Raw genomic sequence first — 57,671 nt, 5'->3', positions numbered from 1 at the left:
AGTTTTTATTAAAAATTAAAATTGGTATTTTTAATAAAAAAACAAGCAAGAAAACGTCTTGCTTGTTTTTTTATAACCTTGATTAAATTTCTTGTAATCTTACTAGTGCGTTAATATAAATTTCAAGGTCTTTTTTCATTTCTTCGTATGTAAATCTTTCGTTTGGTGCGTGCATTAATTCCATTTTTGTTGTTGCTCCAAAAGCTACACAATTTTCAAATGTTCTTGCATATGTTCCGCCACCAATGGCAAGCGGTTTGGCATCTTGTTCACCTGTAACTTCTTTATAGCAATTCATTAAAGTTAAAACAATTTCAGAATCTAAAGGTAAATATTTTGCTTGTTTTGAACCAACCATTTTAAATTCATATTTATATTTGTTTTCATCAAGATAATGAATTAAATCTTTTTCAACTTTTTCTTTTGTGTTCAGAACAGGTACACGCATATCAAAACCAATTGAATATTTTTCGTTTATAGTTCTTAAAAATGCTGGGTTAGATGTTAAAACCCCACTTACATCATCATAATTTATGAAAATGTTTGGCATTGAGAAATCATTGTTTTGGAAATTATTATTCATGAATTTAAAGAAGTGATTATTTGCGGTTTCAGGTTTATTTTTAATCATTGTTCTCACAAATTTTAAAATTGCATTATCACCCGCAAAAGGTGTTGAACCATGTCCTGCAACTCCTTTTACATAAAATGAATTATCGTCAATTTTTGCAACATCTTTTGCTTCAAAAAATTTAATATATTCATTAGCTTTTGAGCTTGTAACTTTTAAGCTATCTGGAATTTGGTTGTAAACAATTCCTGCTTCAATTTCAACATCCTCAAATTTATCAAATAATAAATCATAGTCAAAAATCATTTTTTCAGCGAAAATTAATGGTCACTCACCATCAGGTGTATAGCCCATATCTGGATATCCATAGTCTTTTAGGTAAAGTTTCATGCTTTCCATTGTTGTTTCTTCACTTAATCCAAAAATAACTCTAATTGTATATTCCCCATTTAATAATTTATTATCCGAAATATATTTCATTGCATATAGAGTGATGATTGTTGGACCTTTATCGTCTAGTGTTCCTCTTCCAAAAATTTCTGTATCTTTTATTAGGGGTTTAAATGCTTCACTTTCTCATTGTGAATTATCACCACTTGGAACAACATCAAGGTGACATAGAATTCCCATTATTTTTGAACCATCACCAATTTCAGCAAACCCGTAACGATTTTTTGAATCTTTGTAAATTCTAAATCCAAATTCTTTACTTAAATTTAGTGCATAATTCAGTGCATTATCTACTTCTTTACCAAAAGGAAATTCATTTTCGAAATTAGTTTCCGAAACCGAAGGTATTGCACAAATATCAGCAATATTTTGAACCATTTTTTTGAATTCTTGTTCATTTTGTTTATATCTTATTACTTTAGCCATAATAAACCTCTTTTTTATTTAATTGTTTATAATAGTTTATATTATAAAACTAACTTAAGTAAAGAAAGCGACAAAATGAAATATATTGACATTCACACACACCCTTTTTTAGAATACTATCCAGATCCTGTTGAAGTTGTTAAACAATGGAATAACGAAGATATGAATTTGATGTTTATCGTCGGAACAAACGAACAAAACTCTCGCGAAGTCATTGAACTAACTAAACATTTTGATAATACATATGCGGTTATTGGGATTCACCCAAGTGAATGTAAAGGATTTCAAGATGGTGAAATAATTAACAAATTAGTTAACGACAAAACAGTAGCAATAGGTGAAATTGGTCTTGATTATCATTATGAAGATAATCCTTCAAAAGAAGTTCAACTCGCTTCATTAAAATCGCAAATTGAAGTTGCTCGAAAACATAATCTTGTTGTTATGTTACATATTCGCGATGCATTAGAAGATGCCTTCGAACTAATAACTTCTGAAGAGTATAAAGACATGACTTTTGTATTTCACTCATACAGCGGTGATGCTGATTACACTCAAAAAGTATTGCCTTACAAAAACATTTTCTTTTCAATTTCTGGTGTTGTAACTTTTAAAAATGCAAAAAATTTACAAGAAGCAGTTAAATTAATTCCTATTGACAGAATTTTCAGTGAAACCGACACACCTTACTTAGCACCTACTCCAATGCGTGGTAAAGAAAACAAAAGTCCTTACGTAAAACACACAGTAAAATTTATTGCCGGTTTAAAGAATGTAAGTGAACAAACTTTAGTAAAACAAATTGAAAATAACGTAGAAAGAGTATTTAAAGTAAATGCAAGTAAAAGCTAAAAAACATCTTGGTCAAAACTTTTTACAAGATAAAAATATCATCAATAAAATCGTTTACAGCGCTAATATTAAAAACGAGGAAGTTATTGAAATCGGCCCTGGTCAAGGGGCGATTACAGGAGTTATTCTTGAAGATGCGAAACATTTGTTTTCTTATGAGATTGACTCAGACATGATTACAATATTAAATGATAAATTTTCTTCAAAAGATAATTTTTCACTGTTTTATGAAGATTTTTTGAAAGCAGATTTAACAAAATACAGTAAAAAAATGATTCTTGTTGCTAACATACCTTATTACATAACAAGTGATATTCTTTTTAAAGTGTTTGAATATAAACATTTGTTTAAAAGAGCAATTATTATGATGCAAAAAGAAGTAGCTCAAAGAATTGTTGCAAAACCAAACTCAAATGATTATTCTAAACTTTCTGTTGTTAGTCAATTTATTTCTGAACCAAAAATTCTTTTTGATGTTAGTCCTTCTTGTTTTATCCCCGCACCCAAAGTTTGATCCAGTGTTATTGAATTTAACTTTACTAAGGAAACTCAACAAAATAAAGATTTTTTTGATTTTGTTAAATTATGTTTTATGTTTAGAAGAAAAAAATTATTTAACAACCTTATACAAAAATTTTCTAAAAATAAAATTTTAAGTGTTTTTGAAACGCTGGGATTAAATGAAAGTATTCGTTCTCAAGAATTATCAGTAAATCAATTCATTTTACTTTTTGAAGAATTTCAAAAGTAACAAAAAAGTAGACATGTTATTTTTGTTCATTGTCTACTTTTTTTATATTCTGTTTCTATTTTTTAAATCTAACACTATCCTTATTTTTAAGAATTTTATATAAATTTGGAAAGTCAATAAATGGATTTCTTGTTCAATGTTTTATATTTCATATTGTGTTATTTTTATATAATTCAAAATCATCAATTGGGTCCATTTTACTTCATTTAATCATTAATTCTAAATAATCTGATTTTAAGTAAGGATAAACATTTTCTTTTTCAAAAACTTTTGATCCATCAGCAAGATTTTTCAATTTATCTGAATATGTTACGGCAAAATAGAAATACACTCTTGCTACATCTCCCTTAAATGCATCAATTGGTTCAAATACTCTGTTGCCATTCTTGTCCTTACCAATTCTTGAGCCATTTTGGAATGTTTCATCAACGGACACAACTTCACCATATGGCATATTGCCTCTTTCTGAATTAACCTTAGAATCAGTTGGTCAAATTGCTTGCATATCACTAGCAATATTTAAAATTTGTTGTTTTGTGTATCCATATCATGATTTAGGAACAACATGTTCTCGGTTATAAGTTTCACCCTCTCTTTTTCCGCTTCCCATGCGATCATTTTTACTAAAATTATAGGGATCAGTTCCGGTTGGATTTTCACTATAAATATCAACAATTGTATTCTTATCTTTTTCAAAAAATTTATCAAGATATGCTAAATTTAAATCTTTTGCTTTTACATTTTTGTTATATTGAGCAACTGGAATTTTTTGTGCGTTGTTGTGTTGAGTTTTCAAAAGAGCCTTAAGCAGGTCATCACCTGATTTATTATTTAATAATGAATAATATTCCATCAAATGATTTTTAGTAAAATTAGTTTCAAACTTGTTATCACTAAATTTAGCTATATTATCTGTTTCAGTCGTTTTACAACTTGCAGCAATAAAAGGTAATGAAATTGTAGAAGTAAATCCTACAAATAATAAAAATTTTCAAATTAAATATTTTTTCATGTTTTCAACTGTAACTTTTTATTTTCTGAATATCCACGACCTTCTTTTGCTATCAATTTGTTGTTTAATTTTGTTGCGTCAGCACTAAAATTTATGAAAAGTTTTAGCAATGAAGCTCCAACTCCATAACCATCTACTGGTGCGTTTTGTTCTTCAAATTTTTGAATTTTTTCAGCGTTAAAACCGCTAGACACATAGATTTTTACGTGTTTACCACCGTGCTCATCTAAAGCTTGTCTTAGTCTTTTGATCTGATTGGGTGTTACACCAAATTCTCCCGAGTCTTGTAAAAACATTTTATCAATCATGTTTTTTGATGTATCAACTCTTACTGCTTTTAGAGTATCTTTGAATTCATTTAAAACCAGTAGTGAATCAGTAATTACATCATTGTGAAAATCAACTAAAGCTACTAAATCATCTTCTGGAAACATTTCATTGTATAGTTTACAAGCTTTAACAATATCTCCACCGGACATTTGAATTAAAGCATGAGGCATTGAGCCAAAAGCTCTTGAGTGTGCCCCTTTAGCTGAAGCAAGTGTAGCATGATTTTTTATTCCACCAACTTCTATTGCGTATGAATCAGCAATTTGATTACGATAATGGTCTGCTCTATCAGCCATTGAAATAACTGTCTTCCCGTTTGCGGCCTTTAAAATTCTATAAGCATTTGTTGCTATTGAAGTTTGTCTTGCTAGAATACCATCAATCATTCCTTCATATATACCAAAATGATGATACTGCCCAATTAGTTCTAAAACAACTTCTTTATTATTAACTATTGAACCTTCTGGCAAGAATTTTATTGTATATCTTGAAACATCTGTATATTTTTTTAAAAGTTTTAAAACCTCATTTATTCCACATAACTTAACATCGTCTTGTCTTTGAAAAAATTGCAATGTAATTATTTTGTCAGAAAAATTTTTTTCTGCGATTTTAGCTGTTTTAGAAAAATAAATAGCTGTTTTGTCTTTTATGTTCATTATTTCTCCTAAAATTATTTAAATTGAACATTTAATATTTTTATTTTGTGTGTCTAATAATTATATTAAAATAGCAAGCTTTTTGCTTGCTATTTTAAACATTGTTATTAATTTATTATTTAAGTCCTTTTAAGATACCCTTGTTTTCAAATGTCAAGTCATTTGGTTGGGTAAAAATTTTAACAAATTCAGGATAGTCAATGAATGGGTTTCTTTGTTGTGTAAGTTCATAAGCAACATTATTTCTTTGAATATCAAATTTATCCACGGGATCTTGTTTAGCTCATTTAACTAGGGTTTGAATCATTTCTGAACTCATGTGTGGAAAATCTTGTGTTAAATTGTTTGTTCCATTGAAATGGTCTCCATAAGTTAAAGCAATATATAAGAATGCTCTAGCAAAATCACCTTTGAAATCATCTGAAGGTTCAAGGACTTTATTAGCTATTTTTGAACCATTATCAGTTGTTGTTGTAGGGGTATCAACTTCACCCAAAATTAATCCACCTATTTTTTTACTGTTATATTTATTAGAATTTCTATAAAAGAATCCGTGTAAATCGTTAGGTTTTAATATTTTGGCTTTTGAGTTACCAACAAAAGAACCAGTAACAAGATTAAATTTTGAAGGGTTTTGAATGTCTTCTTCTGAACCATTTATTTTTTCACTAAAAATGTCAATTAAAGATTGATCATTTTCATAGAAATTGTCTTCAAAAGCTCTATTAATGCTATCTTTATTGATTTTTTTAGGAATTGAACTTAAATTTGTTCTTTCTAATGTTTCTAGCGCTGTTATTAATTCTTGTCCACTTTTTCCATTTAAAGATACATAATAAGGATCTGAATTATCATAAACTTTATTATCTTCTGGAGTTGTTGTTTCGGTATTTTCTGGTTGTGTATTTTCCGGAGTTCCTGATGTGCCTTGTGAACCTTCGCCTTCATTTGTTGTTGCAGTATTATTAGTATCACTTCCAGTATTATCGGTGTTTGTATTTGATGAATCATCGCCACTATCTGTTGTTTCTGTGTTTCCAGTATTATCGGTGTTTGTATTTGATGAAGCATCGCCACTATTTGTGTCTACATTTTCATTTGAAGACCCTTCATCACTATGAGTTGAAGCGTTATCACTTAAACCTTCAATTATTAATGTGGTTGTTGTTGCTTCTCCAATTATTACATTATCATAGTCAACAGGTTTAAAATGAATTGTTAATGTGTCTCCATTAACGTCATAGTTTAATAAATTATTTAAAATGTTTGAGCCCTTGCTTGTTTTTGCAATTACTTTTGAATCATTTGCTAAATCAAATCAAATTTGTTTTTTAGCAAGTGAATCTCTTGAAAGCTCAATATATTTAACTTTTTTGTCTTGTGAATTCAGTATTTTTGCAGATTGTGTATCACTGAAGTAAAGTTGTTGAGTTTTATAATCATAGAAAATATTTTTATGACTTTTTACTGCTTCAATTACTAATTCTTTAGAACCATCCACCACTTGTAAAAAGTTTGTTGATAAAGTGTCTAATCATTGTTTAAATTCTTCTTGAGGATTTTTATGATCATATCCAACGGTTGCTTCTCCTTCTAATCCTTCTACAGTAATTTCTGAAGAACTTTTTTCTGGAGAAACTTTTGAACCTTTATTTGAATATAAAGCACCCACGTACTCTAAAATAATTTTTCCATCTTTAACCTTGTATGGAATGGTTGTAATTAAATTACCCACTATATTTATCGAACTAAATGGATTTGCAATTTCAAAATTTTTATTTGTTTTATTAATACTATCCTTAAATTTAAATATTTCTTGTTTACCATTATTTATTGTTTGAGTTTTGTAATTAAATACTAATGGTTTATTCGAATGTATTACTTCTTGTAAAAAGTTTTCTTGTCCGCTTATTAACTCAAAAGCATTATTTAAATTCTTAGCTCATTCTTCGAAGTTTTGATTTGTACTTGGTTTTGTTGGTTTAGTCTTTTCAACTTGCACCAATCCAGGAATTGTTAATGTTGTTGTGTATGTTTTATCACTTATTTCTGGAGCATTATTAAAAATAAATTTAACTGGTTTATATGAAATGATTACTTGTTCACCGTTTACTACATAATTTAGTCTTGTGAGAATTTGTGTTTGTGAATAAGTTGGTTTTTTATCATTTGCAAGTTCTAATTGTTTTGAAGGTCTTTTAGCATCTTCACTGAGTGTTAAAACAGAGTTTTCAGCAACTTCTGTTGATCAATCTGGTAAATATTTTTTACTTCAAATAACATTACCGGTTTTGTAATCAAAGTAAAGATTTTTATGATTTTCAATCGCTCATTTTAAATCTTGTTCTTTTCCAGGAATAATAATAAGTTTGTTTTCCAATTTTGAAGCTCACTCACTCAAGCTTACTTCTGGTGTTGTTGGTGTTGATGTATCTTGTGTTGGTTCAGCGTTTCCTTCAGTTGTTTTGTTTGTTTTTGGAGGAGTAATAAAGTGGTATGGCATTTTTGTTTTATTTCTGCTTGCCAATTCATTGCTCAATCCTTCAATTGTAATTTCAGTTTGTCTCGAAACTGAAGCAATTTTAGGCGCACTACGTTTTATGAATTGTGCACCTAGATAACTTAAAATAAGTTTATCATTTTCTACTCTGTAAGAAATTTCACTGTTTATTTTTTTATAACCTTTGCTTGTATATGTTGGACTTACATTATTAGCGAATTGATAATCGGCATTAGGTAAGCTAACATCCGCTTTTAGTCTAAATAAAACATTGGTTGTTTCTTTTTGAAAATTAGGTAATTTTCCATTAACTCAAATAATTGTTTTATTAACTCTATCGTAAAAAAGTTTTTTACCATTAAAAATGGCTTCTTTTAAATCTTGTTTTTTATTATTGTCAAGTTCAAAAATATTATCTAATGACTGACTTCATTGTTCAAATGGTGTTAAGTTTTGTTTTTCTAAGACTGCTGGTTGTGTTGATTTTTTATCGTCTTTTGTTTTTTCTTCTGTGTGCTGACAAGAAGCTGCTAAAAACGCTACTGAAGAAACTGCACCCACAGATAATGCAAATAGTGAAACTATTTTTTTCTTTGTTTTTTCTTTCATTCTAATCCCCTTTTTCATTATTCTAATAAACATCTTTTAAAAGATGGCAATATTATAATTAATTTAAGAAAAATTAAAAATAAACTATTGGGTTTTTTTGAAAAATACATTTTAAAATAGTGAAAATGGAATTTTTTATTGTAAATTTATTATTTAATGGAATTTTTTTGTTTTTTTACAAAAAAAGTATAAAAAAAGCAACGTCCTATCTTCCCATACGGTATTGTCGGCGATGAAGGGCTTAACTGCTGAGTTCGGAATGGGTTCAGGTGGACACCTTCTCTGTGGTTGCTACATTTATATTCTACTATAAAACAAAAAAGTGTCAAGACTTTTGACTATTTTTTGTTTGTGGTTTTTATTAAATATTGACTGTTATCTATTGTGCTTTTTACAGTTATCAAAAAGATAATGTCGTTGTTTTCGTTAGTATCAATTTTTGTTTTTGATAAATCAACAATTAAATAAGAATTAGGAGAAATGTTAATTTGATAGTTATTTATATCTTTATCGTTTTTTTCATTTATTTTCTTAATTGTTAAAAATTTAGAAGCAATGTTTCCTAAAATAGTTGATATTAATTCTTTATATTCCGCTGTACCAGAAAAAATCATTTGGTGTGTTTTCGCATCTCTTGACGCAATAATATCATTTGGTATATTTTTTCCATTAATTATTCCATTAACGGCACCACTTGTACTATCTGTTAGAATTCATTTATCAAAAAATAATCCATTATCTTCTAATGCGTGGTTTGTTGTTAGCTCTTCTGATGGTATTTGTGATTCAAGCGGAACTACATATACATCGTCTGGTAGTATAAATTTTTTAGAAGAGTTGTCTACAAAATCACTATAAGAAACTTCTTTATGTTGTGACAATTCATCTTCTATTCATTTATTTACAATATTGTGACCTGGATGACCTTTGTAAAAAATATTATATTGTTTTCCATATTTTTTGGCTACGTTAATAACAAATTGATAATCTTCTTCACTTACACTTCCCATTATAATTAGAGATTTTTTATTGTTGATTGCTTCAATTTTTTGAACTTTGTCGCGTTCTTTTTCTCAATTTAATCCTGTTATTTTTGGATAGTGTTCAACACTTAATCTTTTTCTATTTTTATCACGACTACTAAATAAAACATCTTTTATTTCTTTGTTAATGTCACTTGAAAAAAATGGTAAAACATTATGAATTTGATTATTTTTTAAATCTTCCACTACTTTATGCGAACTAAAAAATAACTGAATATTGTCGAGTTTTTGACCCAATAAATATTGTGTGTAACGATCATAAATTTTTGAATTATAATCTCATTTATTATTAATAAAATAAGTTTCTTTTATTTGTGGAATTCATTCTTCAGCTATCATTGTGCCCAAAATGTTCGAATCCTCGATTGCATTAACAACAACATTTGGGTTTTGTGATAATTCTGCAAATCTAATATCATTTTTAAAAAAATCTGAGTTTAATCAAACAAAAATATTCTTATTTGGATTATTTTTTATAATTGACGAAATATAGTTATAAGCTGATGATTCAAATTGTGTTCCTAAATCTATAACTCTAGAATTTTTATGGTTTTCTTCATTTTTTTCATCATTTAAATTAGTATTATTTAATCTCTTTGTTTTTAAAAATTCTTCAAAAGAATCTTTATTTAAATTTTCTTGAAACACAACATTTTTTGTATATAAAAAGTGTGCTTCGTTTTTTGAAAGCATTGCCAATCTTACGAAATTATAAAAAGGCTGTATTCCGTAAGGAGTAAAATATACATTTATGTCCGCTTTATCTTGATAATCAATAATATTATCATATTGTTGAATTAACTTTTGACGTGTAAAATTCAAATTTGTATTTTCTTGATTTGAATTTATTTTTAAGACTTTATGTCTTGTAAAAAATACTGAAATCGTTGTTATAGCGCCCAATGAAAGAAGCGAAATAGCACTCAATATAATTATTCATTTTTTAGATTGATTCATTTTTATTCCCTTGTTTACTACAGTAATTATATAATTCATATGGAGAAACAAATATGAATAACAACAAAGATTTAAGAACATTTATAAAAAACAACTATATTTCTTCCTTTTTAATGGTTTTTTCATTTATTAGTATGGTTATTTTTTCTGTCATTAAAATCATTTCAAAAACTTTTCAAATTCATTCAAAAACATCTATTTATTTCACTCATATAACAACAATTTGATTAGCTTGTTTAATGGCTATAATATTTATTTTGTCTTTAACCTGAAAAATTTGAAATATTTTAAAATATCAAAAAATTTTACCTGTTAAATTAGCTACTTGGTTTAATTTCTTACTATTACCTTTTTCAAGCTCAAATGTTTTTGTTTTAAAAAATATAAATCAACTAGGAGTACATAAGAACAAAAAATTAATGGCATACCTACTTATTGATTTAATGTTCCAATTCTTTTTATGATTAATATTAGTTTTTTCTGTTCTAATATTAATAAATATTTCTTATGTTTTTGCAATTACATTAAGTAGTGCGTTGATCGGAAAAACATGAATATTAATTATTATTAACGTATTATTATTAATTTTATTTTCAATTCCTTTAATAATAAAAATATTACTTTGAAATAAGTTAACACACAATTTAAAAGAATTAATTGAATATAAAAAATCAAATATAAATCTTGCCTTTAATTTGAAATTTTTAAGCAAGATATAAAAAAGAGCCAAACAGCTCTTTTTTTAATCTAATAAAGACTTGTTTTTTTGTCTTTCGATGCGATCTAATTCTTTTTTTATTTTAAGTTTTTTTTGTGCAACTTTTTTATTAATTAAAATTGTGGGAACAACTGTGATAAACAATACAGCCGGTGTTATTATTCTAACAAATCACAAGTCTCATGAAATACCACTTGTTACTAAGAAAGAATACATCATTAATGAAAAAGGAATAATGAAATTAAATACTTCAAAACCAAATCATTTAAAAACTCTTATAAAAAGAATTGTTATTGCGATAGTTACAAAGAAAGCCAATAATGCTATTAAGAGTAGTGCTCATCAAGCTAAGGCGTGTGAATAAGCTCTATAAACACTGTCAACGTCCTTGCCAACAGCAAAATATAAAATCATTGCTGGCAGGATTACAAATAGCATTCCAAATAATGCTATTCTTCAGTGATAAGAAAGACCAAGCACTCTTTCAACTTTATAAGTTTGAGTTCTTTTCATTATTTTAAGTTTCTTTTTAACTCGTGACCAAAGCTTAATAGCTCTTCTCTTGTCATTACAAGATTCTCTTGAGAACCATAAGGTCTTAAGCTTACTTTATTTTCGTTTGCTTCGTTTTGACCTAGAATAACAACATATTTAGCTTTTTGAATTTGTGCTTCACGAATTTTTTTGTTTAGTCTTTCGTTTCTTAAATCTATTTCAACATTAAAATCAGACATTAACAATTCTTGATATACACTCATTGCATAATCGTTTTGATCTTCACTTATTGGAACTATTACGAATTGTTTTGGACTTAGTCAGAATGGAAGCACACCTTTAGTTTGTTCTAAAAGTACAGCCACAAATCTTTCGTATGTTCCAATTAATCCACGGTGAATTAAAACAGGTGTTACTAAATTTTGATTTTCATCCACGTATGTCATTTCAAAACGTGAAGGTAATAAGAAGTCAAGTTGTAGTGTTGACATTGTGATAATTCTTCCTAATGCTGTTTTAACTTGAATATCAACCTTAGGACCATAGAAAGCAGCTTCACCAATAAATTCCTTGTATTCAATATTAAGTTCTTTTAAAACTTCGCGCAAGTCATTTTCAGCATTACTTCACATTTCATCATTGTCAAAGAATTTTTCTTTATCTTCTGGATCTCTTAAAGATAAAGAAATATGATCAACTTCGACTTTGAAATCTTTAAGTGCTTGAGTAATCATTCTGTATAAGTGTTTAAATTCATCTTTAATTTGATCTAAACGCACAAAGATATGACCTTCTGTTAAATCCATTCCCCGTACACGTTCTAATCCTGTTAAAGCACCACTTTTTTCGTAACGATATAGTCTTGATTGTTCGCTATAACGAATTGGTAAGTCTCTGTATGAACGACGTGTCATGTTAAATAACATAATGTGGTGTGGACATGTCATTGGACGTCCAATTAATTGTTCATTATCCATTTCGATAGGTTTAAACATTGTGTCTTGATAATGTTCTCAGTGTCCTGAAATCTCATAAAGTTTCTTTTCACCAAAATGTGGAGTTAAAACTTCTCTAAATCCATAAAGTTTATCAAGTCTTAGAACATAATCACGAATTGCGTTATGAATTTTCATTCCATCTTCTAATCAGATTGGGAACCCTTGTCCACAAAGTTGGTTTAACGCAAAAATGTTTAATTCTTTACCTAATTTACGGTGATCTCTTTCTTTTCTTTCTTCAAGAAGTTTTAGGTATTTCATTAACTCATCTTTTGTTGCTCAACTTGTTCCATAAATACGAGTTAACATTTTATTATTTGAGTCACCCCTTCAGTAAGCTCCAGCTACAGAAAGAAGCTTAAAGTGTTTTACTTCTTTTGTTGACTCAACATGTCCACCAGCACATAAATCAACAAATAATGTTTCGTTTGTTTTTGGATGTTTTAAAGCATAAAAAGTAATGTTGTACCCTTTTTCTTTAAATTCATTATAAAGTTCTTTTTTGTATGGTTGGTTAGCAATATTATATTCTGCTTCACTAACTTCAATCATTTTGTAATCTTCTTTAGCTAATTGTTGCATTAATTTTTCAACTTCAGCTAATTGTTCTTCAGTAAAATTTTGACTAAATTCAAAATCATAATAGAAACCTTCTTCAATTGATGGTCCAATTGCTAATTTTGTGTCAGGATATAATTTCATAATCGCTGCAGCAAGTAAGTGACTTGTTGTATGATTTAATTTCGAAAATTTTTCGTCGTTCATTTTAAAACCCCATTTTTTTCATTAATTCTTGTAATGTTTGGCTAGCAATGACTGAAGCTTTTTTTGCTCCTTGATGAGTCACTTCTTCAATCATTTCTAAAGCTAATTTATATTTTTGTTGAATGTCTTCAAGAAGATTTTTGACTTCCAACGCCACTTCTTCTTTAAATTCTTTGTAATTATGTTCTTTAAAGTATTCTTGTGCTTCTTGCAATGTTATTGATTTTAAAGAAGCATAAATATTTAATAAGTTTGTTACTCCTGGTTTTTCTTCCGAAGCATAAACTTTACCTTCTGAATCCGTCACTGCTTTCAATATTTTTTTATAAGCTTGTTGCGGATCTTCCAATAAATAAATCGTTCCTTTTGAAGTTCTGTCGCTTTTTGACATTTTTTTTGTTGGTTCTTGTAAATCTTTAATTCTTGAACCTACTTTTGGAACAAAAGCTTCAGGAACTTTTAAATTTGTTTTGTATTTATTATTAACTCTTCTTGCGATGTTTCTTGTTAACTCAACATGTTGGGTTTGGTCTTCACCAACTGGCACAACGTCAGCGTTGTAAAGCAAGATATCTCCAGCCATTAAAGTAGGATACATTAATAAACCTGTTGGTATACTTTCAGTTCCATTTCCTTGTTTTAAAGCCTTTTGCGATTTATCCTTAAATTGCGTCATTCTATTCAGTTCACCAAGCGTGGTTTCATTGGTTAATAATCACTGAATCATTCCATGTTCCATAACTTGAGATTGATAAAAAATGCTTGATTTATTTGGATCAAGACCACAAGCAAGATATAAAGCAACAACATCTTTTCTCGCTTTTGCTAATTCTTTAGGGTCATTGTCTCCTGTTGTTAACGCATGTAAATCAGCAACAAAATAGTATGCTTCATAGTCATTTTGTAAATCAATAAAGTTTTTTAAAGCACCTAAATAATTACCTAAAGTAAGTTCACCTGTTGGTTTAATTCCACTGATTAATTTTTTCATAAATACTCCAGAAATTAATAAAAATTAATATTAATAAGTAATATTATATATTACTCTATTACTAATGATTTAAATATCTATTTTTTACCGCGTTTTTTTTATTTTTCACTGAAAAAGTACTGAAAAAACCTGTGCTTACCATTTAATATATAAATATATTAATTTTGTGTCTATAATTTTATTTAATATTAAGGAGAAATTGTGACATTTAAAAACAAATTTAAGTATTACTTTTTACTAATAGCTTCTTTTGGTTTAATAAAACGAAAATGAAGAAAATATCGTCAAGAAGAAACTAAAAAATATCTTTCCGTCTCAAATAAGTTGGATTTTGACATTAAAACCTTAATCGGTTTGTTGGGTTCTAAGGAAAATATCACCAATGCTCAAGCGAGCCAGAAAAAAATTAAAATTAGTTTAAAAAACATCAAAAACGTTAATGTGGATGAAATTCAAAAACTTGAAGGTGTTAGTGGCTTATTTTTACAATCAAATGCAATAACATTAATCACAGGAAATAACGCAAAATATGTTGAAGAATTAATCAGTAAGGAAATAAATTAATATGGATAAAAATAATTATGATTTTTTGCTCACTAATCTTTTAGATATCAATAACAATGACTCTTCCCTTTATTGTTCGGTAGACAATGAAAAGTTTTTTGATATCTTTAAAATGAGTGGTGAAAAAACTTTTGAAAAAATTTGTTCAAGACATGACTTTAATATTCTATTTAATGAATTCGGACACAAGGATTTAATGGAAAAGGTGAGACTTTCTCAAACTCCTGAAGAAGTTTTTGCCCACTATACCGACTTCGATTTACAAGTACCCGAAGAATCGGTTGAAAAAATTCAAACTGACTTCGAACATGAAAGACAACAACTCGTTACATCCTTAGAAACCAGATTCCAAAAATCAATTACCAAATGAAAAAAAATATTAAAAAAAGCGCAAGACATTAACATTGAAACAAATATCTGACCTCTTCATGTTGGTTTCTTTTTTGTTGGTGTAAATACTGAAAAGAAAGAAATCTTTGCACCTTTATTTTTTAAAGAAGTAACAATTGAAGTCAAAAACTCTCAAGTTTACTTAAAATCTGCTTCTGAGGTTAAGGTTAATTCAAAACTTGTTGCCTTTTTACAACAATTTGGCTACTCTTTAGATACAACTTCATACGATTTCACAAACAAATCAATTTATGATGTTTATAACTATTTTAAAAATTCATGAAACAAAATTTTTAAAATACCTGAAAACTTTAAAGCTCAAATACCTAAAGTTACTGCTAATTTTCTTGATAAAAATATTGTTTTCCACGAAGGTTTAATTCTTGGATTTTTCAATGTATCAAGTGGTTACCTGTGAAATCAAATGAAAAAAATAATTGAGAATGACGAATTAGATGAAATTCTTGCAACAAACTTCAATAAAAACACATACCGTAATAAAGTGGATGATGTTATCTTTAATAAAAACTTTAAACTATTTAAAATTCAAAAAACAAATTTTTCACAAGATTGTGCAACAGTTAGTGCTCTATACCAAGATACTGTTATTTGAGGTCCTCCTGGTACTGGAAAAAGTCAAACCATTTCAAATCTTTTAGCAAATATTCTCTCAAGAGATAGAACCGCTTTAGTAGTTAGTCAAAAAAGAGCTGCTTTAGAAGTTTTAAGAACAAGATTAAAAGATCTTTCAATTTTCTGTATTTTTATCCTTAATGACAAAAATTTAAAATTAGATGTTTTCTATGATCCTCTTAAAAATTTCTTAAACAAAGTAGAAAACTTTAAAGATGTTGCTCCTGAAGATAATTTTGAAATAATGCCAAGAATTGCAAAAAGATATGTAGAGCTTGCTAGAGAAGTAAAAAATATTCCTGATTATGAAAACGTTATCAGCACTTACGGAACAATGTTTGCTGCTGAAATTAATCAAGAAACAATTGAAGATTTAAAACAATTAGATCCTTACTTAAAATACAATATAAATCCTTCTTCAAACGATTATGCTGAAATTGTTAAAGAATTGTATGAATTAAATCTTGAAAAGAAACAAAATGCTGTTTTCTCAATGATTAATTTCTATCCAAAAAACATTAAAGAAGCCGCTTCTTTAATTGCAAAAAATCCTAATTTATTAAAAATTGACATTAACGGAGCTATCAAAAATATTCACACAATTGATATTGATTCTCTTAAAAAAATTGATGAATTTTACAAATTTCAATTAAATAATAAGACAATGGAAATTAACTCTTCAAAAACATTAGCAAAAATGCTAATTAAAAGAACTGTTGATAAAATGTCTTCATTTACTGAAGAAGAACAAAAAGAATATCGTGATTTTGCTCTTTCTGTAAGAAGTGGAAATATGAAACCTTTCAAATTTTTCCACAGACACAAAAACATGATCAAAAAACTTTTCTCAATTATTGTTACAACACCAGACACTGACTTGTCAATGTGAAACAAAAATGAATTCGATTATGCTGTTTTAGATGAATCAAGTCAAATCTTCCTTGAAAAAGGAATTCCTATCCTTTACCTTGCTAAAAGAAAAATTCTTGCTGGTGATGATAAACAAATGCAACCAACTAAATGATTCAGTGCTTCATATGCAACTGAAGAAGATGATGATTTTGGTAATATTGAAAGTCTTTTAGATTATGCACTAGCTCGTGGTGTTTATAAAGTATTGCTAGATAAAAACTATCGTTCAAAAAGAGCCTCATTAATGACATTTAGTTCAAAATTGTTCTATGATTCAAAATTAGACGTTATTGATGATTACTTAATTGACAACAAAGAAAAAACTATTGAAGTTATTCAAACAGATGGTATTTGAGATAACTCACTAAATGAAAAAGAAGCTAATTTAGCAATTGAAAAAGTTCTTGAAAATATTGATAAATACAAAAAGGTTATTCTTCTTGTATTTAATGCCAAACAACAAGAATACATTTTTAATAAAATTTTTGCTGAATATCCAGAATTAGAATCAGCATTACAAGAAGATAGATTATCACTGAAAAATATTGAAAACATACAGGGTGATGAAGCTGATTTAGTAATAATTAGTGTTGTTTATGACGCAACAACTAACCTAAGTTCAACATATGTTGCTAGACCTGGTGGAAAAAATGCTTTAAATGTTGCTATTAGTCGTGCTAAAGAAAAAATGATTGTTATTAAGTCAATTTTTGCAGATGATATCAAATTAAACGAAACTTCTTCAAAAGATTTAATTGTTTTAAGAGAATGATTAAGATTTTTAGACCTTAATGAAACTAAAAAGAAAAATTATATTGATACAACGGTGCATGATGACTGAACAAGAACAACAGATATTGACACCAGTTTAACTGTCATTGATGAAATTTATAGAGGATTACAACCTTTGGTTAAAAAATATTCTGAAGTGTCAATCGAAGTAGAACATTCAATTGGAACAAAAAAAATAAGCATTGCGCTTGTTGAAGAACAAACAAAAAATATTATTGTTGGATTTATGATAGATGATTATCCATATGCTGGTGATGGTAAACAATATATCAAATTCTTTGATAAATTAAACTTCTTGTATTCAAAAAATTACCCTATCTTATTAGTTAGTGAAATAGATTGAAAAGTAAACAAAAAAGCAATTGTAGAAGATGTTGAAAATAGAATTAAAAAATACTTCGGATACACAGAAAATAAAATTCAAGAAATTACAATTCCACAAAATCAAGAAGTAACTCAAGAAATAGAATTAAGCGAGAACCCTTTTGATGAAATTTAATAACACATACAAAGAAGATGATTTCAAAAATTCTCCCGATGGTGAAGAATTACCAAAAACAAAAAAAATCCGTAAAAAATGAAACCCAAAACATTCTAAATGAATTTTCTTGGGTTTGGCAACAGCTTTTGTTGCTGGTATTACAATTGCTTCTGTTGTTTCCTACAAAAAAGATAAATTCTGACAATCATATGATTATAAGTTTAAGGTTTATAATCGAAAAGAAATTAATAACTTTATAACAATCACACCAAAACCTGAAGTCTCTACAATAACCGCAAAAGAATTTGTTCAAACATTTAAAAATAAAAGAGATATTCACTCAGATTTTGTTTCTAAGTTTTTTAGTATTGATGCAAAATTCGAAACAAATTCTAATCTTAAAGCAAGATTTTACAACCTTGTTTTAGATGTTTCGAACAATATCGTTTTATTAACAATTCAAATAAATAATAATTCAAATAAAGAAATAAAAATTTTTGATGTTGAATTTAAAGGTTTTAAAGAAACAAAAAAAGAATTTATTGATAATAATGATTTAAATTTTGTGAAAGATATTACATTCACGCCAAAAAACAAAGATCAAAACAATGAAATTATTATTGGTGAATTAAACAAAATCTCTGACCCTGAGCAAAGAACAATAAAATTTTTAGATTACTTTTTAGTTAAGGGTGTAAAGTATGGATATTCAATTTTTGTTGGAAATGATTCATTACAAAAACCAAATGGTGAAGTAATAGTCAATTTCTTACCATGAACTCTTTTTCCCGGTGAAAAAGAAGAATATTATATTAGAAAAACCGCAGAAAAGTCTTTTGAAATTAACAGCAATACAAATAATTAAAATAAACGAAAAGTTGACACAAATGTCAACTTTTTTACATGTTTTCACCATATTTTTCAATTAATGATTTCATTTCATCTATATTTAGTTCAATTATAAATCTCTGAGCATCATGTTTTTTAGTTGTGTCTATGTTTTTTAAAAACTCTTCGTAAGCAATCATTCCAAAAACTTCTTGTTTTTCCACATCAAAGAAACATATTTTAAATTTTGAGACATTGTTTTCTTTATCGATAAAGAAATCTTTCTGAAATGGAAGTGAAGAAGGAATTTCGTTTCCTAAGGTGTAAAATGCAACTATTTCGTTGTTTTTTGATGTTAAGAACGGTTGTGCATAATAAACATCTATAGATTGAACTTCATGTAGATAATTTTCATATTCTTTTCAATCTTTAGAACATTTTTTTGCCTCTTCAATCCCTAACGATACAATATGTTTTGCTCCATAAATATATACTGTATTATCACCGTCTGATTGAGTTATGGATTCTTCCAAAAGATATAAATTTTCTTTATGAATCCCTTCAACTATTTCTTTTAAACCATCTAAAAAACTAATTTCAATTTTTTTATCGTCAAAATGAACGTTCTTTGCACCTGTAATTTCTATGGTTTTTTTAATTAATTCAAACATTAAATCAATATCTCTCTTTGTTGATGGAACATTGTTTATAAAAGATAATTTTGATTTTTCTTTTACAATTCCGATTCCACGACCTATTTTATTTTTATCATAAAAAATGGTTGGGGAACCGAAAGCCCCCTCCTCTAAACGATATTCATTATCATAATATCCGAACTCAATATCTTCGGAAGCTAATTGTTTTATATCAAATTCTTTCTTTTTAGAACCTAAATCTATAGTAAAACGTAGTGACATATTTTTTTTAGATATATTAAGCTATATATCTTTTTTTAACTCCTTTAAATTTTAAACTTTTCTTTTCATATTTTAATTATACGGCTTACTTTTTTCAAGCATTAAAAAGAGCTGTTTTTTATTGTTTGTATTTATTAAAAAACAACGGTTCACTTACCGTTGTTTGGATTATTTTTAGTTTTAATCTTCTTTTTTTATTAAAAAAGTTACTGTTTCAATATGATTAGTTTGTGGAAACATATCGTGGTTTTGGATAAAAACTACTTCATAACCAATTTTTTCTAATTTTACTAAGTCCCTTATTAAGGTATGAGGGTTACAACTTATATATCCTAATTTTTTTGGTTTAACAAAATCAATTGTTTTTATAAAATCATCAGTTATGCCTGATCTTGGGGGATCCATGACAATGCAAGAAAAATTCATTTTATTTTGTTTTTTTAATTCTTTTATTGTTTTATCAACATCACCACAATAAAAATCAACATTAGGAATATTATTAATTTGTTTCGAGTTAATAGCGTTTTGGATTGATGCTTCAGAAATATCTATTCCAATAACTTTTTGAGCTTTTTGAGCCAAAAAAGAAGTAATTGTACCAGTACCACAATAAGCGTCTAAAACAATGTCATCTGTGTTTAATTCTAATTTTGAAACAAGGTTTTCAAACATTGAAACCGCTTGATATTTATTAACTTGAAAAAATGCATTTCATAAAATATCAAATTTAAAATTTTTTAATTTTTCTGTAATGTAATTTTCTCCAAAAATATTCTTTCATTCAACACCTAACAAATCATCTTTGTTTTTTAAATTTTTTATATTGTGCATTATTGACTGAATATAAGGAAATTTTTCTTTTAAAGAATTCAAAAAATCAGTGTTAATTTTATTTTTACTCTTAGTAACAAAAATTACTTGAGTTGCATCATTTTCTTCCGAATAACGCAGTGCAATGGTTGTTATCTCAGTTTCAAAAGTGAAATTATTGATATTAAAAGATATTCACTTCAAAATATCGTTGATTTTTTCGTTAGCTAATTTATAATCTTTGATTTCAATTATCTTGTGAGAATTTCTTCTTAATAAACCCATTTTATAGATTTTTTGTTTTTCTAAAAAAACAACAACTTTATTACGATAGTGTCATTGTTTTTTTGAAGGAACAATTGGTTTAGAAAGTTCTTTATTTAATTGTCTTTTTAATAAATAAGAAACAACATTATCTTTAAATTTCAATTGCTCTTCATAAGGTAAGATAGCAAGAGGGTTAGCACCCGTTTTCATTAAATCATCATTAAAATCAAGGGTTCTTAGGGGTGATTTTTTGTGCAATTTATCAATTTCAGCAAAAGCGTATTTAGAATTTGCTTTTGTTATTTTTATATCCGCTTCTTCACCTTCTAAAAGTCCATAAACAAAAATAGAATAAGTTTCTTTTCTAATAGCACCCATTCCTTCATATGTGTATTCTGAAGCAATTTGATTTTTTAAAATTTGTCCAATTGTATACATTTATTTCCCTAAACAGAAATTGCAAAAAATTGTGTCTAATAAATCTTCTTTTGAATTTTTACCCAAAATATCACCAATACTCATTCATGCTTCTGTTAAATCAACAATAACAACCTCTGGCCCAAAACCGTTTTTTAAAGCCTCTAAGCAGTCTTTTAAGTTTGAATGAGCCTTTTTAACTAAAGCCAATTGGCGTGCGTTATAGATTAAATCTGGGCTATTTAAGTCAATTTCTTTATAAACATTTTTTAAAGCAGAAATTAATTCATCAATATTTTTATCTTTTGCTGAAATTTTTATTTCATTAGGATTATTAAAACCTGATACATCCACTTTATTAAAAACCTGAATATAATTTTTGCTTTCAGATAAATTCTTAATCAAATCATCTTCTTTGTTTGCTATTTTTGTTGTGTCCAGAATATGTAAAACAATATCGCTTTGGTTAATAACTTCTTTAGCTTTATCTATTCCTATTTTTTCAATCTTGTTTTCTGTTTCTCTTATTCCCGCTGTATCTATTAATTTAAATAAAACTCCATCAATTTGAAAGCTTCCTTCAACAATATCTCTTGTTGTTCCTTCAATATCAGTAACAATTGCTTTATTTTCATTTAACAAAGCATTAAGAAGTGAAGATTTTCCGGCATTAGGTTGTCCGACAATTGCAATCTTTATTCCTTCAAATATTTTTTGCGCATCTTTACTTGTTGTTAAGATACTTTTCATTTGTTTAAGAAGATTTTTAACTTTAGGAATTATAGTTATGTTATTCAGTTCTTCAATGTCTGTCATTTCGGGATAATCAATATTTACTTCACAATGACCAATTAACAACCCCAAATCCTTTAGAAAGTCGTTCATTTTTGTGGATAATCTCGAGTCAAATTTTTGAATTGAAAGAGTTGCTTGTTTTTCAGTTTTGGCGTGAATTAAATCATTAATAGCCTCTGCTTTAATTAAATTTATTTTTCCATTTAAAAAAGCTCTTCTTGTAAATTCTCCAGGATATGCTAATCTCGCACCCTTACTTAAAATAAGTTGCAAAATCATGTTTGTAACAACAACACCACCATGGGCATTAATTTCAACAGTATCTTCACCTACATAATTTTCTTTACCAGGGAATCAAGAAACCAAAACTTCGTCGATAACTTTTTCATCATCAACAATATACCCAAAAGTTATTTCTTTATTTTTTCCTTCTTTACCTTTAAAAATTTTTTTAATTATTTCAATTGCTTCTGGTCCACAGATTCTTATTAAAGAAACTGCTTGGTTTATTTTTCCAGAACTAATAGCAGCTATTGTATCTCACATAATATTTAATATTATATATTTATTAATTATTTTATTTATCAGTTTTTAATATTTGTTTTTCGTTTTTTATTTTTTTAAATTAATAATTTTAATAACATGTGTAAATTAATGTAAATAAATAAAAAAAAGTCTGTATATAAGATTCTTTTTATTATTTTTAAAGTGTAGTGAAAATGTCTTTAATTAAAAGTTATAGACATTGTTTAAAAAAACAAAAAGTTCAAATTATGAGATTTTATTAAATAAAACATAGTAAAAAAATATTAATTTATAATTTAAAGAATAATTACAAGGAGATAATATGTCGTGAGTGCAGAAGTTTAAAAAAAATATTCAATTTGGAACTAATGTTAATAGAAGCCCTTTTTTACAAAAAAAATCGACTTTTTTTGGGAATTTATTGAGAGCGTTGGTTTTACCATTGGCTTATTTAACTGTCGTTTCTATTTTTGGAACAATAGTTTATATGATAAAAGAAGACAATATTTTAGATGCTACATCAGTTATTCAAATTAAAAATTTAAATACTCTTTATTCAATTAGCCAAGTTCTTTTACAACTCTTTCCTGTTGTTGTTTCACTTTGTGTAGCGATAACTTTTTCAAAAAATTATGTTTTAAGTAGTCTCAGTGTTCTAATTTCTTGATTGATTTTTATTCTTGTTCAATCTTTATTTATTTATAAAGCAGAAAACGGGTTTAATTTTCTTTTTTATAAAGGAATAAATTCAGCGTATATTAGTACTTTTTTAAACTCTTCCTATTTATATAATGTTTCTCCTAATATAATTGTCGGTCTTATAATTGGATTCCTAACATCTACTGTTATTAATAAAATGAGTGATAAAAAAATCTTTACTTGATTTAATTTTAATCGCAGCATAATGTTTTTCTTACCTGTTATTTTTGTTGTTATTAGTATTTTTTACTTAATGATTGTTGGTGGTATTGCAAAAGGAATGACTAGTTTAAAAAACTCAAATTTCATAAATAATTTATCATCATCGTACATCGTCGGTTTTTTAGAAAAACTACTGCTTCCCCTTGGTATGAATTCTTCTATTTTGAATGATTTTAATTCAATTCATTTTGATATTAATCAAAACATTATTTTAAAACAAGGGACTGAAACTTTTTATGTTTATAAACTTGGTGAATTAACTAATTTTGGTAACCCATTAATATATGCTGACGTTTTTCAAAATTCGAGTTTAAAAATAGAAAACAAAGAAACTCTATATGACTTATTTTTAAAGCATTTTTCTTCTAAAGAAATGTTTATAAACCCTGAGCTTTCAAATTCAATAATATTCAACATTCATCAATTATCTCCAATGAAAACAATGATTGCAAAAAGTGAAGTATTTTTCACATTCAAGGATTTAAAAAATAATTCAATAATGGGAATTTATAGTTTAGGTAATTTAATGAATTCACTTTTCTTCGTACCTTTAATCGGAGTATTTATTATTTATTTTGCTGATAAATCTGAAAAAATGTTTGCTTTCCAAGTTGTAATAATGTCAATCATTGGATCATTTCTGTTAGGTACTCAATATACTTTGATCACAATTGTTTTATTCTCATCACCTTTAATTTATTTTGTAATATTCGTTCTTTTATCACCGGTATTCCAAATTCTAATGGTCAAAATCGGTATAACTCTAGAAACTCAAAATGGTGGAATTGTTGAATTAATAAGATTAGGTATTTCTTCAAATAAAAGAATTTTTGAATCAGGAATAGGATTCTTATTGCTTGTTTCAATAATTTCAGCTTGTTTGTTTTCAGTAATTTACTTTTTAGGATTGAAAAAAATGGCTATTTATACACCTGGTCGCGGAAACTGTATCTCATCATTTATTAGAGAAGAATATCAAAAAGAAAATAATTATGTTATCTTTCACAAAGACAAACAAGACGATTTTGTAACAAGAGAATATATAATTGATGATTTTTTAGTAAATCCCTTAGAAAATTCAAAAAGTAAAAATGAAATTAATATCAATACTTCTAACAATAAAGAAACTCAATTATTTGAAGTAAATCCACAAAAATCCACAACAGAATTAATAGAAGTAATGGATTCGCAAACAAATAAAATTCAAATGAAATCTTTTGAATCTCAATGTGAAGAAATTGAATATTTGGGTGTGTATTCACCAGTAAACGGTTTTTTAGAAACAATTAACATTTCTTCTTCAAGATTAATGATGGATCCAAAAGATAATAATGTGTATAGCCCTGTTTCGGGAATTTTAAAATTTATTTCATATCAAAAAAATGAATTTATTTTTAAACATAAAAATATTAAAATTCACCTTGAAATTCAGTCACCTGATACAGAAATAGACTGATCAAAACTTATTAAACAAAGTTTTATTAAAGAAGGACAAGAAGTTGAACAAGGTCAAGTTCTAGTTTCTTTAAACAAAAAACAAAAAGAAAATTTAAGTGGAGTTTATGCAAAAATTTCATTGCTGGATTTTGATGAAACTAAAACAAAAAACACAAAAAATATTTCTAAAACAAATTTATCAAATGAAGACGTTTTATTTTTGTTAGAAAGAGTTAATTAATGTCTGTTGCAATAATAGCTGAATACAATCCATTTCATAATGGTCATATCTACCAACTACAGGAAGCTAAAAAACGTTTTCCAAACGAAAATATTTATATAATTCTTTCCGATAATTTCACTCAAAGAGGTGATTTTAACGTTTTGGATTTTGAAAAAAGAAAACAATTAGCTCTTGAGTATGGGGCGACAGGAGTTATAAGAATGGACTTTGAGTCTTCCACTCAAGCTGCACACATTTTTGCTCAAGGAGCTATTGATTTAGTTAATAAAAATAAAATAGATAAAATTTTTTTTGGTAGTGAAACGGCAGATATCCAAAATTTCTATAAAGCAGCACAAACGCTCAAACATCAAAAAGCTGAATATAATAAACTTGTAAAACAATGATTGAAGCAAGGTTATTCTTTTGTAAAAGCATCGTCAGAGGCTCTAAAAGCACTCAACGGACAAGAGTTTGTTTTACCTAATGATATTCTTGGTTTAGAGTATGTAAAAGCAATTGTCGAAAACGATTATCCAATTGAAGCTTTTTGCTTGCAAAGAACAATTCCTTTTCATTCAGAAACAACTTTTAACGAATTTGCAAGTGCTTCATATTTGAGAGAAAAAATTTATAAAAAAGAAGATGTTTCTAAATACTCACCAGTAATTTTTGAATCGGTTCCAGATAGGCTTTCAAATCATTGAAACGAAATTAAAGATAAAATAACTAACTGAGAGGCACAAAAAATAGCTTCGATAAAACTTGTTAGCGAAGGAATAGAAAATCTATTTAAAAAGCAAATTAATTGCGAAACAATGGAAGAATTTATTGATCGTTGTACCAGTAGAAGATATACAAAAAACAGAATTCAAAGAATTCTGCTTTATATTTATTTAGAAATTTTTAAGTAATTATAAAACATATTTTGTTTTTATTTTTTCCATAGTTTCTAAAAGAGCTTTGGCAATACCTTTTTCACGTGAAGAGTGTCCGGCACCTTCAATAATTTGAAAATCAACATATTTAAAATATTTTGATAATTCATAAGCGGAAGAAACTCTACAGTCCACATCGTAACGACCATGAATAATAGTTGCTGGAATCATTTTGATTTTGTCCATATTTTGAATAATTTGATTTTCTTCAATAAAACATTTATTAGCAAAATAATGTGTTTCCAGTAAAGAAAAATTAATTGTATCTTGAACTCTAGGTATATCGACAGGATCTGGCAAAAGAGTAACTAAACCCATTTCTCAGTCTGCTCACTTTTTAGCAGCTTGATATGAAACCCTGATGTCAGGGTTTTTTATTTTGCTATAGTAAAAATCAATTAATTGTGTTACATCTGTTGTTTTTGCATATTTTGAAAATGTTTCGTATTCTCTTGTAAAGAATGTTGCTGCACCATTCTTACCATATAGTCACTCAAGATCTGATTGACGACATAAAAAGACACCTCTTAAAACAAGTTCCAAAACATTATGTGTGTGTTTTTGAGTATAAAGAAGTGAAAGTGTGGTTCCTCATGAACCACCAAAAACAACTCATTTTTCAATTTTTAGGGTTTCGCGGATAGATTCCATATCACTGATTAAATCTTGAGTTGTATTGTTTTCAATGTTTGCACTTGGAGTACTTAAACCACAACCTCTTTGATCAAAAAGAATAACAAAATATTTTTTAGGATCAAAATATTTTGTATCTGTTTTTGATGTTCCGCCGCCGGGTCCACCGTGAACAAAAATTACTGGTATACCTTTTTTATTTCCACTGGTTTGAAAGAAAATTACATGCCCTTCTTTTTCAATTTGATACTCTTCAAATTCTTCGTGTGTATAAAACATTATATTTTTTTAGAAACTCCGATTGAGATTGAATCAATTCCAGCATGTATCATTGTTGAAGCTGAACCAAGAGCAATAAAAGAAGGAACGATATTGTGTTTTGCCAAAATAGTTTTTGCATCTTCAACAATTTGTCCATCTCCTGTTTGGATGATTCAGAAATTATAAAATTGAATATTTTTATCCCCGCCAATAAAATCTAATAATTTTTCGACAGTTTTTTGAATAGAAAGTTTAACTGTTCTTTTAACACCATCAAAAGTTACACCTTCATTATTTTTGAGAATAGGAACTAATTTTAAAGATGTCATTAAAACTTTTTTATATCCTTTTAATCTTCCACCCTTAATAAAAGGATTTAAAGAAACAGGAATAATATAGTTTAAAGATGATTCATTATATTCTTTTAAAAACTGAATAACTTCTGTGTCGCTAGCACCGTTTTCAAGCATTTCTTTTGCTCTTTTAGCAGCTATAATATACTGTTTAGCATTGAAATTATTACTGAAGATAATGAATTTTTCTTCGCCAATTCCTTGAGAAATAGTTTTTAAAAAACTATATTCACTTGATAAATTTTCATTAATTGTTAAAACCAAAACTTTATCATAGTTCTCATAAGCGTATTGCATCACCTCTTCCATTTTAAAATAAGGAGGTAATGAGGTTTTAGCTTCTTTATTATTTCTTAAATGCATTAAAACTTCGGGTCCTTCAATATCATAACCCTCTAAATAATTCTTCCCATCAATATTTAATTGAAGCGGTAAGAGAAGAAAGCCTTCGCTTTCTAATTCTTTAGCGGTAAAACCACTGTAAGAATCAAGTATTACACCAATTTTTTTCATTATTTTTCTCCTTTAGTGTAGTAAAAGTTTTCATTAATTTTAGATAGTTTATAAAAATCTTTAACAACATTTAAATTTTCTAAAACAACATTTATTTTATTATTTTTACAGAAATTTAATATATTGGCTATTTCTAGAAAAATTTCATTATTATTAATTTTATTCATGAATGTTTTTGAAATAAAGATATATTCAGGTTTTACCTCGTTTATTAATGTAAAAAAGTTTTCATTAATAAATTCCAAACCAATTGAAATTTTGAAGCCAATATTTTTTGTTTCATCAATTTTTTTATACAAAGTTTTTACATTGGATAAGACAGATAAATAAATTACAAAATGCTGATTTATTTTGTTAACATTGTTTTTAATCTCTTCTTCTTTAAACAACATAAATTCATAATCTTTCATGACTATAAATTCAAATTTCTTGTCATCAGTTTCAAAAGGAAATATCCTATTAATCATTTCATTCTTTAGCGATGAAACGTTAATTAAATGCTCATCTGAAGAATCACCATTAGAAACCTTGAAACTGTGAAGTATTGAATGAACATTAGATTCTTGATTGAGTATTTCTTCTTGAATATCAACAAATTTCCTTTTTAAAATCAAATTGCAATTCTTTTTATAAAGCGAATCAAAATACTCAATTTTTTCTTTAGCGAAATCACCAAAGTTAAGTTCAGAAAAAGATCTTTTTTCAGAGGCTGTATAAGAAAGGAAATCAAAAAGTTTTTGTCTTGTTTGTTCTAAACCCTGAAAGTTAAAATTAGGCTTTACAAATAAAACGCTTGTTGCGAATTTTTTGTCAAAAATATCTCGCATTGTTTTTTGATATTTTTCAAAGATTTTTGTAAGTTCTTTTTTATCTTTAGACACAACATGTAAAGCTACACAATTACTCTGTCTGGATAAAGCGAATTTAACATTTTTTGTTTTGTGTAATCTTTTATAGATTTCTGTTAAAAGTTCAGGTCTTTGAAAAAACTTTAAATCTTCTAAGAAATAAATAATTGAAAAACTTTCCTTAAGTTCTGAGTATGCGAAAGGTTTTTTTAAAAGAAAGATTTTAGTTTTTGTATTATTTTTTTGAAGATTTCAGCTAAAAAAAGCAATCTTGGATTTTTCTTGTAAAAAGAAACTTAATTGATATTTTTTTTGTTTAAGTCCATTTTGTGAAATATTAAGAATCATTTCAATATTTCTCTGATTATCTCAGTTTTTAATTGTTTTTAAGAAAAGGTTTTTTGATTCTTCGTCAAACATTTTGGCAAAATCATCAAATGAAATTCAAGCTCCATGAACAAAATCATTATTTTTAAAAATGTTAACTTGATTTAATTTTTTTGTGTTGTTTGTAACCGTTTTTATTCTATTTTGTTCCAGGTCAATATTTAATGACATTGTACCAAAAGACGAGCTACTAATTTGTTTTGATACAAATATTAAAACAATGAGAACAATACATGAAATTATTAATAAACTTAATCCAAAATATATAAACATACTATTCTTTTCTTCTTATTGAAGCATGATTTTTAGTCAAACTTTTTACATTACCTTCTGAATCAAATTTTACTTTGATTATTTCACCTTGAACTTCAAGAACAACACCTTCTCCAAATTTTGAATGAACAATTCTATCTCCTTGAATAATTCTGTCGTTTTCGTGAATTTCTTGTCCATTAGCAAATGTACTTGCAATGCTAATTCCTTTCGAAATTCCTCTTCCTTTAATTCCTGCTTCAGAAATGAAACGACTTTCTTCATTTTGTCTAGCCGTTGAAAAACTTAAGAAAAGTTTCTTTTTAGCTCTTGTAAAAGCAACATAAGCAAGTCTTCTTTCTTCTTCGATAAGTTCAATGTTTTCAACATCTAATCTTTTTGGCGCAGAACCAAAAATTGTTGGCTTTTCTCCTTTTGGAGTTATTGATCTAAAGTGTGGGAATATTTTTTCTGCAAGACCAGCTATAAATACATAATCAAACTCTAAACCTTTTGCATTGTGTACTGTCATCAATGATACTGAACTTGAAGGATCTCCACCTGTTTTGTCATCACCAAGAATTGCAATCTCTTGTAAATATTCTGTAATGTCACGGTTTTTATTCTTTTCTTCTCATGTTTCAATGGCATTAAGAAGTTCGGCGAAATTTTCTTCTTTTGACTGAATTTGTTCTGGTTGTAATTTTAATTTTTTAAAGTAACCAACTTTTTCAATCATCAGTTTTTTAATCATCTGCGATACTTTCATTTTATCTTTGATGATTTTACTTTTTCCCCAACGAACAATATTTACAAAGTCGGCCAATCCTTCCATTGTTTGTCTACTTAGTCCCAACTGTGAATAAATTTCTTTAAATTTATCTTCTAGTGCTTGAAACATTGACATATTATTTGAGAAAGCAAAATCTGAAAGTTTTCTTACAGTTTCTTTACCAATTTTACGTAAAGGCTTGTTAATTACTTGTTGCAAGGCAATATCATCAGGAATAAAAATCATTCTTAGATAAGCAATAGCGTCTTTAATTTCTTCTCTTTCGTAGAAACGAATTCCACCAACAACAAGGTGATTTGTACTTTCACTAATTAATTGCTCTTCAATTGCACGAGAGTAAGAATTTGTACGATAAATAATTGCGATATTTTTTAATTGAACACGATTTCTTTTAAGATCATTAATTTTTTTACTAATTCATCTGGCTTCTGCTTCGTCACTAAAACCACAATAAAATTCAATATCTTCTCCATCTTCATTTTCGGTAAATAATTTCTTTTCAACTCTTAAAGAATTATTAGAAATTAATTTATTAGCAGCATCAAGAATTTTTTTAGTTGAACGATAGTTTTGTTCAAGTTTAATTGTTTCTTGGTTTGGGAAGTCTTTTTGGAAATTAATAATGATATTAATATCGGCATTTCTTCATGTATAAATTGTTTGATCAGGATCACCAACAATCATGATATTTTGTTTTTTAGCAAGAATTTTAACAATGTCATACTGAACATGACTGGTATCTTGAAATTCATCTACTAAAACATAATCAAACATGTTTTCTCATTTATGTCGGATATTTTCGTGTTTTTCATTGTAGAAAAGATCGTGAACAAAGACTAAAAGATCATCAAAATCTAAGCTTTTATATCTTTTTAAATATTGAACGTAAGCATCATAAATTTCTGGTCTTAAGTCATCTTCTTCAGCTAATTCTTTACTATGTTTAGGTTTTCTAAGATTTGTTTTTTCATTTGAAATAAAAGCTAATGAAGAACTAATACTGTATAAATCTGAGTCAACGTTTAATTGATCATAAACCATTTTTAAAATTTGTTTTTGTTCTGATTCATCAATGATTTTGAAATTATTTGGATATTCCATATTGTGAATCTCGTATCTTAAAATTTTTGTACAAAGAGCGTGAAATGTTGAAATTATTGGTCTTTCACCTTCAAAACCCACAAGATTTAAAACTCTTTCCAACATTTCGTCAGCAGCTTTTTTAGTAAAGGTAACTGCAAGAATTTTTGCGGGATTCATATTAAGTTCTTTAATAAGGTAAGCAACTTTTGTTGTTAGAACTTTAGTTTTTCCACTACCAGCACCCGCAATTAGTCTAAGTGGTCCTTGTGTATGTAAAATAGCTTTTCTTTGTTCGCTATTTAATTCATCAATGTGAAGTGTATCTGTATCCATTGCTTCTCCTTTAGTGTATTAGTATTTAAAATTGATGTTAGGCATTTTTCTAACAACGGGTTTTAACTTATTCTTGTTTCACTCATCAACAACAATTGTTTCAAACTTGTTGGCGTAAACAGTATAAGAATAAGAAAAAGTATCATTTCAACCAACTCTTGAACTTTTAGCGTTTGAAATAATCATCATTCAATTGATTATTGCGGTAAGGGCGCTCAATGTCAATGGAATTGTCACAAAAATTCTTTGAATTCAGTTGAGTTGATTAATATTTTGCTTGTTTGTTTTTAAGACTAAAACAAAAGTATCTTTACTGATGAAAATCATTCAGCAAGCAAAAACGATAATTCATAAAACAGCAAAAAGTAATTGTCTTTTTAAAACGGTTTTTCATAAAGGATCTTTTTTGTGTTTTGAAACGATTTTTAATCTAAAACAAAGAAGACCCAGTGTTCTTCCTTTTGTTAAAATGGGAAGTAATACTCAAATAAATGCGTCTGTAATAATTATTAGTGACAGTCATAAATAATAAAAACCTTCACTTTTAAAATCTTTTGTTTTGTTATCAAAAACAATAAAGCTAAAAGCGAAAACAATAACCATAAAAATAAAAAGATCTATAAGAGTAGCTAAAAATCTTGGTCAAAAACCAGCTTTTTTATTAGTTGTTATTGTTTTTGTCATTATCAAACTTTGTGAAAAATATCGCTTCAGTATTGTTCATCAGCCAGTTTAGGGTCTAAATAAAGATTATGGGCATATTGAACAAAGTATTTATTTTTTTGGATGTCAGTATTGGTTTCGTATAAATTTTTCAGTTCTTTTGTAAGCAACTCTTTAATGTTTTGAGTTTTAAGCTGTTTTCCCAAAACAATAAACATTTTTCATTTTTTAATAAAACCAATGTAACCAGCAAGAAATATTTGGTAATGAATCAGTTGTGCAACTTTTAATGCGTCTTGAGTATCCGAATCCTTGTCTTCAAAAATTTTTTTAATGGTTTTTCATTCGTTTATAAATGTTTTAATATTAAGGTTTGAAAGCTGATAATTTCAGTCTCTAGTTTCAATATTGTTTGTATAGTAGTATGTTTTTGCTTCGTGGAAGGCTTTTAAAATAATATCAACTGAGTATTGTTTGTTAGATGATTTGAGTGTTTTTCAGTCATTGTAAGTATTCAATAATACTTCTTTTTTGAATATTTTATTAAATAAAACAGGTGATGTGTATGTTAAAGGAAGGGGACTTATTGTTAGATCAAATAATTTATTAGAAAATGGTTTGTTAGGTGAGTCATATTTTACAAGACCACGATATATTGCTTTAACTTCAATAATATCTGGAGTATTTTTAGAAATAATTTTTAAAACTGTCTTTGTAAAATCTTCATCAATTTCTACCCCTGAACAAAGAACAAAAACATAGTCTTTATTAGTTTTTAATAAAGCTTCATAAATTACTTTGTTTAAAGGTTGATGTTTTGAGTTAATTATTAATTTGATTCTGTCTTTTCCAAGAAGGTTAATTGTTTGATTAATTGATTGAAGGTGTTCATCAGTTGGTTTGTCAATGTAAAAAGAAATTGAAAAATCCTGATTTTCTTGTTTAAGTAATTGTCTTACAATTTCGTCAACGGTATTATCTGGGTTATAAATAGGTACAATAAATTCTAACATCGCAACCTACATCTTTAAGTTTCCGGTTGTTCTTGGATAAGGAATTACATCTCTAATATTTGACATACCTGTTACATACATAACAAGTCTTTCAAATCCAATACCAAAACCAGCAGATTGGGCATCACCGAATCTACGTAAATCTAAATATCATTGAAGTGGTTCAATGTTCATGTTTGTTTCTTTCATTCTTGCAATAAGTCTGTCGTATCTTGTTTCCCTTTGGCTTCCACCAACAAGTTCTCCAATACCTGGAACAAGTAAGTCAAAAGCTGCAACGGTTTCATTGTCATCATTTTGGTGCATATAGAAAGCTTTAATTTGTTTTGGGTAATTAATAACAGCAACGGGTCCACCAATATATTCTCCTGAAAGGAATTTTTCGTGTTCACTAGCAAGATCAACGCCAAAACTAAAATCTTTTTCTTCAAAAAGTTCTTTATTTTGTTCAAGAACTTTTAAAGCATCACGGTATTCAAGCACGCTCAATTTTGTGTTAACAAAGTCATTTAATTTTTCTAAAAGATCTTCTTTAACGTTTTTTACTAAAAATTCAAATTCTTGTGGATGTTTTGCAATAGTATTTTTAATAACTGTTTTAACTAAATCATCTGCCAATTCGATAGCTTTGTGTAAGTCATAAAAAGCACATTCTGGTTCAATCATTCAGAATTCAGCTGCATGACGAGAAGTGTGACTCATTTCCGCTCTAAATGTAGGCGCAAAAGTATAAACATTTTTGAACCCCAATGCGTATGACTCGGCATGTAATTGTCCTGTAACTCCCAATGTTGCCTTTTGTTTAAAGAACATATCTTCATTTTCATCATCAACAACAAATAATTCTCCAGCACCTTCACCGTCATTTGATGTAATAATTGGACTATTTACATAAACGAAATCATGTTTTTGAAAATAAGCGTGAACTTCTTGTGCAAGTGTTGAACGGATTAACATAACAGTTCTTAAAATGTTTGTTCTATGTCTTAAATGTGGAACTTCTCTTAAAAAGTCTAAAGTTGTTTCTTTCTTCTGAATTGGGTAATCTTCATCAACATTAGCAAGTAATTCAAATTTTGAAGCTTTTAGTTCAATTGGTTGTTGTGCTTGTGGAGTATGATGCAACATTCCTTCCACAAAAACAGCAGCACCAGTTTTAACGTTTTCTAGTTTTTCTAAATCTAGGTTTTCAGCACTTAGAACAACTTGTAAGTTTGCGACAGAACTACCATCATTAATTGCAAGAAATTTAATTTTTTTGTTTCCACGCAGAGTAGAAACTCAAGCTTTAATTGAAAAACTTGTTTGATCAAATTTTTCTGGGTTTTGTAATAGGGTTTTAATTGTCATATTTTTCCTTCTTTTTAAAATACGTATATATTCTAATTTTAACAAATAAGGTATAAAAGACTAATAATAAGGTTTAAAAAAGGAATTAATTATTCTATCAAAAAACTATCTGAATGCAAGCAAAAAATATAAAAAAAGCAACACACGTTGCTTAATTATTTCACCCTCCAAACGGGAATGGAAAATTGTTCTTTTTGTTTGTTTCTACTTCTGAAAGTCTGTAGTTAATTAAATAACCATCTTTATTTTGAAGTCTTTGTCATCTTTGTGAAAGCTTATCAATAATTAATCCTATTGTAGACTCATGGAAAGTGAATTGGTGTCAAAGATTTTGATATTCTTTTAAATTTGGTTTTATATCTTTACTAAATCTTTGAATGTAGTAAGGAATAAGAACAAAAGGAGTTTGATTTTGAACATTTACTTCCATTTTAATAAAGAAGTAATCATTGATGTGAACATAGTAAGAACCGCTTCCATCACTATCAACATCATCAACGATTTCAATACCCTTAATTTTTTTGTTAGCAGGTTTATAGGTATTTTTTATAAAACTGTAAGGATCATGTTTAAAAATCTTTAGATTATTTAGATAATCTTCTTCAAAACTTCCGTTTTTATTGATTATAGATTTATTAAAATCTTCAACTAAATTAGAATATTTTCAAGTAAATTTTGAAATATTATTTAAATATCAATATCATTTTTGACTGAGTTGAGCACTGATTTCATGATTATATCTCTGTAATGAAATTTCTTCTTCAGAACTACGATTTTCTAATTGTAATAAAGCATTAGCTTTTTTTATTTTTGAGTTTAAATCATCAAGTCAACTATCATCAACACTTTGTGTTAGCTTAAATGTGTTAATTTCTTCTTCGCTTTTATTCTTAAAAATTATTTTCAAGAAAGCATCTGTATCTATTAAAGTATTAACTTCTTTTTGCTTTTGCACAACTTTAATTGGTTGCTCAGAAATTTGTTTTATTCCACAGGACGCAGATAAAAAAGCAAGCGATATTAAAGAAGAAGCAGACACAAAACTAATTATTTTTTTGTTCATAATATTCTTTGATTTTTTGGAAGTAGAAATTTTCTAAATTATCTTTTGAATTAAAGTCGCCTGAGTAGATAATTGTTCCTTTTTCAATTATTGTTACATAATTAACAAATTTATTAACTTCATTCAATTCATGTGTTGATATAAAAACACTTTTTCCATTTTGGACAAAAGAATTTAGAATTGAAAATAATTCTTGTCTTGCTTGTGGGTCCAAGTTTGCAGCAGGTTCGTCCATGATTAATAAGTCTGGATTGCTGATTAAGCATTGAGCGAGTAAGGCTTTTCTTTTTTCACCACTAGAAAAGTTTAGGGGCTTTTTATTTTTATATTTATCAATTTTTAATGTTTGAAGGATTTCGTTTGTTTTTGTTTCAATATCTTTTTTATTCAAACCTGATAATAAACCTAAAGAATAGATATATTTATATAAATTAAGTTCTTTAGGGAAGTTGGGATTTTCTGGCATATAAGAAATATATTTTTTCGCAATAGCTTCCTGATTTGAGTGCCCTCTTATTAAAATTTCACCATTAAAGTTTGCGTAAGCTCCAACAATAGATTTTATTGTTGTTGTTTTTCCAGAACCATTTGACCCAATGAATGCATGGAATTTACCATCTTCAATATTGAAGTTTAGACTTTTAATTGCACTACTTTTTTTATCATATGATTTAGATAAATTTTTAATTTCAACAATCATTATTTAAAATCCTTTCTTTTTTGAAGTTCATAAACAGTAATTCCTAAAACAACAACTAAAACAATTCAAAATGGATAAACAGCATAACCACTGACAGCATTTTGTTTTCTTACAACTTGAAATACATCTGTGTTGTAACTAAATAGGTTTGCATTACTGTCGACTGTTAATTTAATTCTTGCCACTTGTTTATTTTCTTTGTTGTCGTCAGCATTTTCTTTTGTAAGAGTTTCAACTATCGGTAAGTAACTGCTGTAACCACCGATTTTATAGATTCTAGTTTCACTAGGTGAAATATAAACTTTAACATTATATTGTTTTGCTTTTGGCTGATTATCTGTGTAATTGTAATCTTTTGTTATTGTTTGTTGCAACTTAGTACCAAAATAATTAAAGAATAAATTGTAATATGAAGATACGTAAACATAAATTTGTTTTTCATAATCTTCAATTGCATTAGTTTGTGTATCAAAAACACTTTTTAAAGTCGAAATAAATGAAGTTCTATTTTCAAAAATCTTATTATTAAATTCTTCAACACTCATGTCAGAGTTAATAGATTCTTTAAAAACATTATTGAATTCTTGTTTAAATTCACTACTTAAAAGAATTTCTTGAATTAGATTTCAATCTAGTTTTCCGGCAAAATTTTTAGTTGAAGAAAACCCAAACGAGTCTTGTGGTAATAAGTAATTACTATCAGCTTTTTCTCAAGCATAAATAATATTATTGGTATTTCATTTTTCGTCACCAAAATTAATATTATTAGCAATTAAAGGTGCATTAGGAATAAAGAAACCTGAGTTATTTTTGAAGCTTTCTAAAGACTTAGAATCAAGTAATTTATATGTGTATTTTAGATCGTTAGTATTTTTATAATTGATAATATTTTCAAGGAAATGTGATTTGTTGTTGCTTCCATTTATAAATAAATCACTACCATAAGGACTAAACATAATTGACATTTGATATGGAATATTTAGTCAAGCCAAAATTTGTGAAGGAGCCGCATTATTTTTTATTTCATCGAATAATTTATTTATTTCTTTTGAAAAATCTTTTTCATCTTCTTGTGCTTTTCTGTTTACAACATAGAAACTATCATTATCCTTGTCTGTTGCAAATGAAAAGGCATTTAAATTATTGTAGTTATTATTCAATTGTTTTGCAAATGATTTTACAGTTGGTTCTGCAAAATATGAACTGAAACCACCTAATAAAAATAAAGGAAGAAATAGGGTTGTTGTTATTGTTGATGCAAGTCTTTTGTTAGATTTAGTTGAAATTATTGCTGTAATAAACCCAAAAAATAAGTATCCAAATAAACTAACAAAGAAAGATGAAACAACGATTCAAGTGTAGTAAAAAGATTCAATTTTATATAAATAACTTAACCCAATAGCGAAAGCAATTAAAGTTGTTAGTGAGTAAATCAAACCAATAAGAACAAACATAATCATTTTTGTCTGAACCATTGATTTACGACTTACTGGTTTGGAAGTAACAATTAGTTCTAAACCATCTAACTCTAAGGCTTTAAAAATATTTATTGAAACAAGGTTTGAATAAAGTACACATAAAAATAATGAAACAACTATTGAAGGAATAATTATTAGTTTTATAGTGTGTAAATCTTTTGAAGCTAACCCTATTAAACCTAGAACAACAGTTAGAACAAAACTAAAAACAGGCAGTCAAATTGTTGATTTTTTTGTTTTAAGATAATATGTTAAAAAATTTCAGAAGTTGGTTTTTGTGTTAATTTTTTTATTCATGTTTTTCTCCTATGTATTTAGCAGGAAGATATGGTACTAAATCACCATACTCTTCTTCAATAATTGTTCATCTAATGTCATCTTTTTTTGGAATATATAAAGGATATGAATAACTCAATACTTTTGATTTAATATCATTTGTATATCTCAGTAGATATCTTGCAATATCAGCAATGTTAAAATCGCTAATTTCTTTAGTAATAATTTTCTTTAAAATGTAAATTCTTCCATTAATTAGAAGATTTATAGATTTAATTAATTGTTTTGAATCTGGGTCTTCTTCACGACTTATTTGAAGACTCACGATTGACTTATCGCTCATTTTTAGATAAAAGGTTTCGAAGTAAACTTTTCAGTCATTGCCCTTTTTGGGACTGACACTTTCAAAATCTAGTCATTCAGGATCAAGAATTGATCCACCAACAATAAAAGCGGCAAAATCATCAATTTTATTTGTTGTATTTTGAATTTGTCAAGGTAAAAAAGAAGCATATCTTCGATTAAACTCTCCTCCTTCTTGGGTTATAACTTCGCTTGAACCCACACTAATTAAATTATTAATTGAGTACAGGAAAAAAAGTCAATTTTTTGTTAAGTATTCATTTCACATTTTTTCAAATTCATTGAAATAATTGATTTTATTTTTTGCTCCTCAAACGCTTTTTGTTTGCAATTTAGCAACTGAATAATATTGAAAAATTTTTGCCAGATTTTGAGTATGCTTTTTAATTGCTTCTTCTGATAATTGTGCTTTTATATACTCTTCTTTTTCTTGATTTAATTGTTCGATTGTTTTTGTTTCATATGAGTCTTTTTTATAGTATTCATTAAGAATTGTTTGAATAGCGCTTTGTTTTAAAAATGCTTCAGGACTAAGGATTTGATTTACTTGGGGTAGTTGCTCATTGCTTTGTTCTTTAGTTATACAAGACACAGCAGCTAAGGGACTTAAAACAACTAACCCAAGTATTAAAGATTTAGTTAATAATTTGTTTAATTTCATAAATCTCCTACAACATAACTGATCAATTTTTTAGAATTAATATTATCAGTAGCTTCATCATAAAGGACTGAATATGCCATATCCAACGGAACATCTTCAAATTCGTTTTTGTCATTAGCAAAAGCAAAGAAACGAGGTTCAGCATATACAGTTTGTTTTCATTCAAAACTTTCACCTTGGTAATATTTAGAATATGTTATGGTTAATCTTTGGAATGTATTATCACTGAATTTTAAAAGGATATTTGATGATTTTGGAGCATCATCATAAAAATAGTTATCAAAGTCTAGTTTTTTATATTCAACAACATGATTGGAAGTTGTTTTATATGTGTAATCAGCGTTTGGAAAAACCTTTGAAAAAACAGCATTATCATAATTTGGTGCATTATATAATGAACCAACTCATTTATACATATTTCTAGTTTTTAAAAATAAGTATCAATCCTTGGTAATAAAATTAATAAAAGAATTTTTTGATAGCTCGATATCAGATTTTTGTAAAACATTAATATATAAATCATTAGGATCAGGATTTTCATAAAAGAAAGTTAGTCCATTAAAATATAAGAAATTATCTTTTAAGCTAAAGAAAATATATTTTTCATTTTCTTTGCGTTGTTGATCCAGAACAAAAGAATCAATTTTTAACATTGATCCAGAACTTTTTCCATAAATATCTTTTAATAGATTAGAAATAACATCGTTTCTGAATGGTTTTTCAGAACTTGAAATTTTTTCATTTTCAGTCTTATTGTTTTTTAAAACAGAAACATCATTATTTTGGTGTTTTAGAACAAAATAACTGCTAGCCCCAACCACAGCAACAAGACTTACTAAAGAAAAACTAAGAAGAATTTTTAATTTTTTATTTTTCATTTTTACTCCAATACTAATATAACATCAACAATTATAACGACTTTTCTTTTTTTATCAATAAAAATTAACCAACAAGTTAATAAAAAATGTTAAAAAATAAAAATTAATAACAAAAAAAAGGAAACAACATATCAATTTTTTTTGTAAAAATAGCAAAAAATGAATGAGAAATGACTGTATATAAATATAGATTAGAAAAAAAGCAATTTTTTGATATAATTTCAGTTGCAATTTTTAAATTGTCTCTAGCAAGTGGGAGATTTCTGCAGAATCATTTGCACCACAAATTTCGAAAGGAAACTAAATGGCTAAAGAATTAGTTAGAATAGCTAAATTGGAATTCAACGCTGGTCAAGCTAAACCAGGTCCTGCATTAGCTGGTCTAGGAATTGTTATGCCTGAATTTACAAAACAATTCAATGACGCAACAAGAGACCGTGGAAGCGAACCAGTTCCAGTTAAAATCTGAGTTTACAAAGATAAATCATTTGATTTCAAAACATATACATCACCAGCTTCATATAAATTAAAACAAGCGGCAAAAATCCAATCAGGATCATCAAATTCTAAAACTACTAAAGTTGCAACAATTTCAGTTGACCAACTTAAAGCTATCGCTGAATACAAATTACCAGACTTAAACACAGACTGTCTTAAAGCAGCAATGAGAACAATCGCTGGAACAGCTAAAAACATGGGAATCGTTGTTGAAGGTTACGACGAAACAGAAGGATGTGCAAACTAATGAAAAAAGTTTCAAAAAATCTAGCAAAAGCAAGAGAATTAGTTGACAAAAACACTGTTTACTCATTAGAAGAAGCTATTGAATTAGCTAAAAAATCTTCATATGCAAAATTCGATGCATCAATCGATTTAGCAATTAAATTAAACATCGATACACGTAAAGCTGACCAACAAATTCGTGGAGCGGTTGTTCTTCCACACGGTACAGGTAAAGTTGTTAGAGTTTTAGTAGCAACAGATGATTTAGCTTCACAACAACAAGCAAGAGAAGCAGGAGCAGATTTTGTTTATTCAGGAGCTGAATTAAATGAAGTTTTAAATCAAGATAAATATGATTTCGACGTTATCGTTGCAGATCCAAAAATGATGGTTGTTTTAGGAAAATACGGGAAAAAACTTGGACCTAAAGGTCTAATGCCAAACCCAAAAACTGGTACAGTAACAATGACACCAGGTAAAGCTGTTGAAGAAATTAAAAAAGGTAAAGCAAACTACCGTGCTGAAAAAGCAGGTATTGTTCACTCATTAATTGGTAAAAAATCAATGCCAACTCAACAATTAGTAGAAAATGCTCAAACTTTAATTTCAACAATTAAAAAACTAAAACCAGCAGCAGTTAAAGGAACATACATGCTAAACTTAACAGTTTCAGCAACAATGGGACCAGCTGTTAAAATCAAAATTGATTAATCTTTAATATTAATTAAATTCCAAAACAGAAGTTTTGGAATTTTTTTAATTACTTTTTAATAAAAAAAGAATCACTGGTATGTGATTCAGGAAAATAGCATTTTAATTATTTTTAATATATGCAAGAAAGTCTTGATATTCTTCATCATTAACAAAAAGATTATGAATGTTACTGTTTGGAGATTGTTTATCAGAAAGAAAATCGTAGTTTTGCGAAATAAAAAGATTGTTTTTGTCAACACTTTTTATATTCGAATAAACATCATAAAGACGTGTTAACGTTGTAAATGTATTTTGTTGATTACTTTCAAAAGTAGACTTAAACTCGTTAAAATTTAGTACCTGTTTAAACAGAATATCAAGTGTGTGTACTTTATCAAGCGACGCAAATTCTTGATTTGATGTTTTAATCTTTTTAAAAATTTCATCGATTTGTTTTAAATAATCAATAGTTTGATTTTGTTTATTATGTTCAAAAAAAGATTTAGTTTCAATATTAGTTTCTAAAAATAAATTAATTAATGCGTGAGAGTGAACATGATTTGTTCCACTAGCAACATTCAGAAGTTCTTCATTTTCAGTTGTGTGTAGTTTTGACATGTTTAAAATTGTGTTTTTAATAAATTGATCAATATTTGCAAAAGCAATTTTAGCATCATTATTTGTAACGTTTTGTTTATTTACTCATTGTTTTAAAATATTCAATGACTGGTAGAAATCATTATTCATTTTATTTAATGTAATAATTCCGGAGTCAGACACTGATTTTGTATCATCATAAAGTGATTTTAACACATTTAAATCTGAAGCACTTTCGCCATTTAATAAAGAATACTGAAAATTAGGTGCTAATAACTTTCTAGTTAAATTAAAAACTTGGTTTTTTTGTTGTTCTTCAATATTTCAATTACTATCATTGATTAAATCGTTAGCTAAATCAAGATACATTTTTAATTTATTATAGTAACTATTTAAAGAAGTATTGTTTCTTTTAAAATCAATTAAATTTGATGATTCAAGACTCGATACAAGAGCTTGAAAATTTTGTTGTGCCTTATTTAACATTTCAATTTCAGGATTTGTTTTATTTTTGTCTTTTTCATCTGTTGGCTGTCCACAAGAAGCAGCAAAGAAAGGCGCAACTAACGAGATTGCTCCTAAAGAGAAAAGAAGTCTTTTGTTTGTTTTTGTCATATTATTCCTATCTAACAAAAGTAAAAGAAACGTCAGTTGTTTCGTCGAAACCTTTAAAGCCGTTTCAATATATTTTTGTGTTTTGATTTTCTTGATTAAGAAGTTCATTATTATCTTTATCTAAAAAATGAAGTTTTAGTTCAACAACACCCGCTTTATAAGGGGTAGGTAAAACCTCAACTTGAATTTTGTAAAGACCTGTATTTATGTTATCTTTAGATATATTCAAAGCATATTCTAATGAGTAAAAATTAATTAATGTTTCTAAATATTTAACTGCTAAAGACTGATTATGTACTCAAGAAGCTTCAAAATCGGCTTTTATCTTTCCATTTCACAGTCTTGTGTATTTATTTAAAGGAAATTGATTATATTTTGATTTATCTGAGGCTTCGAGAATAGCTTTAAATAAATTTGAGTTAAAAAAATCATTAATATTGGGTGATTGAAAGTTAACTTTTTTAAGTTTTCCAAATTCAAGATTAAAAAAGTTTTTTGGAGGATTAAACATTGGAGTATGTTTATCATATTCATTTATGATTTGTTGGTTTAATAAATCAGTAATCATTCCTTTTAATTTGTGTCCATGATCATCAAAGTCGGAGCTTAATCACCATCAATATTCTTTTGTTCCATCACGTTTTAAAATTTCAATTTTAGCCCTTAATACTTGCTGTGTGCCAAAGTAGTTGGTTATTTCTGATTCAATAAAGTTATAAGCTAAATCAGTATTTTTTTTATACTCAGGAACATCAATTTGAATTAAATCGCGACCCCATTTATTTAAAAAGTAGTTTAATCCTCTTCCGGAAATAAAACGAGGATCATCTAAATTGTTGATGAATGAATTTATGTCACTAACTAGGAAAAGATTATCATAACGGAATTTTAACACTGGATTTACTAGGTATTCATTAAAAATATTTTCTTCTTTTAATTTTTCGCCTACACCATATTTTTTATTGTATTTATAATTTCTAAATCCCATTAAGTAAAATGTTTTATTTTGATTTTCTTCTCTAACAAGTTGGTTACCTTCTTGATCATAAAGTTTTAATTTAAAACCAATTAAATCACCATCATAATTTTCAATAATATCGTCATTAAATTCAATATCTAAACCTACTGCGTCAGTATTGAATGAATTAATGTATGTTAATAATAACATTTCAATAAATTCTTTTTGCAATGGGTCTCTTAGTCATGAACGTGCTCTTATTCAAGAAAAATCAAAGAAAATACCTTGTAAAAAATCACTACTATAAATATCATTGAAAAAACCAGTATGAATATCGTAGCTTATTTTAAATAAGATTGACTGAATATCAGCAAAAGTCTCTAACCCGACAAGATCATAATTCTTTTTATAAAAATTAGGAAGCGTTGTATCTAATCAAGAAAAATAATCAGCAGTATTTTTAATGTCTTCTAATTTATACTCATTAAAAAAAGTATTTATGTCTGTTTTTTGGGCATCAACTTTTTTGTTGATATATGTAACATCTTGGGTGCCAATGAAAATTCCGTTTTTTGTTAACGCTTCTTGCTTTGAAAGTTGTTCGTTAAAAAGATTTTTAGTAGATAAAAGAATTTTTTGATTGTTTAAAAACATTTCATTATTTTTAAGAGTTATATGAACATTATTGTTTTGATCATTTATTAAAAAAGGTCTAAATTTATTAAGTAAATAAATCTGTTTATTGTTAAATCTTTTAATGAAATCGCTTGACATCATTTTGTTATTGATTAAAACATCATCTTTTTTTTGTAAACCTTGATAAACTGAAAATGATGCTACCCCTAAAAGAGAAGCAAAAGTAACAAAGCCGAGACTCAAAAGTAATTTTCAATTTATTTTAGATTTTTTTCTCATATTTTTGTATATACCTTATAATATTAGATTGACAAAAAAATTATAATATAAGATCTAAAAAAAATGTTTTTTTATAATTTAAAATTTACAAAAAAAATAGAAAGGAACACCAATTTTTTATGTTTATTTCCAATATTAATGGTTCAACAAACACATCAGTTTTAATTTTGGTTAACCTTTTAATCTTCATTTTGATCTTACTTGTAGCACCAATGCTGTTTTCTTTATTTTCTGGGTTAATAAAACCGAAAATAAATAAAGGTAAGTTAATTTATCTTTATGCCTTCAGTACTGGAATGTTCATAATCATTGGTGCTGTTGGATTTATGAAAGAATCCTTTGTTTCTTTAGAACAATTTATGCATACTGCAAAAGGTCTTAAGTTGACTGGCGGAAGTGTCATCAAGGAACAAAGTTATCTAGCTTTAATTATAGGGATTTCTTCTTTAATTGGTTTTATTTTTGTAATAGGTTGAAGATTTATCTCTGTTAAGCTATCAAGGGAAGAAATTCATGGTAATCATGAAGAGCATGGACACTCAGATCACATTATCTCAATTATCGAAATTGACAATCCTAAACAAGCGTGAGCAGCGATTTTAATGCTTTTAAGTCATAGAATAATTGATGGTTTAGTTTTGGGATATGGAGTTTATCAATTTGTAGATGCTAATTCAACAAAACCCAATATTGCTTTGATTGTTACCTTTAATTTGCATATTCTTGTTGAGTCGCTAATTATTTATTATAGACAAATTCAATACGGGCAAACAAGATGAAAAGCGATTATGTATAATTTTATAACAATGCTTCTAATTGTACCAATTATGTTTTTAGGGGCATATACAGGGTCATTTTTAGATAAAACTCAATGATTAGTCCCAGCTATGCAAGTATTAGCGGGTTCAATTATTATTTTTACAGCCGTGTTTGAGTTAGTGCCAGAGTTTATTCACGCAAGAAACGCAAAACCAAAAGTTCTTTACTGCACATTTATTACTTTCTCATTAGGAATTGTCCTAACACTTGCAATGTTATCTTTCCACAGCCATAATATTCCTGCGCAAGTTGTCGGGTTACCAATTGCAGAAAATTTATTAAATCTCAACTTTAAATATTAAGGATTAATATGAAATTAAAAAAATTATTATTAACAACTTTACCACTATCTATTGCTATTGTTCCACTTGTTGCCGCTAGTTGTGACAACACAAATAATAATGGAAGCAATACAAAAATAAAAGACTTGACACCACAACAACAATCTGCTGTTTTTTCTAATTTTCAAATTGTTGTAAAGCCAGAAAATAAATTAACATTCAATGAATTTAAAGTATTGTTTACACAAAAATATAACTCATATAATAATGATATATACAAAGTTGCGCAAGATCCAGAAATTCAAAAATCAGTAAGATTGCAATTGATGGACAAATCTAAATTACAAAATGGACATAGATTAGAAATTCAACCTGAATTTGTTAACCAAACAGAACAATTTAAATTACAAATATCAATTTTCCACATTCAAGGTAATTATAGAGAAGGCCAAGCTGTTGTAAATCAATCTGGTAATTTTGAATTAGTTTCAAGTCACGAAATTGAAGAAGAAAGTCAAAAATTTAACTATTACGTAAACGATACAATTTTTGAAAAAGAAAACAGTACTGTAACTTTTGAACAAGCAATTAATAAAATGTTAGAAATTAAAAACAATAACTGATCACTAAGTGATCAAGTCATTATTTTTAAACCGTCATTATCAATTGATTTCGGAGTTAATTCAAAATTTGCCATCAAGTTTTCATACGATGTGGATACAGAAAACAAGAATATTAATTTAACAGCAACTTTAATTTTGAAAAAGAACCCTAATCAAAACTTAAATGTTTCAAGTTCAAAAAACCTTCATTTTGAATAATAAAAAACAGAGTTTATTGAAAACTCATTTCAATCTCTTTGTGCAACACTTAATGTTGCACTTTTTTTAAACAAAAAGAGTCACAAGATTTATTTTATTTTAATAATAGTTTTAATAACTATAATGCTTTCTAAAACTTTGATTTTTTATTAAAGTTGTTTTGATTGCGTCTAATTTAAATAAATATAACTATTCATTTAATATTCTTAAAGTAAAAACTAAAATAAAAAAGTCAAGAACGAATTCTTGACTTAAGGCAAATTAAATTTTTATCTAATGATAAAAATTTAAATGTGGTGGGTAACCGACTTTTCTTTTATATAAAATCATTCTGTTCCGTTGTCGTCTTCAACGCTTCGAGCTTGTTTAATTTCTTAAACTTTATATAAAAGTGAACACTTCTTATACGAACTCCACCACCCTATCGTACAAGGTTATCCATTTGATTTTAACTAAAATCATATATATTATATCGTTTGCCAATAATAGTTGTCAAACAAAATATTAATTATTTTTAGATTTGTGTTTAAAATTAATTCTTTTCTAAGTCACCACCAAGTTCTAAAATCATGTCTCTTATTTTTGCTGCTTTTTCAAAATCAAGATTCTGTGAAGCTTCTTGCATTTGTGATCGCAACTTGTCAAAGATTTTTTCTCTTTCGGTAACATTTTTCTTTGTTTTGGTTTTTGCAATATTTTCAGTAATTTCTTCTAAAAGCTCTTCATTTTCAATAGGGTCATTTATTGGTTTAATAATAGTTTTAGGAACGATGTTGTGCTTTTGGTTGTATTCCATTTGAATAGCTCTTTTAATTTTATTATCATCAATTGTCTCTTGCATTGCCTTTGATATTGTATCGGCGTAAAAAATAACTCTTCCGTGATCATTTCTAGCGGCACGACCAACAATTTGAATAAGACTTGTTGTGTTACGCATAAACCCAGCTTTGTCAGCATCAAGGACACAAATAAGACTTACTTCTGGTAAATCTATTCCTTCTCTTAATAAATTAATTCCGATAACAACATCATAAATACCCTTACGCAATTTTCTTAAGATTGTGTTTCTTTCAAACGTATTGAACTCTGAATGAATATAGGATACTTTGATATTTTTAGAGGTTAAAAATTTGGATAATTCTTCAGCATTACGTTTTGTTGTGGTTAAAATTAATGTCCTATCACCATTTTTCTTTTGAATAGCGAGTTGGTCAAAAATATCATCCATTTGATATTGAGTTGGCTTTATTTCGATGATTGGGTCCAGAAGTCCAGTTGGACGAATGTATTGGGTAATAACTTCACCATCGGTTTTATTTATTTCATATTCACCAGGTGTTGCTGAAATAAACACCTTTTGAAAGTCATATTCTTCAAATTCATGAAATTTTAATGGTCTATTATCTAAAGCTGACGGTAATCTGAAACCATATTCTACCAAAGTTTCTTTTCTTGAACGATCACCATTATACATTCCATTCAATTGCGGAACCATTATGTGGCTTTCATCAATAAAGATGACAGCATCTTTGGGTAAATAGTCCAATAATGTATAAGGTCTTTCACCTGCTTCACGACCATCAATATATCTTGAATAGTTTTCAATTCCATTAACGTATCCAAATTCAGAAAGTGAGTCAATATCATTATTAACTCTTTCTTTTAATCTTTGATATTCTAAAAGTTTTTTTTCTTTTTCAAAAACACTAAGACGTTGTTCTAATTCAATCTTAATTTGTTCCACAACACGCTTAGTTGTATCTGGACTGGTTGTATAAGCGCTAGCAGGGAAAATTGTAAATGTTTTAAATGTTTTAATAACGTTTCTCGAAATTGGGTGAATCGTAGAAATTTGTTCAATTTCGTCATCAAAGAAATCAATACGAATATTATGTTCTTCCGTTCAAGATGGTGCTATTTCGATGACATCACCTCTTAAACTAAAGTCTCCACGGTTGAGTGTTAGTGGGTTACGATTGAATCCCATGTGTACCAATTTAATCATAAAATCACGTCTATTTATGGTCATTCCTACTTCAAGTGGGAAAAAGGATTGTTGATATTCTTCAGGGTTAAAAGCACCATAAATTGAAGCGACAGAACCCACAACAATTGTATCCCTTCTTAACAATAGTGCATTTACTGAACGATGGCGCATTGCTTCAATTTCTTTATTATTTTTAGAAGTTTTATCAATAAAAATATCTCTTGAAGGAAGATATGCTTCAGGACGATAATAGTCAAAGTATGAAACAAAATATTCGACTCTATTTTCAGGGAAGAAAGATTTAAGTTCACTATAAAGCTGACTAGCAAGTGTTTTATTGTGACTTAAAACCAAGCAAGGACGATTGATTTTTTGAATAACATTTGCAATTGTAAATGTTTTTCCACTACCAGTTACCCCTAAAAGCACTTGATTTTCAACTCCATTATTTAAGTTGTTTACAATTTGTTCAATAGCTTGTGGTTGGTCTCCTGTGGGCGCATAATTTGCGACTAATTTAAATTCTTTTTGTTCTTGTTTCATAATACTCCATAACATTAATTTTAATATAAATAAATTTATATTAAAAAATATATATAATTAAATTAGTGTAATTAAGTAATTTTTTCATTGGAATCAAGGATAAAAATATACTGCTTATATTAAAAAAGTAATTTATTAAAGTTTTCAACCAGTGTTTTGATAAAAAAGAAGTCTTTTTTGTTAAAAATTCTTTTTTATGAGCAATAAATTGTTAACATATGAAGAAGTATATAAGAATTTAAAGTTACTTCCACTCACAAAACAAAAAAATAAATAAAAATCAAAATTTAAGGGGAAAATAATGGGCTTTTTTAAATCATTAAAGGATAGAATATTTAATTCAAAAGACAACAAAGTTGAACAAATTGAAAAAAACATTGAAAAAGAGAAATTAAAAGAAATTCAAAAAAACAAAAAGACTGAAACATATATTGCGGGACTTTCAAAATCTAATAACTCATTCAGCGAAATGATACGTTCTTTGGAAAATCAACATAATAAGATTGATGAAGATTTTTTTGAAGAGTTAGAAGAAATTCTAATAATGTCTGATATCAGTGTTAAATTAGTTAATATCATTATTGAAGAAATCAAAAGAGAAGTAAAAAACGAAAATATTGAAGATCCTAAATTAATTAAAGAAATAATTGCTGATAAATTATTCACAATTTATACTTCTAATTCAATCGTTAACACAACATTAAATATTGAAAAAGGACGTTTAAATGTAATTTTAATGGTAGGAGTTAATGGTACTGGTAAAACAACATCAGTTGTGAAAATTGCAAATAAATTAAAAAATGAAGGTTATAAGGTTCTTGTGGCAGCAGGAGACACCTTTAGAGCTGCAGCAGTAGAGCAATTAGAAGTGTGAGCTTCGAGAACAAATATTGATTTGGTAAAGCCAAATAATAATGAAACTGATCCAGCCGCAGTTACTTTTAGAGCTTGTGAAAAAGCAATCAATGAAAATTATGATGTTTTATTAGTAGACACAGCAGGAAGACTACAAAACAAAGTTAACTTAATGAACGAATTATCAAAAATGAATCGTGTAATTTCTTCAAAAATTGAAAACGCGCCCCACGAAACACTGCTTGTTATTGACGCAACCACAGGACAAAACGGGATTAGCCAAGCTAAAATATTTGGAGAATCAACCCCACTTACAGGAATTGTTTTAACAAAAATGGATGGAACATCTAAAGGTGGAATTATTTTAACCATTCGTGACGAGATAGGAACAAACGTTAAATTTATAGGACTAGGTGAAAAAGTTGACGACCTACAAGAATTTGATTTAGATAATTTTATATATGCACTAACTAAAGGATTAAGTGATGAATAAAAAAAGTGATGAAGAATTATTACAAGAAAGAGAACTGATAATAAATTTATTTGAAAAATATCAAGATTTATTACCGCGTTCTCAAAAACAAGCACTTTATTTACATCTTTTTGAAGACTTATCTTTTTCAGAAATTGGATCAGAATTAGCAATGACAAGAAGCGGAGCTTTTGATGCCGTAAAGAAAGGTAAACTAAAATTACAAAACATTGCGAAAAAAATTAACGATGAAAATATATAATATTAGAATAGATTAATTATTAATAATTAATAAGGAGACCCAATAAATGGAATACAAACGAGTTTTAATTAAATTATCAGGAGAAGGATTAGCTAATAAACAAAAATCACTTGCTATCGATTACGAGTTAGTGAAAAAATTTGCAACCCAACTAAAACAAATTACTTCACAAGGAGTAGAGGTTGCAATTGTTGTTGGTGGTGGAAACTTCTGAAGAGGAACCAGTGCCGAAAAAAACGGAATTAACCGTGTTAGAGCTGATTACATCGGAATGCTTGCAACAACAATGAATGCTTTAGCCTTACAATCGGGGTTTGAAAACAATGGACTACAATGTCGTGTTTTATCTTCTTTAACAATGGATCCAAAAGTGTGTGAAGTGTATGTTAACGAAAGAGCGAAAAAATATCTGCAAGACGGTGAAGTTGTTATTTTTGCTGGAGGAACAGGACGTCCCTTCTTTACAACCGATACAGCTTCAACACTTTTTGCTTCAGAAATTGAAGCTGATGCAATCTTAATGGGTAAAAATAATGTTGAAGGAATTTATGATTCAGATCCTAAAGTTAATCCAAACGCAAAACGTTTTGAAGAAATTACTTATGATAAAATTCTTGAATTAGATTTAAGAGTTATGGATCAAACAGCAGTATCAATGGCTAAAGATAATAACATAGAATTATTAATCTTTAATATTAATGAAGAAGACTCTTTAATTAGAGCACTTAATTCAGAAATCAAAAGTACGAGAGTACATAAATAAAAAGGAGTTTTATGGAATTAGATTTATATTTAATGCAATTAGAAGAAGAAAGTCAAAAAGCAATTAACAATTTTGATGTCCAAATGTCAAAAGTAGCTGTTGGTAGAGCAAACCCAGGATTAGTTAACAAAATCAAAGTAAACTATTACGACTCAATGATGAATCTAGACGAAATTGCTGCAGTTAGTGTTGCTTCAGCATTACAACTTTTGGTAAAACCTTATGATGTTGGTTCAATAAAAGATATTGAAAAAGCAATTAAAGATTACCACTTACCAGTTTCAATTTCAAACGAAGGAAATCAAATAAGACTGTCATACCCTGCAATGACAACAGAAAAACGTAAAGAAATGGTTAAACAATTAAATGGTTTAACTGAACAAGCAAGAGTAGGAATTCGTCAAGCTCGTCAAGATGTTAATAAAGCTATTAAAGCTGATTCTGAACTAAGTGAAGACTTACAAAAACACTATTTAGATGCAGTGCAAAAACAAGTTGACAAAAATATTGAAATTATTAACAAAATGTCAGAAGAAAAAGAAAAAGATTTAATGACAATTTAGTTGTTTGTATGAAAAATTTATTAAAACGTTCAATTAGTGCCACCATTTTATTTGTGGTATTAATACCATTCATTTTCATAACTTACTATGGCTTATTTCCAGGAAGGATAATAGGCTTTTGTTTTTATTTTCTTTTCACACTCTGAGCAAGCTTTGAAATTATTAAACATTTAAACTGAAATCCGTTTTCCAAAGTGTTTGCACTGTTTGGAATTGGATTAAGTTTCTTAATGCCCATTGATCAGCAACTTCGTTATATGTTTGTAACAACAAGTGATTTACCACATACAATTTCACTTGCAGGCGATTCGTTAGCGAATGCAATTAAACTTTATGCTTTTAGTCCAACAATTAATTCGTTGTCAATGATTAATTGAGTGGCTAGTGTAATTTGTTTAATTGTAGCAGCAATTTTAAGTTATAAACATCTAGTTTGAAAAGAACTCCTAATCGCAATTACAGTAACAATAATAATTCCCTTATTTACAAAAATCTTATTTATTATTAACATTTATAATATCTATATTTTATTAGCAATAGAATTAATAGCTATCTCAGTTGATACAAGCGCAATGCTTGGTGGAATGGCACTTGGGCAAAAATTTATTAAACGTAAATTTGCACCAAGAATAAGCCCTAAAAAAACCTGAGAAGGTGCAATTATATCAGTGCTTTTTGGAATGATTGTAGTTTTTTTAGCGACATCTCTAAGCAATTGAACAAACAACTCATACACAACAATTTTTAGTTCTAATTTAGCGATAGTAACTGCAGTTATTTTTCTACCAATTGTAACCATTTTAGGTGACTTACTTTATTCATTATTTAAAAGAGTTTTAAAAATAAAAGACTTCAGTAATCTTATTCCAGGACACGGAGGTATTATGGATCGTTTCGACAGTGTTTCAGTTTTAACAATAGTTTTTAGTTTAATTTATGTCTATGCTAACTAAAGAACAAATTTCATTATTTGAAAAACGATTCTGAGCCTTTTGCCAAGAGTGTGGATTTGAACCAACATATAATTTTGTTTCGTTCAGTATCAAAAAAGTAACATACAACGAAATTAGTCAAGAACTTGAACTTGATATTGTGTGTGATCATCATATTGATATTAATGAGTTTAAACAATTTATTGCGGCTACTAAAAAATTTCCATACAAAGTAACAATTAGTCTTTCTGTACGCTATACAATCTATGATGAAAATCTTGTCATGGATTATCTTGATTTTTTCTTAAATAAAGAAGATCCAGAACTAGCTAGTTTTTTAAGAACTATTCCTCGTAAAAATATTCAAATTGTTGACACAGCTTATTTAACAATTACTTCTGAATCAAAACAATTTTTAGAACAGATTCGTAAACACGAACAAAAAATAAATTATTACATTGATGCTTGTGGTTTTGAACACTTGCTTTTAAAAATGGTTTGAAATAAACCTACAACACGAAAAAATGCTCAGCTTGTTGCGCAGGCTATTCAAGACTTTAAAGACCAGCCGGCACCCAAGCCGAGTGCACCAAAAACTTTTGAAACAAAAACTTATCGCCGTTCATCAGCTAAAGATTATAAAAAAATCACTTTAAAAGAAGCAGAAGGTGAATTTGAACCCAATGTTGAGGTAAGTGGTCAAATTGTCAATATTGAAGAAAGACAACTAAAAGCAGACTTTAAAATTCTTACTTTTATCATCAGTGATTTTACTGAGGCTATTACTGTAAAAGCTTTTAACTATGATAATAAATTTAAAGAAAATCAATTTGTTACTGTTAAAGGAACATTAGAACAGGATAACTATCTAAAAAGAAAAATTTTAAGAGCAAACGTTATTGAAGAATGTCCACCACTTTGACATAATAAAATCGATGATTCAGAGTATAAAAGGGTAGAATTAGCACTGAGAACAAACATGTCTACTCAAGATGGAGTTGTGTCAGCAACAGACTATATTGAAACCGCAAGAAGATATGGTCATAAAGCTTTAGCCATTTGTGATACTGACGGTGTTCAAGGATTCCCTGAATTTTATAATAATACTAAAAAACTCGATGATTTAAAACCAATCTTTGGAGCAACTCTTTCAGCAATAACTAAAGATAATGAATCAGTTATTGGCCCAGGTGATTATGAATTAGATAAACAACGTTATATTGTCTTTGACTTAGAAACAAGCGGACTAAGTCCAGTATTTGACGAAATTATTGAATTTGGGGCTGTTGTTATTGAAAATAGTGTTGTTACCGAAAGAATTCAATTTTTCATTAAACAAGATAAACCAGTTAGTGCTTGAACTACAGATTTTACTGGTATTACTAATGAAATGTTAAATGAAAAAGGTATTTCAAGAGAAGAAGCTGCACAAAAAATTCATAGTCTTCTTTCAAGTGGTGTGGCAGTAGCTCACAATGCTAATTTCGATATTAGTCACTCAAAACAATTCTTTAAGAAAATGAATATGCCTGATATTACAATTAAGGCTATTGACACCATGAATGTTGCAAGACTTTTATTCCCTTACTATTCAAAATTTAGATTGGGATCAGTGGCTAAAAAATTAGATGTTCTTTATGATGAAGCTAAGGCTCACCGTGCTGACCAAGATGCTAATGTTTTGGGTGATGTTTGAATAAGAATGATCGCAATGCTTAAAAAAGAATTAAAAATATTTACTTCACAACAGTTACGTGATTATATAGATCCCTTATTCTATAAGAAAAAATTCTCATATGAAGTAAGATTGCTAGCTAAAAATCAAGCCGGACTAAAGAAATTATTTAAAATCATCTCAAAAGCAAGTACTGAAGATTATCATAATGGATTAAGAGTTTTTCTTGAAGATCTAAAGAAAAATGACGATATTTTAATTGGAACCTCAACACACCTTTCTTATTTTTGAAATACTGTCTTTACTGGTTGTTTTGAAGATATTGAAAAGCAGATTCAAACTTATGACTATATTGAATTTGCGCCTATTTCCACATATAACTACAAAATTAAACGTGGTGAATTAACACAAAAAGATATTGAAGAAGCTTATCTTTTTGTAATTGAACTAGCTAAAAAATACAATATTCCTTGTGTTGCTGTTTCTGATGCAAGATATATCGACGAGATTGAAAAAATTGTTCAAAACGTTTATATTTTTGCAGATGGAATTGGAGCCAAAAAACACTGACTATACAACTTTAGAGATAAAACAAATTCTTCTGATCATTACCCGGTTTTAAATTACAAAACAACAAAAGAAATGCTAAAAGAATTTGAATTCTTAGGTGATGAAAAACTAATTAAAGAAATTGTTATTGATAACACTCATTTAATTGCTGATCAGATTGAAAAAGTTGAAGTAATTAAAAAAGAACTATTTAAACCAATTTTTGATGATAGTACTAACAAGCTTCGTGACTTAGTTTATAAAACTGCTTACGAAAGATATGGAGATAAACTTCCAGAAGTCATTGAAAAACGGATTGTAAGAGAGCTTAAACCTATTTCTGAAAATGGTTATAGTGTTATTTATTGAATCAGTCATAAACTAGTTAAAAAATCTAACGATGATGGATATGTTGTTGGTAGCCGGGGAAGTGTTGGATCTTCACTTGTTGCTAACCTTTCAGGTATTTCTGAGGTTAACCCTCTTAACCCACACTACTTATGTCCAAAATGTAAAATGTTTGAAATGTTTGAACCCACAGCGGAAGTTTCAAGCGGTTGAGACTTGCCTGATAAAATTTGTCCAAAATGTAACGTCGAAATGATTAAGGATGGACATGCAATTCCATTCGAAACATTTTTGGGATTTAACGCTGATAAAGTTCCTGATATTGATTTAAACTTCTCTGGTGAAAACCAATCACAAATTCATAACTATATTCGTGAACTCTTTGGAGAAACACACACATTCAGAGCCGGAACTATTTCAACTGTCGCTAACAAAACAGCCTTTGGATTTGCTAAAAAATATAATGAAATTGTAAACCCAGAATCATTCCCCTTCTCAACAACATATATTGATTTCTTGGCTTCTAAGTCAACAGGAGTCAAAAGAACAACAGGTCAACACCCTGGGGGAATTATTATTGTTCCTAAAGAATTTGATGTTGAAGACTTTACTCCGATTAATTACCCAGCAAATGATACTCAAAGTGATTGAAAAACAACCCACTTTGATTTCCACTCGATTCATGACAACTTGCTAAAACTTGATATTCTAGGACACGATGATCCAACTGCGATTAGAATGTTAGAGAGACTAACAAAAGTAAAGGTTAAGGATATTCCTAAATCTGATTCTAAAGTTATTGAATTATTCTCATCAACAGCTTCGATGGGAATCAGTCCTGAAGATATTTATAACGAAACTACAGGCGCTAAAGGTCTTCCGGAATTTGGTACACAGTTTGTTCGTCGAATGTTACAATCAGCCAAAGCTAAAAAATTTTCTGATTTAATTTCACTTTCAGGACTTAGTCACGGTACAGACGTTTGAACTGGTAACGCGGAAGAATTAATTAAAAAATATGGTTTTAGCTTGTCTCAATTAGTATGTTGTCGTGACGATATTATGATTGCTTTAATGTCATATGGCGTTGAACCTAAGAAAAGTTTTGACATCATGGAAAAAGTTAGAAAAGGTAAGGGTCTTACTGAAGATGAAGAAAAACTTCTTCAAGAAAATAAAGTTCCTGACTGATATATTCAATCTTTAAAGAAAATTAAGTATATGTTCCCGAAAGCCCACGCTACTGCTTATGTCATTATGGCTTGAAGAATTGCTTGATTTAAACTTTATTATCCGCTAGAATATTATGCAACCTATTTTACAACTCGTACAGACACGAATGAAATTCAAACCCTTTCAGCAGGTAAAGAAGTAATTGATAACAGAATTGTTCAATTACACAAAATGATTAAACAAAAGCAAGCAACAACTAAAGAAGAAAACTCTCTAGATGGTTTAGAAATTGCCCAAGAGCTGTATGCTCGTGGATTTAAGATAACTAATGTTTCTTTAGAAAAATCTCTTGCTAAAGAATGAAAAGTTGATTATAAACAAAAAGCCTTAATACCTCCTTTCATAGTTGTTGATTCCCTAGGTTTAACAGTGGCTGAATCTATTGTTGAAGCTAGAGAACAAGACGAATTTTTATCTGTTGAAGATTTATTGGATCGAACAACAATTAATAGTCGTATTCTAGAAAACTTAAACCAATTAGGTGTTTTAGACGATCTTGATGAAAATAACAATATCAGTCTCTTTTAATAATTTTCAAAAATCCCGTGCGGGATTTTTTTAATATTCCTTATAATTAATAATTGTGGTAAGCAATTATGAATAAGGAAAAAACAATTTTAACAATTGATAATACAATAAGCAAAAATCAAGACACCTTTGCTAATTTTAAACTTATAAATGATTCCTTTCTAAACCAAGATACCACATCTAATATATATATATATATTAGATGCCAAATAATAAGCAATCTTCGTGATCATGAAAACTACAGATTTTTAGTATCTAGAAACACAAAAAACAGTTACTTAGAAAGTACTGAATTAGTACTCCTAAATACTGATAAAGATACTCAAGACTATAATTCTTTTTTAAATGGTTCACACAATAATATAAAAAATAATAATGCTCCTAAAATAAGATTTAGAGAGTATAAAGAAAATTGAAAAAATGATAATTTTTCCAACATTTTTGATTTTATTTCGGATAAAGGGCATCCGGAATTACAAATTTTATCCACCTTTAAAAGAGATGGGATGATTCCAAGAAATTTAGATATTCACACTAGTGAAATAACAATTAAAAACTATAAAAAAATTGAAAAAGGTGATTTCGTTAATCACTTATCTTCATATCAATACGGTTTTTCATATTCAGATTTTGTAGGTATAACATCGCCTGCTTATGATAT

44 protein-coding genes, 1 rRNA gene and 1 pseudogene are annotated in these 57,671 nt (G+C 27.8%); 19 read left to right on the top strand and 27 right to left on the bottom strand.

Annotated features, from left to right (window positions below; translation table 4 throughout):
* Positions 1-82 precede the first annotated feature (82 nt).
* The gene (locus JV175_RS02720; RefSeq protein WP_205499351.1) at positions 83-1,447 is read right to left on the bottom strand and encodes a Sapep family Mn(2+)-dependent dipeptidase; all 1,365 of its coding nucleotides are present in this window, start codon (positions 1,445-1,447) and stop codon (positions 83-85) included.
* Positions 1,448-1,522: 75 nt separating this feature from the next.
* On the opposite strand from JV175_RS02720, the gene JV175_RS02715 reads away from it, so the two are divergent.
* Positions 1,523-2,299, top strand: coding sequence for a TatD family hydrolase (locus JV175_RS02715; RefSeq protein WP_205499349.1), 777 nt, complete (start codon positions 1,523-1,525; stop codon positions 2,297-2,299).
* A complete protein-coding gene (gene rsmA / locus JV175_RS02710) occupies positions 2,283-3,050 on the top strand; it encodes a 16S rRNA (adenine(1518)-N(6)/adenine(1519)-N(6))-dimethyltransferase RsmA (RefSeq protein ID WP_205499340.1) in 768 nt (255 codons plus the stop codon). Before JV175_RS02715 ends, rsmA begins: the two co-directional genes overlap by 17 nt.
* Positions 3,051-3,105: 55 nt before the next feature.
* On the opposite strand, the gene JV175_RS02705 is transcribed toward rsmA, so the two are convergent.
* The 5 genes from JV175_RS02705 to JV175_RS02685 form a co-directional block, all read right to left on the bottom strand.
* Complete coding sequence (locus tag JV175_RS02705) at positions 3,106-4,062, bottom strand: endonuclease (protein WP_205499338.1); 957 nt, start codon at positions 4,060-4,062, stop codon at positions 3,106-3,108.
* A complete protein-coding gene (locus JV175_RS02700; RefSeq protein WP_205499321.1) occupies positions 4,047-5,051 on the bottom strand; it encodes a nicotinate phosphoribosyltransferase in 1,005 nt (334 codons plus the stop codon). The genes JV175_RS02705 and JV175_RS02700 overlap by 16 nt, the downstream gene beginning before the upstream one ends.
* Before the next feature lie 115 nt (positions 5,052-5,166).
* Positions 5,167-8,160 carry an endonuclease gene (locus tag JV175_RS04410; RefSeq protein ID WP_205499319.1) on the bottom strand — a complete coding sequence of 998 codons (2,994 nt, stop codon included), beginning with the start codon at positions 8,158-8,160 and terminating at the stop codon, positions 5,167-5,169.
* Between the two features lie 192 nt (positions 8,161-8,352).
* Positions 8,353-8,456 (bottom strand): 5S ribosomal RNA (gene rrf, locus JV175_RS02690).
* 42 nt (positions 8,457-8,498) lie between these two features.
* Positions 8,499-10,160, bottom strand: coding sequence for a hypothetical protein (locus tag JV175_RS02685; protein ID WP_205499303.1), 1,662 nt, complete (start codon positions 10,158-10,160; stop codon positions 8,499-8,501).
* 53 nt (positions 10,161-10,213) lie between these two features.
* Here JV175_RS02685 and JV175_RS02680 point away from each other — a divergent pair, with 53 nt between their 5' ends.
* The gene (locus tag JV175_RS02680; protein ID WP_205499301.1) at positions 10,214-10,879 is read left to right on the top strand and encodes a hypothetical protein; all 666 of its coding nucleotides are present in this window, start codon (positions 10,214-10,216) and stop codon (positions 10,877-10,879) included.
* A gap of 23 nt (positions 10,880-10,902) precedes the next feature.
* Here JV175_RS02680 and JV175_RS02675 read toward each other — a convergent pair whose 3' ends face one another.
* The 3 genes from JV175_RS02675 to trpS are packed head-to-tail and all read right to left on the bottom strand — an operon-like array spanning position 10,903 to position 14,127.
* Positions 10,903-11,391 (bottom strand): hypothetical protein, encoded by a 489-nt coding sequence (locus tag JV175_RS02675; RefSeq protein ID WP_205499299.1) that lies wholly within the window; start codon positions 11,389-11,391, stop codon positions 10,903-10,905.
* The gene (thrS, locus tag JV175_RS02670) at positions 11,391-13,136 is read right to left on the bottom strand and encodes a threonine--tRNA ligase (RefSeq protein ID WP_205499297.1); all 1,746 of its coding nucleotides are present in this window, start codon (positions 13,134-13,136) and stop codon (positions 11,391-11,393) included. Before thrS ends, JV175_RS02675 begins: the two co-directional genes overlap by 1 nt.
* A 1-nt stretch (position 13,137) precedes the next feature.
* A complete protein-coding gene (trpS, locus tag JV175_RS02665; RefSeq protein WP_205499296.1) occupies positions 13,138-14,127 on the bottom strand; it encodes a tryptophan--tRNA ligase in 990 nt (329 codons plus the stop codon).
* Positions 14,128-14,328: 201 nt separating this feature from the next.
* Between trpS and JV175_RS02660 the strand changes: the two genes are divergently transcribed.
* The 3 genes from JV175_RS02660 to JV175_RS02650 are packed head-to-tail and all read left to right on the top strand — an operon-like array spanning position 14,329 to position 18,764.
* Positions 14,329-14,691, top strand: coding sequence for a PTS glucose transporter subunit IIB (locus JV175_RS02660; protein ID WP_205499294.1), 363 nt, complete (start codon positions 14,329-14,331; stop codon positions 14,689-14,691).
* 1 nt (position 14,692) lies between these two features.
* The gene (locus JV175_RS04405; RefSeq protein WP_205499291.1) at positions 14,693-17,917 is read left to right on the top strand and encodes an AAA domain-containing protein; all 3,225 of its coding nucleotides are present in this window, start codon (positions 14,693-14,695) and stop codon (positions 17,915-17,917) included.
* Positions 17,907-18,764, top strand: a complete 858-nt coding sequence (locus tag JV175_RS02650) for a hypothetical protein (RefSeq protein ID WP_205499287.1) — start codon at positions 17,907-17,909, stop codon at positions 18,762-18,764. The genes JV175_RS04405 and JV175_RS02650 overlap by 11 nt, the downstream gene beginning before the upstream one ends.
* A 34-nt stretch (positions 18,765-18,798) precedes the next feature.
* Here the strand turns inward: JV175_RS02650 and JV175_RS02645 are convergent, their stop codons facing one another.
* The 3 genes from JV175_RS02645 to mnmE all read right to left on the bottom strand — a co-directional run bounded on the left by JV175_RS02645 (position 18,799) and on the right by mnmE (position 22,479).
* A complete protein-coding gene (locus JV175_RS02645) occupies positions 18,799-19,644 on the bottom strand; it encodes a DUF4299 family protein (protein WP_205499286.1) in 846 nt (281 codons plus the stop codon).
* A gap of 180 nt (positions 19,645-19,824) precedes the next feature.
* On the bottom strand, positions 19,825-21,159 hold the full coding sequence (rlmD, locus tag JV175_RS02640) for a 23S rRNA (uracil(1939)-C(5))-methyltransferase RlmD (protein ID WP_205499283.1): 1,335 nt from the start codon (positions 21,157-21,159) through the stop codon (positions 19,825-19,827).
* On the bottom strand, positions 21,160-22,479 hold the full coding sequence (mnmE, locus tag JV175_RS02635; protein WP_205499279.1) for a tRNA uridine-5-carboxymethylaminomethyl(34) synthesis GTPase MnmE: 1,320 nt from the start codon (positions 22,477-22,479) through the stop codon (positions 21,160-21,162).
* Positions 22,480-22,945: 466 nt separating this feature from the next.
* Here mnmE and JV175_RS02630 point away from each other — a divergent pair, with 466 nt between their 5' ends.
* Together JV175_RS02630 and JV175_RS02625 are read left to right on the top strand one after the other, a co-directional pair.
* Entirely contained in the window at positions 22,946-25,057 is a 2,112-nt protein-coding gene (locus JV175_RS02630; RefSeq protein ID WP_205499275.1) for a hypothetical protein, read from the top strand.
* Positions 25,057-25,953 carry a nucleotidyltransferase gene (locus tag JV175_RS02625; RefSeq protein ID WP_205499271.1) on the top strand — a complete coding sequence of 299 codons (897 nt, stop codon included), beginning with the start codon at positions 25,057-25,059 and terminating at the stop codon, positions 25,951-25,953. The genes JV175_RS02630 and JV175_RS02625 overlap by 1 nt, the downstream gene beginning before the upstream one ends.
* Here JV175_RS02625 and pip read toward each other — a convergent pair whose 3' ends face one another.
* The 12 genes from pip to JV175_RS02565 all read right to left on the bottom strand — a co-directional run bounded on the left by pip (position 25,954) and on the right by JV175_RS02565 (position 39,878).
* The gene (gene pip / locus JV175_RS02620; RefSeq protein ID WP_205499269.1) at positions 25,954-26,889 is read right to left on the bottom strand and encodes a prolyl aminopeptidase; all 936 of its coding nucleotides are present in this window, start codon (positions 26,887-26,889) and stop codon (positions 25,954-25,956) included. It lies immediately after the preceding gene.
* Entirely contained in the window at positions 26,889-27,737 is an 849-nt protein-coding gene (locus JV175_RS02615; protein WP_205499268.1) for a DegV family protein, read from the bottom strand. The genes pip and JV175_RS02615 overlap by 1 nt, the downstream gene beginning before the upstream one ends.
* Positions 27,737-29,245 (bottom strand): MHO_4530 family protein, encoded by a 1,509-nt coding sequence (locus tag JV175_RS02610; protein WP_205499258.1) that lies wholly within the window; start codon positions 29,243-29,245, stop codon positions 27,737-27,739. Before JV175_RS02610 ends, JV175_RS02615 begins: the two co-directional genes overlap by 1 nt.
* A gap of 1 nt (position 29,246) precedes the next feature.
* Positions 29,247-31,433, bottom strand: coding sequence for an ATP-dependent helicase (locus tag JV175_RS04195; protein WP_205499256.1), 2,187 nt, complete (start codon positions 31,431-31,433; stop codon positions 29,247-29,249).
* 18 nt (positions 31,434-31,451) lie between these two features.
* Positions 31,452-32,117, bottom strand: a complete 666-nt coding sequence (locus JV175_RS02600; protein WP_205499243.1) for an RDD family protein — start codon at positions 32,115-32,117, stop codon at positions 31,452-31,454.
* Complete coding sequence (locus JV175_RS02595; RefSeq protein WP_205499235.1) at positions 32,117-33,109, bottom strand: glycosyltransferase; 993 nt, start codon at positions 33,107-33,109, stop codon at positions 32,117-32,119. The genes JV175_RS02600 and JV175_RS02595 overlap by 1 nt, the downstream gene beginning before the upstream one ends.
* Before the next feature lie 6 nt (positions 33,110-33,115).
* Positions 33,116-34,459: an asparagine--tRNA ligase gene (gene asnS, locus JV175_RS02590; RefSeq protein ID WP_205499234.1), complete on the bottom strand. Its 1,344-nt coding sequence runs from the start codon at positions 34,457-34,459 to the stop codon at positions 33,116-33,118.
* Positions 34,460-34,610: 151 nt separating this feature from the next.
* Positions 34,611-35,522, bottom strand: a complete 912-nt coding sequence (locus tag JV175_RS02585; protein WP_205499225.1) for an aromatic motif membrane protein — start codon at positions 35,520-35,522, stop codon at positions 34,611-34,613.
* Complete coding sequence (locus JV175_RS02580; RefSeq protein WP_373422486.1) at positions 35,503-36,225, bottom strand: ABC transporter ATP-binding protein; 723 nt, start codon at positions 36,223-36,225, stop codon at positions 35,503-35,505. The genes JV175_RS02585 and JV175_RS02580 overlap by 20 nt, the downstream gene beginning before the upstream one ends.
* On the bottom strand, positions 36,222-37,997 hold the full coding sequence (locus JV175_RS02575; protein WP_205499215.1) for an ABC transporter permease subunit: 1,776 nt from the start codon (positions 37,995-37,997) through the stop codon (positions 36,222-36,224). The genes JV175_RS02580 and JV175_RS02575 overlap by 4 nt, the downstream gene beginning before the upstream one ends.
* Entirely contained in the window at positions 37,990-39,000 is a 1,011-nt protein-coding gene (locus JV175_RS02570; protein ID WP_205499213.1) for an aromatic motif membrane protein, read from the bottom strand. Before JV175_RS02570 ends, JV175_RS02575 begins: the two co-directional genes overlap by 8 nt.
* Complete coding sequence (locus JV175_RS02565) at positions 38,991-39,878, bottom strand: hypothetical protein (RefSeq protein WP_205499206.1); 888 nt, start codon at positions 39,876-39,878, stop codon at positions 38,991-38,993. Before JV175_RS02565 ends, JV175_RS02570 begins: the two co-directional genes overlap by 10 nt.
* A gap of 304 nt (positions 39,879-40,182) precedes the next feature.
* Between JV175_RS02565 and rplK the strand changes: the two genes are divergently transcribed.
* Together rplK and rplA are read left to right on the top strand one after the other, a co-directional pair.
* Entirely contained in the window at positions 40,183-40,623 is a 441-nt protein-coding gene (rplK, locus tag JV175_RS04120) for a 50S ribosomal protein L11 (RefSeq protein ID WP_205499203.1), read from the top strand.
* The gene (gene rplA / locus JV175_RS02555) at positions 40,623-41,312 is read left to right on the top strand and encodes a 50S ribosomal protein L1 (RefSeq protein ID WP_205499201.1); all 690 of its coding nucleotides are present in this window, start codon (positions 40,623-40,625) and stop codon (positions 41,310-41,312) included. The genes rplK and rplA overlap by 1 nt, the downstream gene beginning before the upstream one ends.
* A 102-nt stretch (positions 41,313-41,414) precedes the next feature.
* On the opposite strand, the gene JV175_RS02550 is transcribed toward rplA, so the two are convergent.
* Complete coding sequence (locus JV175_RS02550) at positions 41,415-42,506, bottom strand: hypothetical protein (RefSeq protein WP_205499199.1); 1,092 nt, start codon at positions 42,504-42,506, stop codon at positions 41,415-41,417.
* Between the two features lie 7 nt (positions 42,507-42,513).
* Positions 42,514-44,379, bottom strand: a complete 1,866-nt coding sequence (locus JV175_RS02545; protein ID WP_205499198.1) for an MAG3240 family lipoprotein — start codon at positions 44,377-44,379, stop codon at positions 42,514-42,516.
* Between the two features lie 119 nt (positions 44,380-44,498).
* Between JV175_RS02545 and JV175_RS02540 the strand changes: the two genes are divergently transcribed.
* Entirely contained in the window at positions 44,499-45,500 is a 1,002-nt protein-coding gene (locus JV175_RS02540) for a ZIP family metal transporter (RefSeq protein WP_205499190.1), read from the top strand.
* A gap of 8 nt (positions 45,501-45,508) precedes the next feature.
* A complete protein-coding gene (locus JV175_RS02535) occupies positions 45,509-46,300 on the top strand; it encodes a variable surface lipoprotein (protein WP_205499183.1) in 792 nt (263 codons plus the stop codon).
* A gap of 532 nt (positions 46,301-46,832) precedes the next feature.
* Here JV175_RS02535 and uvrB read toward each other — a convergent pair.
* On the bottom strand, positions 46,833-48,830 hold the full coding sequence (gene uvrB / locus JV175_RS02530; protein WP_205499177.1) for an excinuclease ABC subunit UvrB: 1,998 nt from the start codon (positions 48,828-48,830) through the stop codon (positions 46,833-46,835).
* A gap of 301 nt (positions 48,831-49,131) precedes the next feature.
* On the opposite strand from uvrB, the gene ftsY reads away from it, so the two are divergent.
* From ftsY to JV175_RS02495, 7 genes and pseudogenes are all read left to right on the top strand, one after another.
* Positions 49,132-50,178 (top strand): signal recognition particle-docking protein FtsY, encoded by a 1,047-nt coding sequence (gene ftsY / locus JV175_RS02525; protein WP_205499175.1) that lies wholly within the window; start codon positions 49,132-49,134, stop codon positions 50,176-50,178.
* A complete protein-coding gene (locus JV175_RS02520) occupies positions 50,171-50,419 on the top strand; it encodes a hypothetical protein (protein ID WP_205499172.1) in 249 nt (82 codons plus the stop codon). The genes ftsY and JV175_RS02520 overlap by 8 nt, the downstream gene beginning before the upstream one ends.
* A 46-nt stretch (positions 50,420-50,465) precedes the next feature.
* Positions 50,466-51,182, top strand: a complete 717-nt coding sequence (pyrH, locus tag JV175_RS02515) for a UMP kinase (protein WP_205499171.1) — start codon at positions 50,466-50,468, stop codon at positions 51,180-51,182.
* A gap of 11 nt (positions 51,183-51,193) precedes the next feature.
* Positions 51,194-51,745 (top strand): ribosome-recycling factor, encoded by a 552-nt coding sequence (locus JV175_RS02510; RefSeq protein WP_205499168.1) that lies wholly within the window; start codon positions 51,194-51,196, stop codon positions 51,743-51,745.
* A gap of 8 nt (positions 51,746-51,753) precedes the next feature.
* A complete protein-coding gene (locus tag JV175_RS04400; protein ID WP_205499166.1) occupies positions 51,754-52,698 on the top strand; it encodes a phosphatidate cytidylyltransferase in 945 nt (314 codons plus the stop codon).
* Positions 52,688-57,010 (top strand): PolC-type DNA polymerase III, encoded by a 4,323-nt coding sequence (locus JV175_RS02500; protein ID WP_205499153.1) that lies wholly within the window; start codon positions 52,688-52,690, stop codon positions 57,008-57,010. The genes JV175_RS04400 and JV175_RS02500 overlap by 11 nt, the downstream gene beginning before the upstream one ends.
* 68 nt (positions 57,011-57,078) lie before the next feature.
* A pseudogene (locus tag JV175_RS02495) lies at positions 57,079-57,671 on the top strand (hypothetical protein); the annotation flags it as partial.

Origin of the sequence: [Mycoplasma] gypis, assembly GCF_016924775.1 — a bacterium.
GTDB lineage: Bacteria > Bacillota_I > Bacilli_A > Mycoplasmatales > Metamycoplasmataceae > Metamycoplasma > Metamycoplasma gypis.
This window is presented reverse-complemented; position numbering and strand designations above follow the sequence as displayed.